A 52202-nucleotide genomic window follows, 5' to 3' on the forward strand; every position below is an offset into this window, starting at 1 on the left:
ACGCCGCCTTACCAACGTGTGCGAGATAGGTGACAGAATAGCGCCACCGGCGCGCTCACCTGTTAACAAGGCGACCACGACCGCCGGATGACCACGACGGGGAGGGTGATCGGCCGAGCATGCCGCGCATCCGGAAAGTGCTTGTCATCGGTGTGGTCGCCGCCCTGGCCGCCGCGGGGGTCGCGCTCGGCGTCGACGTCGGGGCCGCCGTTCGCGGGGAGCATCAGTTCTCCCGCGCCCTCGCCCAATCCCCCCGCGTGACATTCGATCCCGAGGTCACCATCGCGGGTTTCCCGTTCACCTCGCAGTCGTCCGCCGGTCACTTCGACGGGGCCACGATCGCCGCCCGCGGCGTCGAACTACCCGGATGTCCGCCCGCCCGCGGCGTCTGCCGCGGTGAGCTGGGTGCTTCTCTCGGCCCGTTCGACGTGGCCGACGGCAGCGGATTCTCGGCGAGTGATGTTCTCCACACCTCCTCGATCTCGGCGTACACCCGCCTCGATGCCGTCACCCTGGCCCGGTATCTGCGCATCGTCGACCTGACCGTCAGCACCCCGGGACCGGACGACACGGCCGGCGCGGGCGGGCCCCAGGACGGCATCGTCAGTCGCGAGAGCGGCGTGGTGCTCACCGGCACGGTCGCACTGCCGCCGGGCGACGGGCTCGATCCTGCCGACCCGCCGTCGGCGTCGTCCTACGACCGCCCCAAGGTGCGGGTGAGTGTGTCCGTCGACCTCTCCGTCGTCGACGGCGCACTGGACATCCGGGCGACCGGCTTCTACACCGGCCCCGAACGCCACGTCGACGCCGAGGTCCCGGCGGAATTCCGCGCCGCGGTGCTTGATCGGTTCAGCCTGACGCTCCCGCGCCTGCCGATGGCCTGGGATGTCGAACCCGATCGCGCGGAGAGTTTCGGCGGGGACGTCCAACTGGTCGGCGACTCCGGTCCGGCATCGGTGCGCCTCGACCGCTTCTGAGCAGTTCAGACCGTGTTCTCCCGGCCTCGGCGGCAAAGCACCCCGGCCGTTGGGGGCTCGATCGGCTCTGTTGTACCCTCGTGGGCATGCAGCAGCGCCGTGAGTACTTGCTCACACGACGCCGGGCGATCGACTTCTGTCGTGTCGCCGACTGCTGTTGTCGCACTCGCCGTTGACGGTGTGACCAACCCGTGCTGCGTGAGCAGCCGGTCCGCCCACACCGTCGATGAGAACGGGGGCGTCTCCACCGAGGTCTGCGACCTCGTTCCCATGCGCCGTCACCCGTGCTCATCTCCCCGAGACGCGGGCATCCTTCTCGCGCCTCACCGTCTCCACCATCTCCATCTGTTCGACGACCATCACCGATCCACTCCGAAAGGACACCGCCATGGCACGTTCCGACGTCCTGGTCAGCACCGAATGGGCTGAGCAGAACCTCAATGCCGACAAGACCGTCTTCGTCGAGGTCGACGAGGACACCTCGGCCTACGACGGCGGGCACATCGCCGGCGCCGTCAAGCTCGACTGGAAGACCGACCTGCAGGATCCGGTCCGCCGCGACTTCGTCGATGCCGAACAGTTCGGCAAGCTGCTCTCTGAGCGCGGGATCGCGAACGACGACACCGTGATCCTCTACGGCGGCAACAACAACTGGTTCGCCGCCTACGCCTACTGGTACTTCAAGCTGTACGGCCACAACGACGTCAAGCTCCTCGACGGCGGCCGCAAGAAGTGGGAGCTCGACGGTCGCCCGCTGTCCAGCGACGCCGTCAGCCGTCCCGCCACGACCTACAAGGCCGGCGAGCCGGATGTCAGCATCCGCGCGTTCCGCGATGAGGTCGTCGACGCCATCGGCACCAAGAACCTCGTCGACGTGCGCAGCCCGGACGAGTTCTCCGGCAAGATCCTCGCGCCGGCCCACCTCCCGCAGGAGCAGAGCCAGCGTCCCGGTCACATCCCGAGCGCGATCAACGTGCCGTGGAGCAAGGCCGCCAACGAGGACGGCACCTTCAAGTCCGACGAGGAGCTCAAGGAGCTCTACGGCGAGGCGGGACTCGACGGCTCGAAGGACACCATCGCGTACTGCCGCATCGGCGAGCGGTCGAGCCACACCTGGTTCGTGCTGAAGGAACTGCTCGGCCAGCAGAACGTCAAGAACTACGACGGCAGCTGGACCGAGTACGGCTCGCTGATCGGCGTCCCGATCGAACTCGGAGAAGGAAAGTAAGAGATATGTGTGCTGCACCCAAGCAGGGACAGAAGCTGCCCGCTGGCGTCGACGTGGAGAAGGAGACCGTCCTGACCGGACAGGTCACCGACGGCTCGGGTTCGCCCGTCGCCGGCGCCTTCGTGCGTCTGCTCGACTCGACCGGTGAGTTCACCGCCGAGGTCGTGGCATCGCCCACCGGCGACTTCCGTTTCTTCGCCGCCCCCGGCACCTGGACGCTGCGCGCCCTGTCCGCGGTGGGCAACGGCGACGTGACGATCAGCCCCGAGGGCCCCGGCATCCACGAGAAGGACATCACCGTCTCGAAGTGACGCCACGCTCGACCCGGCAGCCCGGTCACCGCACCCGCGGTGACCGGGCTGTCTCGTTCTCACCGCCCTGAGGAGGGAGCCCGCGACCGTCACCGCCCCCTGAGGAGGGAGCCTGCGACCGCCACCGCCGCCCCCTGAGGAGGGAGCCTGCGACCGTCACGAAGGGCCCACCCCTCGACGGCGCCCTGACCACGCCGGGGTTAGAATTTCCCTCGTGGTCCTCTTCTTCGAAATCCTGCTGATCCTGGCCGCCGTGCTGATCACCTGGTTCGGTGTCTACACCCTGTACCGTCTGGTGACCGACGAGTCGTGACGTCCTCACCCGGAGATCCGGCCGCGGACGGCCCCGCCGGCGCGGAGTCATCTGGTGACGGGTTCGCCGCCGACGCCCGCCGGTCGGGCGACGAGGCGATCAGTCAGGCCGAGGCCCGGGCGGTGGAGTCCGGCAGCCGTGAACGCAACGTCCCCACATGGGATGATCTGCCGCTCCCGGCCGACACCGCGAACCTCCGCCTCGGCGCGGACCTGCATCCCGGTCTCCTCGCACTCCTGCCGCTCGTCGGCGTATGGCGTGGCGAGGGCGAAGGCCACGATCCCCAGTCGGACACCGACTATCACTTCGCTCAGCAGATCGTCGTGTCCCACGATGGCCAGAACTTCCTCACCTGGGAGTCCCGCTCGTGGGTGATCGACGACGACGCTGCCTACCAGCGGCCCGACCTCCGCGAGTCCGGGTTCTGGCGGATCGGTGAGGACGACACCATCGAATTGCTCCTCGCCCACGCCGAGGGCTCGATCGAACTCTTCTACGGCACTCCCCTGAACCAGACCACCTGGGAACTCGCCACCGACGTCGTCATCAAGGCCGAATCAGGTCAACGCACCGGTGGCGCCAAACGCCTGTACGGACTCGTCGCCGACGGCGACCTCGCCTACGTCGAGGAGCGCGTCGACGCCGACGGGGACCTCACCCCGCGGCTCTCCGCCAAGCTGCGCCGCCACGTCGGCTGACCCACCTCATCGACGGAACCCGCGGCAGGGACGCGCGCCCTGCTCCCGGCGGCTCGCACATTCGCCCCGCTCGCTTCGCTCCCGGCGGCTCGCACATTCGCCCCGCTCGCTTCGCTCCCGGCGGCTCGGCCGCCGATCCGAGAACGCAAGGTACAGATTGCGTTTCGGCAGCGCGCTGTACACCGGCGCGCCGAGCATGATGACGACCGAACCGTAGGCGGTGACCTCCCCCGGCCGACCCGCCCAACCGGGATGCACGGTTCCCGACCTCGACATGTACGGGGCGTGCCCGGCCGTGCCGCCACCCCGGCGACCGACGACCGAGAACACCTCGGCGCGGGCGGACTGCGGGGAGAGTTCGAAGACGGCACGCTCACCCGGTGGGCATTCGACGAAGGTGAACTCCGTGCCGGACCGATGGACCACCCCGATCCAGTCGCTGCCCGAGTTGCGTACGACGAGCGTCGAACCGCCCGTGCGGTACTGGTACGAGACACCGGCCGCCGCGGCATCGAGCATGTGCCGACCGGAGACACCGCCGCTCCACTCCGCGCTCCACGGGGTGAGATATCGCTGGTCGAGGAACTCGCGGCGGGTGGGGATCGGAACCGTCACCGGCATCACCCGCCCGTCGCGCACCCACACCGCGCCGTACAGAACCGGCCGGCCGTCCGCGGTGCGGGGGGCCTGGAGGTAGGTGAGCGAATCCGCCTCCGGCAGAGCGATTTCCGAACCGGGATTCAAGAGTTCGACATACGACCGGCCATCCGCGAGCAGGACCACGGCAGCCACGTCGTAAACACCGCGGTTGTGGACGGCGATACGGTCACCGGCCTCCCGCGACAGGTCCTCGGCGTGGAACAGGCCGGCGGTGTGCGGGTCGGCGAACGCGAATCGGGGTGCCGACGCCGTCCCGAAGTCCGGGTCGCCCGGGGTCCAGTAGATCTCGCCCACCACCGGTTCGATGCGATCGCGATCCTGCGTCCCGACCGCCGCGGCGACATGCATGGTCACCATCTCTTCTTCTCCCTCTCGACGCCCCGGCGGGCGCCGTGGACTGTGCTGTGCTCCCAGTCCAGCGGTTTCACGCCGCGGTTTCGCGAGTACTGCGCTACGCGAATCTCGTAGCGCTGACCTACCTGCGCCCGGATCGGTTTCGGATGGAACCGGGACGCAGATCGAGTCGACGCAGCAGCTGTGCGTTCAGCGCCACGACCACCGTCGAGGCGGACATCAGGATCGCGCCGACGCTCATCGGCAGGACGAACCCGATCGGCGCCAGGATCCCGGCCGCCAACGGCACCGAGATGAGGTTGTAACCCGCTGCCCACCAAAGGTTCTGCGCCATCTTCCGATAGCCGGCACGCGACAGCTCGATGACCGACAGGACCGATCGCGGATCAGAGGAGGCGAGGATGACGCCGGCCGAGCCGATGGCCACGTCGGTGCCGGCACCGATCGCGATCCCGACGTCGGCATGCGCGAGTGCGGGGGCGTCGTTGACGCCGTCGCCGACCATCGCGACACGACGACCTTCGTGCTGCAGGTCCGCGACGATGGCGGCCTTGTCCTCGGGCCGGACCCCGGCGTACACCCGGTCGATGCCCAACCGGCCGGCGACATCGTCGGCGACCGCCTGCGCGTCGCCGGTGATCATCACGACCTGCACGTCGAGAGCGTGGAGTTCGTCCACGGCCACACGCGACTCCGGACGGACCTCGTCGGCGAGCCGGAACGCCCCCACGACACGATCGTCGACGAGCACGTGCAGGATGATCGCCCCCTGCTCCCGCCACGACGACGCGACGGGCAGTTCGTCGAGGCCGTGCTCGGCGAGCAGGTTGGGTCCACCCACCCGGACCCCGTGGCCGTCGACGGATGCAGACACCCCCACCGCAGGCGACGAGGAGAAGGCCTGTGCGACGGGCAGATCGATTCCCTCATCTCGAGCGGCCCGCACGATCGCCGAGGCAAGCGGATGCTCACTGCCCGTCTCCGCGGCGGCCGCGAGGGTCAGCACTCGACGCCGGTCCTGCCCGGGGGCCGGTTCGAGCTCGAGGACGGTCGGTTCTCCCTTCGTCAGGGTGCCGGTCTTGTCGAAGAGCACGGCGTCGACGTTGCGCATCGACTCGAGGGCGAGCCTGTCCTTGATCAGGACCCCGGCACGCGCGGCCCGTTCTGTCGCGATGGAGACGACGAGCGGGATCGCGAGCCCCAACGCGTGGGGGCATGCGATGACCAGCACCGTGATCACGCGAACGACGGCCTCGTCGGGCGATCCGACCGCGGTCCAGGCGATCGCGGTGAGCACCGCGGCGCCGAGTGCGAACCAGAACAGCCACCCGGCCGCGGTATCGGCGAGTCGCTGGGCCCGTGACGACGATGCCTGCGCATCGGCGACGAGGCGTCCGATCCCGGCCAGCGCGGTGTCGTCGCCGGTCGCGGTCACGCGGACCCGCAGTCCGGAATCAGTCGCGACGGTGCCGGCGACCACGACGTCACCGACCTCCCGCCGAACGGGTGCCGACTCCCCGGTGACCATCGACTCGTCCATGCTCGCCGAACCGTCGACGATGGCGCCGTCGGCGGGCACGGACCCGCCGGGCCGGACGACGACCACGTCGCCGACGACCAGTTCGTCGGGAGATACCGAGATGATGTCGCTGCCCACGACCTTCTCGGCCTCGTCCGGGAGGAGCGCGGCGAGTGAGTCGAGAGCCGATGTCGTCCGGGCCAGCGAGCGCATCTCGATCCAGTGGCCGAGCAGCATGATCACGACGAGCAGTGCCAGCTCCCACCAGAAGTTCAGGTGGTGGTCGAACAGGTGCAGCGTCGAACCCCAGGAGGCGACGAAGGCGACGGTGAGCGCGAGGGAGATCAGAAGCATCATCCCCGGGCGACGGGCTCGGAGCTCGGCGGCCGCGCCGACGAGGAACGGGCGCCCGCCCCACAGGTAGAGAACCGTGCCGAGCAGTGGCGACACCCACCGGACCCACTCCGCGTCGGGCAGACCGTAGCCGAGTATGTCGGCGAACATGTCGTTGAAGGCCACGGTCGGGACCGCCAACACGAGCATGATCCAGAACAGTCGCCGGAACTGCGCGACGTGGTCGCCGTGGCCCGCGTGGCTGTCATGTCCGCCGTGGCCGGTGTGATCGGCGTGCTTCTCGTGGCCGTCGTGCCCGGGATCGACCTGGGGGCGGTGCGCGTGGTCGGCCGGTGCCGGCGTTGTCGGCGGATGGTCGTGGTGCGTGTTCATGAGGTCGAGGATATACCCCCCTAGGGTATGAACGCCAGGGGTACGTCTACCCTGTAGGGGTATTCCCGGAATGAACCCGTCAGCAGACATGGAACGGCCCCCGCACCGCCCTCGAAGGGCTTGTGCCGACCGGACCGGGTCGGGATACGGGGGCCGGGTGACCACCTGGTATTCGCTTGCGCCGACCGGCGGGAATCCCGCCTCGGTGCGACACGAATGCCACACGGTCAACTGCTAACGGATGGTCACCTCACATGTCCGATGAGAAATCACTATCAGACCACCTCCTTCCTTGTGTACCCGCGAACGTACGCCCGATTCGGGGGGGGCCGCAACGGATTAAGGCGGTCAGGGAGTCGGCACCGGCGCCACGGACGGGCCGGGAGCCGGGGACGGCGCACCGGAGGGTGCCGAGCTCGGGCCGGGCAGCGGCTTCGCGTCGGGCGGCAATGACTCGACGACCTCGATCTTCGATCGGAACGTGTCGTCGGTGATCACCTCGATCGAGKTGATCACCCAGCGGTCGCCCTCACGTTTCATGTCGAAGGTCAGCCGCGACGGATTGATGCTCACGAGCTCCTTGTTGCCGCGGGTCACCGACTGGTTCATGAAGATCAGGACCTGCGAGGTGTCCTGGGTGTTGGTCACCACACCCGCGTCCTGGATCGTCACCTCGGACACCACCGACTGCTTGCGCACCTCGGCGGCGAGATTGTTGTCGGTGATCAGCTTCGTGTACTCCGGCTTCGCCGGCCCGGTGAGCACACTCATCGACTGGTCGATGTGCTCGGTGACGTTCTCGGCGTTGTACCCGAACATCGTCGTCGCGTAGTCCCGGGCCGCCGCCAGCGACGATGCGCGAGCGTCCTCGACCCCGCGGCCCTGGGTGAAGCAAAAGCCGAGAAATGCGGTCACGGCGATCGCGGCGACCAGCACCACGCCGAGTGCGATCAGACCCAGGCGCCCCTTGCGCAGGGCGAATCGAGATCCGGTCGACTTCGGCGCGGGCTCGGATCGGGGCGCGGACTCGGAGCGGGCCGACATCACGCCACCCACTCGAAGTCGGTCATCTTGAGGTCGCCGTTGATCCGCGTCATGTCCACCCGCCAGCGGAACACCTTCTCCTGTGACGGCACCTCGCCGTCGAGCGATCGCTGATGCCAGCCGAACACCATGATGACCGAGCCTTCGTCAGGTTCGGCCTTGGTCACCGCGGACGAAAGGATGAGCGAGCGGGTCTCGAGCTTGCCGTCCCGGACAAGGGCCGCCACCTGCTGGATGTTGTTCTCGACCTCTTGCTTGACCTTGCCGCTCGTGTCCTCCTGGACCGACGTCAGCGTCTGGTCGACGGTGTCGGGATTCATGCTGGTCAGGTTCACGAGAACCTGCGAAGCGAACGCGGAATACTCGGCCCGCAGGTCGTCGGTCCGGTCCTGACGCGCGATGCCGAGCGCGAACACCACCGATGCGATGGCGCACACGACGATGACCACAAGCGCCACGACAACGCCCACGACGGCGCGCGGTGAGCGACGCCCCGACCCGCGATACCTGATGCCGCGCTTGCGTTTCGGCGTGCCCGTGGACGCCGACGCCGCGGCCGTCCGGGCACGCCGGCGCTCCCGATAACTCACCGTCTTCTCGACCTCGGACGGGTCGGGCGCGATCTCCGCGGCGACGGACTCGGAATCCGGCGCGGTGTCAGCCGCCGGGGACGCCGTCGACGTCGCGTCCTGCGTCGGTTCCGCGGATGTCGGTGAGGCGCTGTCGACGTCTTCCGCCGCGGTGCCGGGCTCGTCGACCGGCGGCACCGGTGCGGCCGGCTTCGACGGCTTCTTGCCCGCCGGACGTCCACGCCGGATCGGCGCCGACCGCACGGGCCGCTTCGTGTTCCGGCGATCGCCCGAACCCGCACGATCCGCGCCGCTGCGATTCGGGGACGTCGTGCCGGGACCGTCCGGCGTCACGGGGTGACCGTCCCGCTGATCATCGTCTGCCATGTACTGCTCTGTTCCTGCTCATCACTGCCGGCCCCGGCGTTGTAGGTCTTCCCGTCGGGCCCGATGAAGTCACCCGAGTCCGGGTCGTAGGTCGTCGCATACACCGCGGGCTCCGCGTCGAAGTCCTTCGGTGTGCCGGGTGTCACGGTACCGGAGGACGCCGGCTGCCATTTCAGGCCGAACGGCAGCCCACTCTGGAACGGGTCGACCGAGCCCGGTTTCGGTACGTAGCCTGTGGCACACTCTGCGGGGGTGGGTGCGCGACGGCCCGGAAACTCCGCGCACGGATAGTTACGCGCACCGCGGACGGCGATGTTGGAGTTCTGCGGCACCCGGCACAGCATTCCCGGCGGGAGCTCCCGGGCGGTCTGCACCGACGGCCAACGCCAGTCCTCCTTGGGGAGGAAACCGATGTTGCACGGCGGCCGGTCCTGGAAACCGAGCGAGAAGTTCACGTTCGGACCGAACCGGTTGGTGCCGGTGTTCACGGCCGTGATCAACGAACTGACCAGTCGCGGATAGAGAACGAGCACCTGCTTCCAGTTCGGCAGGTACACCACCTGGGTCTTGGCGATCGTACCGAGGTTCGACACGAGCAACGGGTATGAGGCACCGAGGGATTCGAAGAGTTCCTGACTCTTCGACGCGGTCGACGGCCCCTTGCGCAGGATGTCGCCGATCTCGGGCCGGTTCGCCCGCAACTGATCGGTGAACGCGGTGACGTTTCTTGTCCAGGAACGGATGTCGTCGGCCGTACGTGACTGGGTTGCCAGCAGTGGTGCGCCCTGTTCGACGAGTTGGATTGTCGTGTCGGTGTTCTTGTTCGCCTCGTCGACGAACAGCACCATCGAGTCCAGCAGGCGCTGCAACGCCTCCCCGGTGCCGTTGAACGCGATGAACGCCTCGTCCATCAGCGACCGCAAACGGGTGTCACCGATCTCGGCCAGCAGGCGGTCGGCCTGGTCGAGCATCGCCGAGATCTCCACCGGGACCTCGTCGGTCGACACCGTCGCGCCGTCCTGCAGGTATTCGCCGGACTCGCCCGCCTCGGGATCCGGCGTGAACTCGACGAACTGCTCACCGATCGCGGAGACGCTGCGCACCGACGCGGTCGACGAAGCCGGGATCTCCGCGCTGTTCTCGATCGTCAGCACCGCTTCGACGCCGGTGTCGGTCAGCTGCACGGAGTCGACCTTGCCGACGTACACGCCGCGGTAGCTGACGTTCGCGTTCTGGTACAGCCCACCGCTGGTGGGCAGCAGCAGCTGCACCTGGTAACTGCCGACCCCGAACATCGACGGGATGCGGATGTAGAACAGCGCCATCACCACCATCGCGACCACGGTCACGATGGCGAAGATCATCAGCTGCATCCGGACGAATCTCGTGATCTTCATCAGCGGCCACCTCCCGCGGCCGGGACTGCCGCCGGCGTGGTCGGCGAGACCCGCGGGACCATGTTCGCCGGAATCGGTTCGGCCGAGTCGGGCACGCGTTCGCCGCCCGGTTGCAGGGGCGCGATGAACGGGTTCAGTCCGCGCGCGGCGGCGCCTGCGGGCCGTCCGAAGACGCCCTCGGGGCCGGTGACGCCGAGGCTGGCGAACATGCTCTTGCTCAGTCGTTCGACGGTGAGGTCGAGCACCAGATCGGAGTTCACGTAGTCACCCTTGACGATCTGTCGGATCGTCGGCTCGTAGAACGGGAAGGTCAGCAGGATGTTCAGCGATTGAGTCATCGCGGGACCCGCGGCCTGGAGCTGATCGAGGGCCGGTTCGATCCCCTCCACGATCGTCACGATGTCCTCGGAGTTGGCGTCGAGGATGTCGTTGGCGGTCTTCGACAGCGTCGCGACCGAACCGAGAGTGTCGAGGAACTGCTGACGCTGGTCGACGAGCAACTGCAGGATCTGCGGGGCGTCGGCGAGCGCCCGCTCGATGGTGCCCTTCTGCTCGTTCATGGTGCGCGACAACCGGTCGAGTCCCTCGGTCGCGCGGATGATGTTGCCCTTCTGCGCATCCAGATCGGCGACGAGGGTGTTCAACCGCGGGATGAGCTCCTTGATCTGCTCCTCGCGTCCGCCGAAGACGTCGCTCATCTCGTGCACGATGTCGCCGATCTGCGACAACCCACCGCCGTTGAGGACCACCGACAGCGAACTCAGCACCTGCTCGGTACTGGGGTAGGTACACGCCGACACCTGTTGTGCCGCATTGATGTCGGGCACCGCGGGCACCGACGGGTCGGTCACGATGTTGGACTGCTCGGGACACTTGGTCAGGGGGATCTGGTCGCCGGGTTCGAGCCGGCCGCCCTCGGGCTCGGCCGGTTGCACGATCTCGAGGTGCGTCGAACCCAGCACACTGGTCAGCCCGACCATGACATGCGAACCGCGCGGGACGATCACCCCGTCGTTGAGCCGCATCGTGACGAGCGCGTTCCAGTCCTGGACCTCGATGTCGCCGATGCTGCCGACCGTCGCGTCGTCGATGAGCACCGGCGCGTTGTTGACCAGTCCGGCCGCCGACGGGATGACCGCGGTGATCTCGTAGGATTCACCGCCGGTACCTTCGGCTCCAGGGACCGGGAGCGAGTTGGGGCCGTCGAAGGAACATCCGGCGAGGACGAGCGCGAGGCTCGCCGCGCCCACGATGAGCGAACCACGGGGTCGTACCGATCTCATCGCTCACCCCCGAACGGCACCAGCAGATCCTCGAGCGGGCTGCCCCGGTTGTCACGACGGGTCTCGTTGTCGAGCCGGGTGACCCCGGCATTCGCACGAGCCCGGACGCTCGCGTTCTGGTACTCGAGCTGGCTCGGCGTGGCGTTGCGACCCTGCACCGGATTGGTCAGGAACGGTGGGTAGTTCATCGAGATCGACGACAGGACCGGAGCCAGGATCTCCACACACTTGTCGACATCCGCCATCGTCGATCCCGGCCGCTTGGTGGATTCCATGGTTCCGCACAACAGAGTGATGAGATTTGTTCCCATCCCCAAACCGAAGACACCCGACAGGGATCCCGAAAGCGGGTTGTAGATGTTGTAGAAGTTCGCGAGCTGGTTGGGCGCCGAATGCAACACGCCACGCACCTGTTCGTCCTTGTCCGCCACGATCTTCGTACTCGCGGCCAGACGCTCCACCGATGACGACAGCGCCGTCTGATTGGTGTCGATGAAGGTCTGCACATCGGTCATCGCCGCGTCGAGACCTTTGAGCGCCTCATCGAGCTCGGTCGTGTTGTCCGCGAGCACGGAACTGACCGAGGCGATCCGGCCGTTGAACTGCACGAGTTGCTCGTGGCTTCCCGACAATGCATCGGTGAGTTTCTGCAGGCTCTGGATGGTGGCGAACAGGTCGCCGCTGCCGGCTGCGAGGGTGCCGATCACGTCGGACACCTCCCGGATCGACGCGTTGATCGCCTCGCCGTTGCCCTCGAGATTCTCGTCGAAGACGTTCACCGCCTTGGCCGCCGAGCCCGGATCGGCCCCTTGCGGACCGATGGCCTCGGTGAGTCGGGTGAGCTGGGCCTTGATGTCGTCCCACTCCATCGGCACCGCGGTGCGGTCCATCGGGATGTCGGCGCCGTCGGACATCTCCGGCCCACCGGAGTAGACCGGCGTCAGCTGTACGAACCGACCGGAGACCAGGCTCTGCGCGACGATGACGGCCTTCGCGTCCTGCGGGATGTCGACGCTCTTGTCCACGCGCAGTTCGACTTTCACGTCGTTCTCGCGCGGGGTGATCGCGGAGACGCTACCCACGTTCACACCGAGCACCCGGACCGGGTCCCCCTTGTACAGACTGGCGACCCCGGCGAAGTAGGCGGTGAACGTATTCGTCGTCGACTTGGTGAACACCTTCCAGCCCACGAGGACCAGGGCGACCGCGAGAATCACGGCGAGTACCCCGAAGAGCACCTTGCGTCCGATGGACATACTTCCGACGGTCATGTCACCTCCCCCTCGTGGTCGGCGCGGGCGTGGGATAGGTCGGGCTGGGCAGTGGTCCGCGCGGCGTATCGCTACCCGCTGGAGGTCCCAGGCTCCAGCCCTGTGGAAGCAGCGGGTTGCCCGTGTACATCAGCGACTGCCACAGCTGCGGGTACCGACCGCGCAGGGCGTTGAGGAACACCGCGGTGTAGTCGCCGAAGGTGTTCACGCCGACGAGGGAATCGAAGTTCGGGCCCGACGCCACTGCTTCGCCGAGGGTGTTCGCGAACGGTCCGAGACGGTCGATCGTCTCCTTCAGCTCTTTCTCGTTGTCGGTGAGGATCGTCGCGACGCGGTCGAACTTCTGCAGCACGGGCGTCAGCTGCGCGTTGTTCTCGGCGATGAAGCCCCGCAGCTGAGCGGTGACGTCACCGATCCCCTTGATCAGCTGGTTGAGCGCGTAGCGCCGCATCTCGATCTCCCCGACGAGCGCGTTGGCGTCGATGAGCAACCGGTTGATCTGTTCGTTGCGGTCGCCGACGATCTTGCTCACCTGGTTGGCCTTGGCGAGCAGCGCCCGCAGTTCCTTGTCGCGGTCGGCGACCGCTTTCGACAGCCGCGCAACACCGTTGACCGCCCCCTGGACCTGATCCGGTGTCTCGGAGAACGTGATCGTCAGCGTGTTGAGCGCCTCGTTGAGCTGGTCGGTGTCGGTGTCGGCGACGGTGTCGGTCGCTCCTTCGAGTGCGTCCTGCAGCGAATACGGCGAGATCGTGTTGCCGACCGGGATCGAGCCACCGGGCTTGATCCGGTCGCCTCCGTGCGGGATGACCGTGAGATTGCGTCGGCCCAGGACGGTCTCGGTCCGGATCGCGGCCTGGGAGTCCGACCCCATCTCGACGGTGTCGTCCATGCGGAACCCGACCTTGACCTTGGTCCCGGCGTCGGTACCGGCCAATTCGATCGACTCGACCGTGCCCACCTGGACCCCGGACACGGACACGATGTCGCCCTTGGCGAGTCCGCCGGCGTCGTCGAAATAGGCACTGTAGGTGCTGATCGGCGAGAGATAGGGCAACTTGTCCATCTGCATGGCGGTGATCACCACCAGACCGATCACGACGATGCCGATGACGCCGACCTGGGCGCGGCTGCGCTGCCCGCGCTTCACCTCGCGGGCGACGTCGGCCTCGTCGGATTCGGATCTGCGGCTCGAGAACAGGCCCCCGAACGGAAGACTCATGAGCCGTCACACCTTCCGCCGGCCGTCGTGGTATTGCCCATCACGTTGTTCGACGTGTACAGGATCGTCTGGCCACCGGGCGCCGGCAGCATCAGCCGGATGCGGCAGAAGTAGAGTTGAAGCCACGCGCCGTAGGAGCCCAGGTTCGACAACGTCTTGTAGTCCTCGGGGAGTCGTGAGATCAGGTTGCGGACAAAGGGTTCCGCGGCCAGCAGCTCCTCCGAGACCCGACCGGTGTTGGTCACCATCGACTGCAGGGTCGGGCGGGTCGTCCCCAGCAGGTCGGCGAGACCGTTGGTGACACGGGAGGTCTGGGTCAGCGCGTTGCCGATGGTGCCCTTCTGCTCGGCGAGCCCGGTCACCAGTTGTTGCAGGAGGTCGACGCTGGTGTCGAGGCCCTCGCGGTCGCCGTCGAGCGTGGCGAGGGTCGTGTTGAGGTTGTCGATGACGTCGCCGATCAGTTCGTCGCGGTCGGCGAGCGTGTTGGTGAACGACGAGGTGTTCTCCAGCAGCGTGTTCAACGCGCCGCCCTGTCCCTGGAACACCGCGATCAGCGAGCTGGTCAGCGCATTGGCCTCGTCGGCGTCCAGAGTCCGGAACAGCGGTTTGAAGCCACCGACGAGCTTGTCGAGATCGAGCGCGGGCTCGGTCTGGGCGACCGGGATCTGGGCGCCGTCGGCGAGGAAGGTGGAGGTGTCGCCGGTCCCCTGCTGCAGCTCGAGATACCGGTCGCCGGTGAGGTTCTCGTATCGGATCAGCGCGCGGACCGATTCCGGCAGCGGATACTGCTGGTCGACGCTGAAGGTGATGACGGCGTCGTTGTCACGGTTCAGTTCGACGCCACCGACGGACCCGACCTCGACGCCGGCGATCTTGACCTTGCTGCCCGACTGCATCGCCGAGGCGCTCGTGAAGACGGCGCTGTACTCGTTCGACGCCCCGGAGCGGTATCGGCTGAAGACGACCACCAGCGCCACGAACACCAGGACCATCACCACCGTGAAGGCGCCCAGCTTGATCAGGGTCGCGCGGAACGCGCGGGCGCGATTATCCACGGGGGGGCTCTCCGAACAGGATCTGGAACAGCTTCTGTGAGTTCGCCTTCGGCTTGGTTCTGGGTTGATAGGGCTGCGGCGCATTGTTTCCGACGTAGAACGGCGCGTGCACCTTGGTCGCCGGATCACCCAGCCCGCCCTGGCACGTCGGCGGGCCCTCTACCCCGACACGGGGCAGGTCGTACGGATATTGATACGGATCCTTGCCGGGGAGGATGCTCGCGTCGAGCATCAGCATGCCGTTGCGCTCACCGAGGAACGGTGCCGCGACCTCCGACGCGACCGCACTCGCGGTCAGGAAGCACTTGATCCCGGGCGCGTTGTAACCGAGCAGCGCGGCAATGGGATCGAGGTCGGACAGCGCACCGATGAGCGTGTTCTTCGACGGCGCGATGACCCCGTTGATGGTGTTCGCCATCCCGGTGGCATTGATGAGCAGGGCGTCGAGGTTGGACGTGTTGTCCACCAACGTGTTCCCGACGACGGTGAAGTTGTCGACGGTGCGCAGCAGATCCGGCATCGAGTCCGCGTACACGTTGGTGACGGTCGCACCTTCCCGGAACAGCCGGTTCAGCGCGGGCAGATGGGGATTGGTCTTGCCGAGCAGTGCGGTCAGCTGCTCGAGGGCGACGCCGATCTCCTCACCCTGCCCCTGCAGCGCGGTGTCGATCGCACCGAGCGTCGCGTTGAGCTTCTCCGGCTGCAGCTGTGCGAGCACCGAGACGAGCTGCTGGTACACGGTGTTCAGTTCGACGACGACGCGGTCGGCGGGGATCTCGGCACCCGCGGTCAGCGTGCCCTCCGGCTCGCCGGGCACCACGAAGTTGACGGCCTTGGCGCCGAAGATGGTGTTCGACTTGATGTCGGCGGCCACATTGGCGGGGATCTTCGCCATATCACCGTCGGCGATGTCGAGGGTGAGGATCGCGTCGCCCCCGCGCTCGGTGATCTCCGCGACGCGCCCCACCTCGACGCCGCGCAGCTTGACCTTGGCGTCGGGGTTCATCACCAGGCCGGCCCGGGGAGCCACGAGGGTGACCTGCTGGGTTCCCTGGAAAGCACCGAGGAACGACGCGCTGGCCCCGATGATCAGGGCCAGCAGCACCGCGACCATGACCACCGCCGCCGTCCGGCGGGTCGCCCGTGAACGCTCTTGTCTCCTGCTCATCGCTCAGCCCGCCAGGTTGAACTTGCCGTCGGCGCCATAGATGGCGAGGGAGGTCAGAAGTGTGATCACGACCACAACAACGAGCGATGCGCGGACCGCGTTCCCGACAGCGACACCGACGCCGACCGGCCCGCCCGAGGCGTTGTAGCCGTAGTACGTGTGGATCAGCATGACGGCGACCGCCATACAGATCGCCTGCACGAACGACCACAGGATGTCCGACGGGATGAGGAACGTGTCGAAGTAGTGGTCGTACACGCCGGGCGACTGTCCGTAGAGGAACACCGTCGCCGAGCGGCTCGCGAGGAACGACGCCAGTGACGCCAGCGCGTAGAGCGGGATGATCGCGATCAGCCCGGCGATGATGCGCGTGGACACCAGGTACGGGATGGACGAGATCGCCATCGTCTCGAGCGCGTCGATCTCCTCCGAGACGCGCATGGCACCGAGCTGCGCGGTCGCGCCCGCACCGATGGTCGCGGCGAGGGCGATACCGGAGATCACCGGGACGGCGATGCGCACATTGATGAACGCCGAGAAGAAGCCGGTGAGGGCCTCGACGCCGATGTTGGCCAGCGAGCTGTAACCCTGGACGGCGATCGTGCCGCCGGTGAAGAGGGTCAGGAACCCGACGACCACGACGGTGCCGCCGATCATCGCCAGCGCGCCGGTGCCCATGGAGATCTCGGCGATGAGCCGCAGGGTCTCCTTTTTGTAGTGCTTGATCGCGCGCGGGATGGAGACGACGCTGTCCCAGTAGAACAGCGCCTGATCGCCGATCTGATCCCAGTCCTCGCCGGCGCGCTTGACCGCGACCCGCGCGGTCCGGAACCGGGTGGTGAACGGAAGTACCATCGCTCAGCCCGCCGTTGCCTTGAGACCGACCGCGGTGACCACGACGTTGACGACGAACAGCGCCATGAACGAGTACACGACGGTCTCGTTGACGGCATCGCCGACGCCCTTCGCGCCACCCTTGACGTTGAGGCCCTGATAACAGCCCACCATTCCGGCGAAGAGGCCGAACAGTGCTGCCTTGACCATCGAGATCATCAACTCGCCGAATCCGGTGAGGAGGGTCAGGTTGGCCACGAACGCACCGGGATTCACGTCCTGGAGATAGACGGAGAAGATGAACCCGCCGCCGATGCCGATCGTGCAGACGAGGCTGTTCAGCAGCAGCGCCACCCCGGTGGAGGCCACGATCCGCGGCACCACCAGACGATGGATCGGGTTGATGCCGAGAACCTTCATCGCGTCGATCTCTTCGCGGATGGTCCGGGCGCCGAGGTCGGCGCAGATCGCGGTGGCGCCGGCACCGGCGACGATCAGCACGGTGACGATCGGGCCGATCTGGGTGACGGTGCCGAGAGCGGCGCCCGCGCCGGACAGGTCCTGCGCGCCGATCTCGCGCAACAGGATGTTCAGGGTGAAGCTGACGAGAACCGTGAACGGGATGGCGACCAGGAGGGTGGGCACCATCGACACGCGGGCGATCGCCCAGGACTGTTCGACGGTCTCCCGCCACTGGAACGGACGGTGGAACAGCTCGCGCGCCGACTCGACGCCGAGCGCCACGAAATCACCGATTCCACTCAGGGGTGTGGCCAGTTTGCTCAGCATCGCCCAACCCCCTTCACCCTCGCACCATCGCGAAACCTATCACGCACAATCGAGCTGAATTGGTCAGTTGACCAGAGCGCTGGCCGAGAATGTGCGTCCCGGATCACGGTCGGCGAAGTACTCGGTCGGTGGGTGCGTCGCCGAAGACGGCGGCGGTCATCGCGGTCCGCGCCCGCGGGCAGATCGCGTTGGCGCGCACGCCGTATCGCTTGAGGGCACGCGAGGCCGACAGCGTGAGTGCGGTGATACCCGCCTTCGCGGCGCCGTAGTTGGCCTGCCCTTCGGGACCCAGCAGCCCGGCCTCCGAAGCGGTGTTGATGATCCGGCCGTACACCGGGCCGCCCGCCTCCTTGGAGGCCGCGCGCCAGTGGGCCGCCGCATTGCGGGTGAGCAGGAAGTGTCCGCGCAGGTGTACGCGGATCACCAGGTCCCACTCGTCGTCGGTCATGTTGAACAGCATCTTGTCGCGCACCACGCCGGCGTTGTTCAGGACGATGTCGAGCGAGCCGAGCTGGTCGGTCGCCGTCGTCATGATGGCGGCGGCGGTGGCCGAGTCGCCGATGTCGCCGGGCACCGCGACCGCGCGGCCGCCGGCGGCGGTGATCGTGTCGATCACGTCGCTCTGATCGAGCGCCGCGGGGAGGTCGTTCACGACGACCGTGGCCCCCTCGGCCGCCAATCCGATGGCCTCCGCGCGACCGAGACCAGCACCTGCACCGGTGACGACCGCGACGCGACCGTCCAACGTGTAACCCACCCGATTTCCTCCTGAGCTAAAACTAGAACCTGTTCTAGCATGATTCGCGGATGGATGGAACAGATCGGCGTTTTCGCTCGGGTCAGTCCTCGACGACGGTCAGCGCCGACTTCGGACAGTTGGCGGCGACCTGACGCAGTTCCTCGACACGGTCCGCGGGGATGTCTTCTTGGAGAATCACCAGGTAGTCGTTGTCATCCAGATCGAAGAAGTCCGGAGCCATCCCCACGCAGATGGCGTTGGACTCGCAGAGGTCGAAATCTGCCTTGATACGCATCGGAACCGTCTCCTCGTCGATGGGTCACCTGTTGACTGGGCTGTGAGAACAGGTTAGAACGTGTTTCAGAAGTGCACGAGCACTTCGTCTGTCAACTTGACCATAAGCCGGGACCGGACGCTAGCCGATCCACCCCTTGGAGTGTCGATGCGCATCGCCTATACCGACCAACAAGCCGAGCTCCGAAGGGAACTCCGCGACTACTTCTCCGGCCTCATGACCGAGGAACGTCGTGCCGCCCTGTCCGGCGGCGACGGTGAACTCGGCGAGGGCGACGCGTACCGCGACGTCGTCGCGCAGATGGGCGCCGACGGCTGGCTCGCCCTGGGCTGGCCCACCGAGTTCGGTGGCCAGAACCGATCGATGATGGACCAGCTGATCTTCACCGACGAGGCGGCGATCGCGGGTGCTCCCGTCCCGTTCCTCACCATCAACTCGGTGGCGCCGACGATCATGAACTACGGGTCAGACGAGCAGAAGGCGTACTTCCTCCCCCGGATCGCGGCGGGCAAACTGCACTTCTCCATCGGGTACTCCGAACCGGGTGCCGGCACCGACCTCGCCGCACTGCGGACCACCGCGGTCCGCGACGGCGACGACTACGTCATCAACGGCCAGAAGATGTGGACCAGTCTGGTCGCCTACGCCGACTACATCTGGTTGGCCTGCCGCACCGATCCGTCGACGCTGGAACCGGGCGGCAAGAAGCACAAGGGCATCTCGATGCTCATCGTGCCCACCACCGCCGAGGGCTTCAGTTACACGCCGGTGCACACCATGTCGGGGGTGGACACCAGCGCGACCTACTACCAGGACGTCCGGGTCCCCACGTCGTCGATCGTCGGCGAGGAGGGCGGCGGGTGGCCGCTGGTCACCAACCAGCTCAACCACGAGCGGGTCGCGCTCTGCAGCGCGGCGCCGATCCAGACCGCCCTGCGCGAGACGATCGCGTGGGCTCAGCAGACCAAGACCGGTGACGGTCATCGGGTGATCGACGCCCCATGGGTGCAGCAGAACCTGGCCCGCGTCCACGCCAAGGTCGAGTTCCTCAAGCTGATCAACTGGAAGATCGCCTCGGTCGCGAGTTCCGGCGGATCGCCGAGCCCGGCGGACGCCTCCGCGACGAAGGTCTACGGCACGGAGTTCGCCACCGAGGCCTACCGACTTCTCATGGAGGTCGTCGGACCGGCCGCGACGCTGCGAACCGGAAGCACCGGCGCGCACCTGAACGGTCGCCTGGAGCGGTTCCAGCGCACGTCGCTGATCCTAACCTTCGGCGGCGGCACCAACGAGATCCAGCGGGACATCATCGCGATGCTCGCGCTCGGCCTCCCGCACCAGCGCAGATAGCCCCGACCGCTGGGTGAGTAGCCCCGAGCGAGCGCAGCGAGCACCCGCCCCACCCGCTGGTTGAGTAGCCCCGAGCGAGCGCAGCGAGCACGCGGCGTATCGAAACCACCACCGCACCCCGAACCTGGAGACCCACCATGGACTTCTCGCTTTCCGAATCCGGCGCCGACGTCCGCGGGCTGGCCCGCGACATCGCGTCGTCGATCAGCACCCCCGAGCGGGTCGCCGAACTGGAGACGGCTCGTGCCGCGCTCGACGCGGACCTGTGGCGCGAACTCGGCGGCGCCGGACTCCTGGGCCTCGAGTTGTCCTCCGAGACCGCCGGGGATGCCGGCGGCGACCTCGGGGTCGTCGAGAATGCGCTCGTGGCCACCGAACTCGGCCGCGTGCTGGCCCGCGTGCCGTTCGGTCCGCACGCGATCGCCGCCCTTCCGGTGATCGCCACGCACGGCTCGTCGGCACTCCGGGAGCGGATCCTGGGGTCCGGGGCCACCGGCGACGCGGTGCTCACGGTCGCGGTCGAGGAGGACCTGGCCACCGACTTCACCTCGCCCGCAACCACCTTCTCGTCCGACGGCGGCCTGACCGGCGTGAAGGTCGACGTCCCCTACGCCGAGGCCGCGGACATGTTCGTGGTCACCGCGTCCGGACCCGACGGTGTCGTCGCGGTGGTCGTGGCCGCCGATGCCCCGGGCGTCGTCGTCACCCCGACCCCCGCCACCGGGCTGATCCCGTCGGCGCAGGTCGAATTCGACGGCACACCGGTGTCCGACGACGCCGTTCTCGACGGAGGCGCCGACACGGCCGCGACGCTCATCGCGCGTGCGACCCTGGCCTGCTGCGCCGAACAGACCGGCATCGTCGAACGCGGCCTCGAGCTCACCGCCGAGTACGCCCGCGAGCGCGAACAATTCGGCCGCGCCATCGGGTCGTTCCAGGCGGTCGCCCAACGTCTCGCCGACGGGTACATCGATGCCCAGGGGTTGGCACTCACGACGACGCAGGCGGCCTGGTTGCTCGACCATTCGACCGGCCACACCCCGGAACTGCAGAATGCGGTCGCCACCGCCAAGTTCTGGGCCGCCGAGGCCGGGCACCGGGTGGCGCACACGGCCGTGCATGTGCACGGTGGTGTCGGCCTCGACACCAGTCACCCGGTCCATCGTTACTTCTTGCGCGCCAAGCACAACGAGTTCGCATTCGGCTCCGCGACCGCCTCGGTGCGGGCCATCGGAGCCGAACTGGCCGCCACGCCGGCGTGAGCCGACCGGTCGCGGCGACGCACGCCTCGACGGTCGCCGATCTGCTCGCTCCGCTGATCGAGATCGACGACCGCGGGGTCTGGTTCGAAGGCGAATTTCGCACCTGGACCGATCATCTCGTCGATGCGGCGCTGCTGGCCGGGGTGTTGCGCGGCCGGTTGTCGGATGACCGCCCGCGTCACGTGGGCGTGCTGCTGGCGAATACGCCGGTGTTCAGCGCGCTCTTCGCCGCGGCGGCACGTCACGGATTCGTGCTGGTGGGCCTGAACACCACCCGGCGTGGCGACGCGCTCGCCGCCGACATCGCCCGTGCCGAATGCCAGATCGTGCTGTGCGGCGACGACACCCGGCATCTGCTGGACGGCCTCGACCTGGGCGGAACCCGCGTTGTCGATGTCGATTCGCCCGAATGGGCGGCCGCGGTGATCGCGGGTAAGCCGGCACCCCTTGCCGACGCGGCGCCGGACGACCTGCTGATGCTGATCTTCACGTCGGGGACGACCGGCGACCCGAAGGCCGTGCGATGTACGCACCGGACCTTCGCGACCAGCGGTCCGATGCTGGCCGAGCGCTTCGATATCGGGCCGGACGATGTCGCGTATCTCTCGATGCCGATGTTCCATTCGAACGCGATGATCGCCGGGTGGTGCGTCGCGGTGGCGGGCGGGGCGTCGATCGCGTTGCGGCGCAGCTTCTCCGCGCGTGGGTTCGTCGAGGACGTCCACCGGTACGGCGTGACATATGCCAACTACGTAGGCAAACCGATGCACTACATCCTCGCGACCGATCCGCGCCCCGACGACGCCGCGAGTCMGCTGCGGATCATGTACGGCAACGAGGCATCCGCCCGCGACCGCCTCCGGTTCTCCGAACGCTTCGGCTGCCGGGTGATCGACGGATTCGGATCCACCGAGGGCGGCGTGGCCATCACGCGCACCCCTGACACCCCAGATGATGCCCTGGGCCCACTGCGCGAACCGACCGCGGTCGTCGACGTCGACACCGCCGAGCCCGTTCCGGCCGGCGTGGTCGGTGAGATCGTGAACCTCTCGGGGCCCGGTCTTTTCGCCGGCTACCACAACGATCCCGACGCCACCGCCGAGCGCATGCGTGGCGGGATCTACCACACCGGCGACCTCGCCTGGGTCGACGACGCCGGTTACCTGCACTTCGCCGGACGTCTCGGCGACTGGCTGCGCGTCGACGGCGAGAACATCGGCACCGGCCCCATCGAACGAATCCTGCTGCGCCACCCGGCGATCCGGCAGGTCGCCGTGCACGGCGTGCCGGTGGAGATCGGGGACGAGATCGAGGCGGTCCTGGTCTCCGACGGACTCGCCGCCGACGATTTCAGCCAGTTCCTCTCCGCGCAGGACGATCTCGGCCCGAAACAGTGGCCGCACCGGGTGCGGCTCGTCGACGAACTCCCCGAGACCGCGACCTTCAAGACCGTCAAGCGGCTCCTGGCCTCCGATGCCACCCCGCCGACGTGGGTTCGGGACGGTCGGGTCTACCGCGCCGCGACGTAAACGCCCTCCCGCGATCCGTATGACGTTGTGCCCGGTTTCCGGGTTCAGCGTCATACGGATTTAGGCGTACTTGTGGATACTGTTCACTGTTCGCGATGGCTACGCATTACGTTGGCAACGCGCGGCCACTGCGGCGTTCCCGCCACCACCGGTCGATCGGTTCGAGTGAGAGGTGCCTGAGTCCTTGATGTCCGCGACCGAGAAGTCAGCCGAGTCGACCCCTCACGCAAGCCAAACCGCGTTCGTGGCGCAGACCGTCGTGACGGTCCTTCTGATGGTCACGATGTTCGCGGCACCGGCTGTACCTGGTCTGTGGTCAGCGACCATCTCTCGTGTACTCGTCGCAGTTGCTGCCCTCACGACGTCGTTCGTTCTCTACTTCTTCAGCAACTCGGCGTGGGGATGGGCGGCCGTGATCGCGGTAGCCACGTGTGTCAGTGGCACCGTGTTGATGCTGCTGGAGGCCTGACACGTGGATACTCGGTTCTTCGGTCCGGTAACACCCTTCGCCACGATTGCCGCGGCGGCGACATCCCTTCTTGCATATGCGCTCTTGTGGGGACTAGGGCTCGTACTCGGCGTTCTACTGTTCTTGTTCAGCGCCGTCGGAACGTACGCCCACGGCATCACCAGGCAGGTGTGCACCGGCATCGCGATTGGCACGCTGGTGGTTTTGGGCGGTTTCGCGATCGCCGTGCTGTTCTTCGCCGACACGTGATGTGCGCGTCGCGACGGCCGCCTCGCGCCTGCCGGGCGGCGGGGAATGTGTCCATTGGAGGTGGATGTGCACTCCGGATGGGAGACTGACACCACCACGCCCGACGAGAGGCTCGAGACCATGACCGGTAAGTACCTGCTCCGCGCATTCGGTGCCGCACTCGGATGCGCAACCGCGGCAATCCTCTCCCCCACGATCGCGAACGCCGCACCGGACGACGTGACGATCACACCCTCGGTGTCGGGCAACTCGGTCACCGTGACCGTCACGAACCGGTCCACGGCGGTGATCGGGTGCAAGATGTTCGGGCTGCCGGCCGGGTCTGTGGCCGACAGCGACTCGCGACCACCCTTCGGATACGTCAACCCGGTCGACCCACGCGCACTGATCGCGCCGGGCGGCACACGCACCGTGGCGCTCGAGGTGTTCACCGACGAGGGCCCGAGCGGGTCCACCGTCCTGCCCGACGGGGCCTACGACCTGTACTGGGGGTGCACGACGGTGCCGGGGTTCGAAGGCGTCGAACAGTGGGGCACGCTGGGCCCGGCCGGAAAGCCGTCGACCGCGCGAACCACGCGGCTGACACTTCCCGCCGAAGTCGGCACCCTGATCGCACCGACCCCCATGCCGCCGGGGCCGTGCCCCGACGCGAGCTGCCTCCCGCCAGACGTCGCCGACATCGTCGACGACCTATGGGGCGAGTACACCTCGCCCTAGCCTGAGCCAAGCGGCGAGGCCGTTGCCGTCGGGGACACTCGCCCGGTCACCCAGTGGCTTCGACTCGGCTCCTCGCTCCGCTCGGTGCCGGCTCAACCAGCGGGGGGGGTGGCCGACCGCGCGGGCACCAGCCAGCCGGCTCAACCAGCGCGGGGTGGCCGCTGCCGCGGGATCAAGACGACTGGCGGCCTCGACGCAACGGTCGTGCCGACGCGTTGGTTCCGAAGACAGGTCGATTGGTGACCGATTGCCCGGCTGGTCCCGCATGTGGTCGGACTCACGTGGCGCCGACGGCCGACTTCCGGTGCTCTGGGAGATAGGGAACCGCTCAATTCGGGCTTCCCCGACGGGACAGACCGCCGATGCCGCCGGGACGCACTCCCCCGTTCGAAAGCCGATCACGACCACAGCCCTATCGACAGGACTGGAGCCGACCGATGACCGTAGCCGAACGCACCGCACCCGAATCCGACTCCCGCAGACAGTCAACCCGAACGGAGCTGCTGGGCCCCTTCCACGACGGGCGAGAAATGATTCTCGCCGCCGTCCTCGCCGCGTTGGCCGGGGCCACCGGCGCGGCGGCGTGGCTGTACTCCTCCGGGTGGTACGTGACCTTCATGACGGGCAACAGCGAGCGACTGGTGCTCGAACACGTCAAGGGGGCCCACCAGCTCGGCTTCACCGCTCTGCTGACCGTGGTGGTGTTCGTTCTCGGCGTGTTCGTGGCCACCCTGGCCAGGATGTACGTTTGGCGCAAAGCCCGGCACGGGGCGACGATGCTGACCGCGGGCTCGACGATCGCCGCGTGGCTCATCGACATCAACCTCGAAAACGGCAACCGAGAATTCGGCGCCGGCCCGGTGCTCTGCCTGGCCTTCGGTCTCGGCGCACTCAACACCTCGATCAGCCGCAAGGGCGAGGTCGTCATGCCTCTGTCCTACGTGACCGGCACCCTGGTGAAAATTGGCCAGGGCGCCGGGTTGCACGTGTCCGGCGCCAAGCGATGGGGATGGGTCGCTCACCTGAGCACCTACGCGGGATTCCTCGCCGGTGCAGGATTCGGCGGCCTGCTGTTCAACGCCTTCGACGAACGGAACTCGCTACTGACCCTGGCCGTGGTCGCGGTGGTCGCCGCGGCGATCACCTGGCGTCTGGATCATCCCAAGTTCTTGCGTGCCGACGTCCGCTGACATGAGTGGCCGCGTCGTCGGCCGGTCGCGTCGACTGCTGGGCAGGCCGGTCAGCCGCCCAGCGTCTTGTTCATCCGGCCGACGGCCTCCTCGTACTCGCTGACGAGGTCGGCGATGAGGTCGGCGACGGGCGTGATCGCGTTGCAGCGTCCGACGATCTGACCGGCCGGCATCGCGACGACATCGGGATTGTCGGCCTGTGAGATCCGTGCGTGCGCCTCGGCGACGAGCAGGTTCTGCAGCGGCATCGGCAACGGTTCGGGCGCGGACTCGGCGTCCCAGGCATCGGTCCAGGCCGTCTTCAGCAGTCGCGCAGGCTTTCCCGAGTAGATGCGGCGGCGCACGGTGTCCCGCGACGTCGCCTTCAGCAGTGCCTGCTGGACAGTCGACGGCTTGTCGGAACCCTCCGGCACGCCGAGCTTGTACTCCGCCGCCGTCAGCCAGTACGTGCCCATCCACACGCCCTGCGCACCGAGCGCGATCGCCGCGGCGATCTGGCGGCCACTGCCCACGCCACCGGCCGCGAGGACCGGCGCGGTGTCACCGACCGCGTCGACGAGATCCGGCCACAGGATCATCGAGGTGACCTCACCGGTGTGCCCGCCGCCCTCGTAGCCCTGGGCGATGACGATGTCGACGCCCACCTCGACGTGATGCAGCGCATGCTCTTTCGCGCCCGCGAGCGCGGCGACCAGGACGCCGTTGTCGTGCGCGGTCTGGATGACGTCGGCCGGCGGCGAGCCGAGTGCGTTGGCGATCAGCTTGATCTGTCCGTACTTACGACGATGCTCCATCGCGACGTCGACATGCGAGCGCGCGACCGAGTGCAACCAGCCGAGCACCCCGGCGTCGACCCGGTCTCCACCCGGGAGCGGGGGCACACCCAGATCGTCGAGCGTGCGTTCGACGAACGCGCGGTGCTCCGGCGGGATCATCGAGTCGAGGTCCATCTTCGAGCCCTCGGTCGGGATCTTGGCGGGCATCACCACATCGACGCCGAACGGTTTGCCGTCGGTGTTCTCGTGCATCCACTCCAGGACTTCGTCGAGCTCCTCGGCCTCGTTGAAGCGGACACAACCCAGGACACCGAGGCCACCGGCCCGACTGATCGCCGCCGCCACGTCCTGGCTGGGGGTGAATCCGAAGATCGGATACTCGATGCCGAACTTCTCGACCAGTTCAGTACGCATGTTTCAGCTCCCTTTCGGCGCTCTACTGCGCCTCGTCGGCGGGACGTTCGGTGGTGACCGACGCTCCCCATCGATAGTCGGGTTTGCCTGCGGGAGAACGCTTGATCTCGTCCACGAACCACACGCTGCGCGGACACTTGTAGCCCGCCAACTCTTTTCGGACAACGTCGTTGAGACTCGTGAGCGACGGGCGCGCACCGTCCCGAGTCGCGATGACTGCCGCGACGCGCTGACCCCACCGGTCATCGGCCACACCCACCACGACGGTGTCGAACACGTCCGGGTGGGCCTTGAGCGCCCCCTCCACCTCCTCGGGGAAGACCTTCTCGCCGCCGGTGTTGATCGACACCGACCCACGGCCGAGCATGGTGATCGTGCCATCGGCCTCGAGGACGGCGTTGTCGCCGGGCAGCGAGTAGCGCACGCCGTCGAAGACCTTAAACGTCTTCGCCGACTTCTCCGGGTCGTTGTGGTAGCGCAGCGGTACGTGGCCGGATCGCGCCAGCACACCGACCTCGCCGCTGCCCGGCTCGACCGGCGTACCGTCCTCCCGCAAGACGTGGGTCTCCTTGTCCGCCTTCACCCGCGGACCGCCGGTGTGCGGCGTGTCCTTCGCGACGACGCCCATCCCGCCGAAGCCGGTCTCCGACGATCCGATCGCGTCGATGATGACCGAATTCGGGAACCGGTCGAGGAACTGTTCCTTGACGCTCGGTGAGAACAGGCAGGCCGACGACGCGATCGACAGCACGCTCGACAGGTCACGGTCCCCACCGCTCTCCAGCGCCTCGATCATGGGGCGCCCCATCGCATCTCCGGTGATGAACACGACGTTGACCTTGTGTCGTTCGACGATGTCCCACGCCGACGATCCGCTGAACTCGGGGTACACCACCGCTTTTCCGCCGGCGAAGAGGGACTGGAAGATCGCCCACTGCGAGCCGCCGTGAATGAACGGCGGAATCGGGTACCGGACGAGCTGTCCGCCCTCGGCACCGGTCTTGGCAAGATGCCACTCGTCGGGTACGGGTTCGCTGGTGTACCAGTCGATTCCACCACCGAGGACGCGCCACACGTCTTCCTGCCGCCACACCACGCCCTTCGGCTTCCCGGTGGTACCGCCGGTGTAGAGCATGTACAGGTCGTCGTCGCTGCGTTCCTCGAAGTCGCGTTCGGTCGACGACGCCGCGATCGCCTCCTCGAAACGGATCGCATCGCTGTGGCCCGCGCAGCACAGGTCCTCGTCCGACCCGTCCTCGATGACGACGCGGTACTCGAGATCGGGCGCTTTCGGCAACGTGTTGCACACGCGACCGGCGAAGCTCCGCTCGTGGATCAGCACCTTCATCCCGGAGTCGGTGAAGATGTGTTCCAACTCGGCTTCGACGTAGCGGTAGTTGACGTTGACCATCACCGCGCGAGCCTTGAAGATGGCGACCATCGCCTCGACCGACTCGATGGTGTTCCTGCTGTACAGACCCACTCGGTCGCCCGGTTGTACGCCCAGTTCCCGGAGTTTGTGGGCGAGGGCGTTGGCACGCGCCTCCAGGTCGGCGTAGGAGCGCAAGCGGTCGCCCGACTCGAGCGCGACGCGCTCGGGAACAAGGTCGACGGCATGCTCGATGAGGTCGGCGATTGTGTAGGCCATGGTTCAAAATTAGAACGTGTTATCGTTCTGGGCAAGCGGCAATACGCGCCCGCCACCATCACCTGATCACCACCCGAGCACAGCGACACCGGAGTGCAGCGATGACCACAGCAACCCCCGCCGAGTCCGTCACCGAAAAGGCACCCGAGTGCCTCGTCGAGAAGCGCGGGCACATCCTGATCGTGACGATGAACCGACCGGAGGCGCGCAATGCGCTGTCGACGGAGATGATGCGGATCATGACCGAGGCGTGGGACCAGGTCGATGCCGATCCCGACATCCGGGTGGCCATCCTCACCGGCGCCGGCGGGTACTTCTGCGCGGGCGCCGACCTGAAGAGCATGAACAAGAACGCTCCCGGCGACACCGTCGACTCCGGTGCGTGGAATCCGGCCTCGTTGCCGGCCCTGCTGAAGGGACGCCGTCTCACCAAGCCGCTCATCGCCGCAGTGGAGGGACCCGCCATCGCCGGCGGTACCGAGATCCTGCAGGGCACCGACATCCGGGTCGCCGGCGAGAGCGCGAAGTTCGGTGTCTCCGAGGCCCGTTGGGGCCTGTACCCGATGGGTGGCAGCGCGGTTCGCCTCGTCCGGCAGATCCCGTACACCGTGGCGTGCGACATCCTGCTGACCGGCCGCCACATCACCGCGCGCGAGGCGCTCGAATACGGACTGATCGGCCATGTCGTCGACGACGGGACCGCTCTCGACAAGGCACTCGAACTCGCCGGGAAAATCGCGGCCAACGGTCCGCTCGCGGTGCAGGGCATCCTCAAGACCATCCGCGACACCGAGGGCCTACACGAACTCGACGCCTTCGAGATCGATGCGAAGATCGGCATCTCGGTCTTCAAGTCGAAGGATGCGAAGGTCGGACCCCGCGCGTTCGCGGAGAAGCGCACGCCGGAGTTCACCGGGAAGTAGCGGCACCGGGCGGTCGCGCCGCGCAGCGACTTCCGCGACGCCCCCGGTCAGCGGACGGCGTCCGACGTATCCTCCGACGACCTGCGCGGGCTCAGCACGATCTCGTCGAGGCGCCGGCGGTGATGCTCTTCGATGGTCATGCCCGCCTGGATCTCGTCGACGAGGGCTGCGGCGACGTCGCGGATCTTCACGTTCTCCTGCTGTGAGCGCCACCGGAGCACGTCGAACGCCCGGTCGGCGTTGACTCCGTAGACCAGCATGAGCATGCCCTTCGCCTGCTCGATCACGCCGCTGCTGTCGCGGAAGGCTCGTACCTGGTCGTCGACCCGCCGTTGGACCACGGCCATCTCGGCGTCGGTCAGGTCGAGGTAGAAGCCCTCGGTGCCGATGGCTCGCCCGGTGGCGTCGGTGATGGAATGCGCGATGACCGCGACCGGTCGGACCCGCCCGGACGTGTCGACGATGCGGTGCCGACTCGAGAACGGCGCGTGATTGGTGAGCATCTCGGCCAGCACGGCGTCGAAGTGGGCTCGATCGTCGGGGTGCTTGTGGCGGCGCATGAGTTCGGTGGTCGGTTCGACCTCCCCCGGCGCATAACCGTGCAGGGCGGCGACCTCATCGGACCATTCCCACTTCTCGCCCTCGTAGAAGAAGCGGAAGTCGCCGATACGTTGCATGCCCGACGGCATCCGGCCGGACCGGCCGGTCTGCCGACCCGCCGGGAGGCCATCCCGTCCGTGGTCGGCGTCTCCGCAACGGGGCCGTGATCACTTGGCTGCACGCGAGAAATTCTATGTTCGATCGGCATGCACGGCCGCAGGTTCTGCAGTTAGGAAGTCGTCGACGACGGTCGCACGCGGCGGATCACCGATACCGTGTCCCGTCGGGCACACGCCGACACCGGGTGCGTCGTCACACCAACGTCGCGAGTTCCCGGATCGTCTCGGTGTCGCGGGCGGTGACCATGAGCATGGTGACGCCGGCCGCCTCCCACTCCTTGATCTGAGAGCGCACCTCGTCGGCGGTGCCGACGAGCATCGTCTCGCGGACCATCTCGTCGGGCACCGCGGCCATCGCCTCGGCCTTCTTGCCGCTGAGGAACAGGCTCACGATCTCGTCGACGGCGTCGGCGTAACCCATCCGCTTGTACAGCTCGGCATGGAAGTTCTTCTCCTTGGCGCCCATTCCGCCGACGTAGAGCGCCGTCGACGGCCGGTAGCGATCGATGGCCGCGGACACATCGTCGGTAATGACGACCTGAACCGTCGCGGCCACCTCGAAGTCGTCCCGGGAACGCCGTGCCCCCGGCCGGGCGAACCCCTCGTCGAGCCACGAGTTGTACTGGTCGGCGAGGCCCAGGCTGAAGAAGATGGCGAGCCAACCGTCGGCGATCTCGGCGGTCTGCGCGACGTTCTTCGGCCCTTCCGCGCCGAGCCAGATCGGCACGTCGGCGCGCAGCGGATGCGTGATCGGCTTGAGCGGTTTGCCGAGCCCGGTCGCCCCGGGCGCGTCGGCCGGATACGGCAGCGGATAGTGCGGACCCGAGCTGGTCACCTTGTCCTCCCGGGCGAGCACGTCCCGGACGACACGGACGTACTCGCGCGTGCGCGCCAACGGTTTTGCGAACGGTTCGCCGTACCAGCCCTCCACCACCTGCGGGCCCGACACCCCGAGCCCGACGATGTGTCGGCCGCCGGAGAGATGGTCGAGGGTCAGCGCGTGCATGGCGAGGGAGGTCGGCGGCCGCGCCGACAGCTGGGCCACCGCCGTGCCCAGACGGATGCGCGAGGTCGCCGCGCCCCACCAGGCGAGCGGCGTGTACGCGTCGGAGCCCCACGACTCGGCGGTGAAGACCGCGTCGAACCCGCATTCCTCCGCGGTGGCGATCAACTCCGGCGCTTCTCGAATCGGATCGGCACCCCAGTACCCCAGTTGCAGACCGAGCTTCACAACCACTCCCCTTCTCGCCGGGCCGCGCTTCCCACGGCCTGACATGCATCTTGTGCCCAATACTAGAACGTGTTCTACTCGAGATGTGAGCATGAGCGTAACGTCTCCGGCCGCCCCGAATCCCGTCGCCGAGGTGCCCGAGCCGAAGTCCCCCATCCTGACCGCTCCCCTGACCAACTCCTTCGACTACACACGGTCGCTGGGCCCGGTCCTGAGCCAGTTCGCGCTCGCGTTGCGCGATGGCCGGATCATCGGGTCCAAGGGCAGTGACGGCAAGGTGTCGGTTCCCCCGGTCGAGTTCGACCCCGTCACCGGCACCCAGTCCACCGAGTTCGTCGAGGTGTCGACCGTCGGCACGGTGACCACGTGGACGTGGAACCCCGAGCCGGTGCCGGGCCAACCGTTGGACACGCCGTTCGCGTGGGCGCTGATCCGTCTCGACGGCGCGGACACCACACTGCTGCACGCGGTTTCGGCCGACTCGCCCGACGACCTGTCGACCGGCCTGCGGGTCCACGCCGTCTTCGGCGCCGCGCGCATCGGCCGGATCGACGACATCGCGTACTTCGCCCCCGGCGAGAAACCCGCCACCGCTCCGGCCAACACCGCCGACGCCCCCCAGGGCGCGGAGGCGGGGCTGCTCGTCATCCCCACCCCGGTCAGCACCGCGATCACGCACTCGGCCAACGAGGAAGAGTCCGTGTACCTCGAAGGACTGAAGGCGGGCAAGCTGATCGGCACCCGCATCGGTTCGGGAGTCGATGCCGGGCGCGTGTACTTCCCGCCCCGCGGCGTCAGCCCCGCCGACGGTTCACCCGCATCCGAGCGCGTCGAGTTGGCCCACACCGGCATCGTCACCACGTTCTGCATCGTCAACGTGCCCTTCCAGGGACAGCGGATCAAGCCGCCCTACGTGGCGGCCTACGTGCTCCTCGACGGGGCGAACATCCCGTTCCTGCACCTGATCCTGGACTGCGAGGCCTCTGAGGTCCGGATGGGCATGCGCGTCAAGGCCGTCTGGCTCCCCGAGGACGAATGGGAGTACTCGATCGGCAACATCAGCCACTTCGCGCCCACCGGAGAGCCCGACGCCGAGTACGAGACCTATAAGGACCACCTCTGATGACACTGCCACCGATCGCGATCATCGGCTTCGCGCACAGCCCGAACATCGCCGGCTCCCACGGCACCACCAACGGCGTCGAGATGCTGATCCCCTGCTTCGACAAGCTCTATGCCGAACTCGGCATCGCCCGCACCGACATCGAGTTCTGGTGCAGCGGTTCCTCCGATTACCTTGCCGGACGGGCCTTCTCGTTCATCTCCGCAATCGACTCGATCGGTGCGATGCCGCCGATCAACGAGTCCCACGTCGAGATGGACGGCGCCTGGGCGCTGTACGAGGCGTGGGTGAAGATCGCGACGGGCGAGGTCGATCTCGCCCTCGCCTACGGATTCGGCAAGGCCACCGCGGGCAACGCCGACCAGACGCTCACCCTGCAGACCGATCCGTACACCGTCGCCCCGCTGCATCCGGATGCCCGGTCGCTCGGCGCCCTGCAGGCTCGCGCCGGCCTCGACGCGGGCGTGTGGACCGAGGCCGACATGGCCGCGGTCGGTGCGCGGACCTTCGGCGGTTCCGTCGACGAGCTGCTCGGTCGTGAGTACGTCGCGAACCCGCTGCGACAGCACGACATCGCGCCGTACACCGATGCCGCCGCAGCGGTCGTCATCGCCAGCGAGCGCAAGGCCCGCGAGCTGGTGGCCAACCCTGCCTTCGTCACCGGGTGGGATCACCGCATCGACACACCCAACTTCGGGGCACGCGATCTCACCGTCTCACCGTCGACGAAGCTGGCCGGCGACACCGCCTTCGGCGACCGCAGCCGCGCGGTCGACGTCGCCGAGATCAACGCGTCGTACACGCACCAGGAGATCATCGTCCGCAACGCGCTCGGACTCCCCGACTCGGTGCGCATCAATCCGTCCGGCGGTTCGCTGGCCGGCAACTCGCTGTTCTCCGCAGGTCTCCAGCGGATCGGGTACGCGGCCAACGAGATCCTCGGCGGCAACGCCGGCACCGCGGTCGCCCACGCCTCGAGCGGCCCGCTGCTGCAACAGAACATGGTGGTCACCCTGAGTGCCCAGAACAACGAGGGGGCCTGAGAACTGATGGGACACAACAATCGTGCCGCGGTGCTGGGCACCGGGCAGACACGGTACGTCGCGAAGCGGTCCGACGTCACGATGGCGGGCATGGTCCGCGAGGCCATCGACGCCGCGCTGATCGACTCCAAGGTCTCGCTCGACGACATCGACGCGATCGTCATCGGCAAGGCCCCGGACCTCTTCGAGGGGTCGATGATGCCGGAGCTCGCGATGGCCGAGGCCATCGGCGCTGTCGGCAAACGCCTCATCCGCGTACACACCGCGGGTTCGGTCGGCGGTTCGACGGCCAATGTGGCCGCGTCGCTGGTCTTCGCGGGCGTGCACAAGCGGGTCCTGGCCGTCGCCTGGGAGAAGCAGTCCGAGTCCAACGCGATGTGGGCGCTGTCGATCCCGGTGCCGTTCACCAAGCCGGTGGGCGCCGGCGCGGGTGGCTTCTTCGCCCCGCACGTGCGCGCCTACATCCGGCAGTCCGGCGCGCCCGAGCACATCGGGGCGATGGTCGCCGCCAAGGATCGCCGTAACGGCGCGCTGAATCCGCTTGCGCACCTGCACCAACCGGATCAGACGGTCGAGAAGGTCATGAGCTCGCAGATGCTTTGGGACCCGATCCGTTACGACGAGACCTGCCCGTCGTCGGACGGGGCCTGCGCGGTCGTCATCGGCAGCGAGGATGTCGCCGATGCCGCGATCGCCGCAGGCGATCCGGTGGCGTGGATCCATGCCACCGCGATGCGCACCGAGCCGCTGTCCTACGCGCACCGCAACGTCGTCAGCCCGCAGGCCGGTCGCGATGCCGCGGCCGCGTTGTGGAAGGCCGGCGGCATCAGCAACCCGCTGGAGGAGATCGACGCCGCCGAGATCTACGTGCCCTTCTCCTGGTTCGAGCCGATGTGGCTGGAGAACCTGGGATTCGTGGCCGAGGGCGAGGGGTGGAAACTCACCGAATCCGGCGACACCGAGATCGGCGGGCGCATCCCGCTCAACGCGTCCGGCGGTGTGTTGTCGTCGAACCCGATCGGGGCGTCGGGCATGATCCGGTTCGCCGAGGCCGCCATCCAGGTCATGGGCAAAGCCGGAGACCACCAGGTCCCGGACGCCCGGAAGGCACTGGGCCACGCCTATGGCGGTGGCTCGCAGTACTTCTCGATGTGGCTCGTCGGCGCCGACAAGCCCCTGCACTGAGCGGAACTTCGTGGCATTCATGCGCCATATGTGCGCATGAATGCTACGAAGTGCGTTCGGGGACAGCGCAGGCGAGGCCGTCGGCCATTCCCGTGGGTCGCACACCCAGCGACTGGTTGAGACGCGCGCGCTGATTCTCCCAGGCCACGGTCATCGCGAGTTCGACGATCTGGGTCTCCGACAGGTGTTCGGCCAACCGGCGGCGCAGGTCCGCGAGATCGTCGCCGACAGCCGGCGTACGGGTCATCGCCTCGGCGTAGCCGATGACGAGTTTCTCCAGATCGGTGTAGGCCGTCGACTCCTCATAGCGCGGCAGATCGCGGAGTTGCTGCTCGGTGATTCCGGCGCCCGACGCCAGCGCGGAGCCGATGTCGAGGCAGAACTCGCAACTGACCATGCCGGCGGCCTTGAGCTCGGCCAGTTCTTTGAGTTTCGGATCCATCCGGTTGGATAGCAGCATCGCGCTCTCCATCCCGGCGATCCCGCCCGCCACCAGCGGCCGACGAACGAGGTGGCCGACGAGTTCGGTGCGATGACGCCGGGCCCGCCGCATCGCGCGTACATAATTCCGGATTCGATGCAGTGCTCTCATACCCGTCCTTCCCGATCCGGCCGAAAACTGTAACGCCGCCCCAGCGCATATGTGACCAGCAGCACCAGGGCAGCCACACCGACCGCACCGTGGGCGACCGCACCCCAGGCGAAGACGCCGATCTCGTGGAGACCGCGTCCGCCCATCACCAGTCCGAGCGGCACGCCCGCGATGACGGCGACGGGTAGCCACTGGCGACGCGTCGAGGCGACCGCGATCGCCGCGCCGACGGCGATGAACGCCAATCCGCCGTCGACCATCGCGTGCTGGTTGAACGGCTCGCCGAGCGACGCCGAGATCCACTCGCCGGCAATCATGTTCCCGACGCCATGGATGATCAGGATCGCGCCGAGCGCGGCCGCGGCCACCTGCGCCGCCGACCACCGTCTTCTCCGACGACCGGCAGGCGCAGGATGCAGTATCCGGTCGACCGAAACGTAGGTCGACGCGGGCGGGTCGGGCCGCAAGCCACCGGCGAGCAACTCGAGTTCCGGGTCCGGAGCATTCGGGACGTCGCGCCCGTCGAGAACTGCCGATATCGCGTCATCGAGTCGTTCGGCCGCAGCGATGTCCACGGGGTCGAACTGTTCACTCGGATCGTGAGGCGTCACCTCGGCATCACCTCCCTCAACTTCGCCACCCCGCGATAGACGAGCATCCGTGCGGCCGTCGCCGAGATCCCCATCGCCGCGCCGATCTCGTCGGAGGTGAGTTCGGTGGCGAATCGCAGGGTCACGGCTTCCCGCTCGCGCGCCGTCAGAACCCACAACCGGCTGCGCACATCGTCGGCCGCGGCGGCCCGCAGCATCGCGGTCTCGGGATCGCCGTCGTAAACGGACACCCCGGCGTCGCCGGGGTCGACCTCGGCGACCGGCACCTCGCGGGATCGCCGGGCCCACCAGTCCGCGACGACATGCCGCGCGATCCCGATCAGCCAGGCGCCGACGCTGTCGCGCCGGTCGTCGAACCGGTCCCACGAGCGCATCGCCTTCACGAAGACCTCCGCGGTCACGTCGTCGGCGTCGGCGGCCCCGGGCACACGGGTCCGCACGTAGCGCCAGACCCCCGCAACGTGTTCGCGGTACACCGCGTCGAACTGATCGACCGCGCCGGACTCCGAGTCGCTCCCCCTCCGTCGACGACGCCGTGGGGGCGTCGGTGAACCTGTCACCCCATCTTCGGGCCCGGCCGACGCGCTGTAACGACGGATGGGAGAACCCGGCCCACAAACGACCGCGGGCGGGACAGGGTGAGCACCCTGTCCCGCCCGTGGCGGCTCGTGTTGCGACTATCCGGCCTTGCGCACCGAGTTGATCGTCTTTTCGACTTCCCAGAAGGCGCGCAGTGCCGACAGCTTGCCGTCGGCGTCGGCGCGATAGGTGAACACCCCGCGCGCCTCGGAGACATGGCCGGCGATGTGGGTGACGATGCTGCCGATGTAGGCGACCTCGTTCCCGCAGATGATCTCCTCGTCGAAGCGGAACTCGATGCTCTCGGTCGTCCCGATCGATTTGTCCCAGAACTCCGAGATCTGCTCGTGCCCGCGGAATCCGACGCCGTCCGGGTCGAACATCGACGGGCCGACCGGGTCCTCGACCGTGGCGTCTGCCGCGAAGTTGTCGATCCAGGCCTGTTTGTCCCTGGACTCCACGAACTCACGCGAACGACGCCCCGCCACGACTGCGGGATGGTTCTCCCGGTCGATGCCGAGGTAGGCCGGTGTCTGCTCTGCTGCGGTCACTTGGTGCCGTAGTCGACGCGGAGTTCCTTGACGCCGTTGATCCAGCCGTGGCGCAGACGGCGCGGTGCGTCGAGTTTGGTGATGTCGGGCACCATGTCGGCGAGCGCGTTGAACATCAGGTTGATCTCCATCCGCGCGAGGTTCGCACCGACGCAGAAGTGCGCACCGTTGCCGCCGAACCCGACGTGCGGGTTGGGATCGCGCATGATGTTGAACGAGAACGGATCGTCGAAAACGTCCTCGTCGTAGTTCGCCGAACCGTAGAACATGCCGACGCGCTCACCCTTGGCGATGTCGACGCCGCCGATCTGCGTGTCGCGCTTGGCCGTCCGCTGGAAGCAGTTGACCGGGGTCGCCCACCGCACGATCTCGTCGACCGCGGTCGCCGGGCGCTCCTTCTTGAACAGTTCCCACTGATCGGGGTTGTCCAGGAAGGCATTCATCCCGTGGCTGATGGCGTTGCGGGTGGTCTCGTTGCCGGCGACGGTCAGCAGGATGAAGAAGAACCCGAACTCGGTCTCGTCGAGCGACTGCCCGTCGATGTCGGCGTTCACCAGCGTGGTGACGATGTCCTCGCCGGGATTCTTACGCTTCTCCTCGGCCATCGTGTAGCCGTAGCCGAGGATCTCGGCGTTGGCCTGCTGCGGATCCGTCGTGTAATCCGGGTCGTCGGCGTTCATCATCGAGTTCGACCAGTCGAACAGCTTCTCCCGATCCACCTCCGGCACGCCGAGGAGGTCAGCGATGGCCAGCAGCGGCAGGTCGACGGCCACGTCTTTGACGAAGTCACCGCTGCCCTTCTCCGCGGCCTTGGCGACGATGTCGCGGGCGGCGTCGTCGAGCTTCTCCTCGAGTGAATGCACGGCGCGCGGCGTGAACAACTTGGAGACCAGCTTGCGCAGGCGGGTGTGCTCCGGCGGATCGTGGTTGATCAGCAACGCCTTGGTGATCTCGATCTGATCGGCGGTCATGTCGTCTTCGAAACGCATGATGACGCCGTTGGCGTTGGTTTCCCAGTCCTCGTTGTTCTTGGAGATCTCGCGGACATGGGCGTGCTTGGAGATCACCCAGTACCCGCCGTCGTGGAAACCACCGCCCTTGCCGGGCGCCTGGGCATTCCACCAGACCGGCGCGGTCTTGCGCAGTTGCGCGAACTCCTTCACGGGGATTCCCTGCTCGAGCAGATCGGGGTTGGTGAAGTCCCACCCCTCCTGCTCCATGAACGGGCACTTCGCGACTACGTCGGAAGGGCTCGTGCGCGCAGAATCCGCCGGGGTCGGCTCGCTGCCGATCGGGGCGCTCTGGGCCTGGGTCACGTCACACCACCTCGCTGTGAGATTTAGAACCTGTTTCAATCATATTGAAGCACACTGTGACGCATACGACACTCTCAGACGAGAACTTGTTCTAGTTTTGTTCCCGACCCGGTATCCGACCTGCGATCTTCCCTCACAGATTCATTCGCGTTCGTCGCCGTGCAGCGTCGACGCATGGCGTCGAACACCCGTCGAGTGGGCCGCCCTGCCCGCGTCATCCACCCCAGCGTAGACGCAAACATAGAACGTGTTCTAGCGTGATCACAGCGGCCTCGACGGACCGTCGGGCCTCATCCGTGGACATCCGGGTTCACCGGTACGAACGAAGGAGTGGCGATGGGCGTTCCCGTCATCGTAGAAGCGGCGCGCACGCCGATCGGCAAGCGCAACGGTTGGCTCTCGGGCCTGCACGCCGAGGAGTTGCTCGGCATCACCCAACGCGGCCTCCTCGAGAGAGCGGGCCTCGACCCCGCCCTCGTCGAGCAGGCGATCGGCGGCTGCGTGACCCAGGCAGGCGCCCAGGCCGGCAACATCACGCGCAAGGCCTGGCTGTCCGCGGGTCTGCCGGAGGCGACCGGAGCCACCACCATCGACGCGCAGTGCGGTTCGGCGCAGCAGGCCAACCATCTGATCGCCGGGCTCATCGCCTCCGACGCGATCGACATCGGCGTCGCCTGCGGAGTGGAGACGATGTCGGTCGTTCCGCTCGGCGCGAACGTCGGCACCAATGCCGGTCCGTATCACGCGGATTCGTGGGACGTCGACATGCCGAACCAGTTCGAGGCCGCCGAACGGATCGCCAAACGCCGCGGTATCACGCGCGCCGACGTCGACGCGCTCGGCGAGCGCAGTCAACGCAACGCCCGTAAGGCATGGGACGAGGGTCGATTCGACCGCGAGGTCCTGAGCCTCAAGGCGCCCGAGCGCACCAAAGAAGGCGAACTGACCGGGAACATCCTCGACGTCAGCCGTGACCAGGGTCTGCGCGACACCACGCTCGAATCCCTGTCCGCGCTCAAACCCGTTCTCGAGGGCGGTATCCACACCGCTGGAACGTCGTCACAGATCTCCGACGGCGCGGCCGCCGTGCTCATCATGGACGAGTCCCGGGCACGCGAGCTGGGCCTGACACCGCGCGCACGCATCAAGGCGCAGGCGCTCGTCGGCGCGGAGCCGTCCTTCCACCTCGACGGTCCGGTCCAGGCGACCGAGCGCGTCCTGGCCAAGTCGGGAATGTCGTTGTCCGACATCGACATCGTCGAGATCAACGAGGCGTTCGCGTCCGTGGTACTCAGCTGGGCCCAGGTCCACGGCGCCGACCTGGACAAGGTCAACGTGAACGGGGGTGCCATCGCCCTGGGACACCCCGTGGGCAGCACCGGCTCTCGCCTGATCACCACCGCGCTGCACGAACTGGAGCGTCGGGACGGTCAGACCGCGCTGGTCACGATGTGCGCCGGCGGCGCCATGGCCACCGGCACCATCATCGAGCGCATCTGATGCCCGCACTCGACCCGAACAACAAGCCCGCGCAACTGGATTCGCCGATCGTCAGCAAGATCATCAAACTGGGGTCGAAGGCGAACACCGCGCTGTACAAGGCCACCGGTGGTCGTGTCGGGGGCACCTGGCGGGTCGGTGCGGGTCTGCGCAAGCCCGCGCCGGTGTGCTTGCTGACCACCATCGGGCGCAAGTCGGGACAGCCGCGCACCGCGCCGCTTATCTACCTGCGGCGCGGGGACTCCTTCGTCGTGGTCGCCTCCCAGGGCGGCTCGGCGAAGAACCCCGCCTGGTACCTCAATCTCCGGGACAACCCGCAGGTCACCATCCAGATCGGCAAGGAGAAGCACGACCTCGTGGCGCGCACCGCCACCGATGCCGAGCGCGCCGAGCTCTGGCCCGATCTCGTCGACACCTACGCCGACTACGACACCTACGCCGCCTGGACGGAACGAACGATCCCGGTGGTCATCTGCGAGCCGGCCCGCTGATCGCTCAACACCTTCTGCTCTCCCGAGGTGCAACATCCTCCGCTCCCTGAGGTGCGAGGAGCGATAGCGACGAGCCACGAAGGGCGGCAGGGCATCTCACCAGACCCTTCGTGGCTCGCTTCGCTCGCACCTCAGGGAGCAGGGGGCCGTCACGCTCGCAACCTCGGTCGCCAGACCCTTCGTGACGCGACCTCCGCAAGCTCAGGGAGCCACGGGGTTCGCTTCTTTCGGATCACGAAGCCGGGGACCAGCCCGCGGGGTCCCGGCCGGTCCAGTTGGCCAGTCGCTCAGTGGGTCCGGCGCCGGGGCGGGGTTCGACGACGACGCCGAACGGCACGTTGGGGTCGGTGCGGATCTCGGCCGGGATGAACTGCTGCGCGACCGCGAGCGTCGCCTCGGCCGTCGCGGGATCTGCTTCCGCGGGTTGCCCGGTGGCAACGGCGAGGTCCCAGCCGTGCACGAGGGTCTCGCTGACATAGCCCCAGAGCGCTCCCGCGCCGGGTACCTCACCCCACGGCACCTGGACCATGCGGGTCAGCGACGCATCATCGGCCCATCCCTCCAGGGCGGCCTCGACCAGCGCGGAGTAGGTGGCAGCGTCGTGCTGCTCGGCGATCGTCCGCATCGTTCGGACGTCGAGTCCGTCGGCGAGTGCCCGGGCACGCTCGGCGGTCGCCACGACGTGCGCCGAGAGTGTCCGGACGTCTAAGTCCTCGCAGGGAGTGGGCGCTTCCAGTTGATCGTCGGTGATCCCGGTCAGCAGTGCCGTCATCCAAGCAGTTGCCACTCGGAATGCGGGACGGGGGTCGGCGGGTGCGGCCGGGGCGGGCACGGCCTCTGGTGTGGTTGCGGTCATGATGACGTCCTCTCCTTGTCGTTGGTCGGTCTGCCACCAGTGAATCCGCAATACACGACATCTCCTGTCATGTATTCGGGAGAGAATCGCATTCGTGCGCGCCGAACGTCTCATCGCCCTGCTGATGGTGCTGAAGAGGCACGAGCGGGTGACCGCCGCCGAGTTGGCCGCCGAGCTCGGGGTCTCCGAACGAACCGTGCTCCGCGACATCGACGCGCTGTCGCTGTCCGGCGTGCCGGTCTACGCCGAGCGCGGCCGGCACGGCGGCTTCGCGTTGTTACCGGGGTATCGCACCGATCTCACCGGACTGACCGTCGACGAGGCCACGTCGTTGCTCGCCGGTACCGGACGGGTCGACTCCCCCGCGTTCACCAGCGCCATGCGCAAGGTGACCGCCGCCCTGCCCGAGGCGCACCGGAGTCATGCCGTGCGCGCCGCGCAGCGGATCCTGGTCCGTCCGGAGGGTTTCGTCAGAACCCCGGAGATCCTCGACGGCCTCCAGGCCGTACAACTCGCCGTGTTCGAGGGCCGACGGATCCGTGTGAGCTACCGGAGCCGGGGTGCGCCCACCCCGCGCGAGCACGTCCTCGACCCGATCGGACTCATCGTGGCGGGCGAGACCTGGTACCTCGTCGCCACCTCACCGCGCAGCACGTCGCACGACGGCGCCGGCTCGGCGGAACGCATGTACCGCGTCTCCCGGATGAGCGACGTGGACGTCCTCGACGAACCCGCGCGCCGGTCCGATGACGTCGACCTCGGCGAGATCTGGGAGCGGCATCGTGACGCGTTCCGACGCTCCTTCGAACCCGTCGACGTGGTGATCGACTGCTCGGCCGACGATGCCGAGCAGATCGAGTCAATCGCCGCCGCAACATATCTCGACCGCTCACCAGAAGGACGATGTCGGCTCGGACTCCGGTTCGCCGACCGTCGCCACGCCACGCGCGCGTTGTGGGCGTCGATGTTCGACCACGACTTCGTGGTCTGCGAGCCGGAATGGCTCCGAACCACGCTCACGGCCCGCGCCCGCGTTGTCGGCGGCGACTGAGGCGAGCACATCGGGCCGCCTGCACCGAACGAATGAATCCTCTGGCGAGGCCCCCCTGCCTGTGGTCTGATTCTCGAATGTTCGGGGTTCTCACTCCATGTCGGCACGCACTCGACGACGACCTGATGGACCAGTGGCGCTCCCACCTGTGCGGGGTCTGTCTGTCGCTGCGCGACAACCACGGCCAGTCGAGCAGGTTGACGGTCAACACCGATGCGGTGATGGTGTCGATCCTCACCGCAGCCCAGTCGACGTCGGAGTGCGCCTCCACCGAGGCCGGTCGGTGTCCCCTACGCGGAATGCGCACGGCGACAGTCGTGTCCGCCGACGAACCGGGTGTCCGCCTCGCCGCGACCGCCTCCCTCACCCTCGCCGCCGCGAAGGCGGCCGACGTCGGCAACGAGCAGCGACACGCGCTGGCGCCCCGTCGGCCGGTACGCGCGAAGCTCGCCGACTATGCCGGGAGCCACCTGCGCCGGAATGCCGCGGCCGACACCGAGGTCGCCCGACGTCTCGATGTCGACGGGATGATGACGACGCTCTCTCGTCAAGCCGAGATCGAGTCGACGAGCGTCGTCCTCGACGACCTCACCCGGGCGTCGGCAGTGGCTGCGGCACAGGTCTTCTCCGCGTCGGCGATACTCGCCGACGCACCCCGCAACGAGGCAGCGCTCTCCGACATCGGTGCCGATTTCGGCCGGATAGCGCACCTCTTGGACGCGGTCGACGACTATGACTCCGACGCCGAGCAGGGACGGTACAACCCACTCCGGTCCACCGGAACGTCGCTGGAGACCGCGCTCGAGCAGTGCCGGCGACTCGCCTCCGCGATCCGGGCCCGCTACGCCGACCTCGAACTCGTCGACGACCGACTCCTACGGGTGGTGTTGCTCGACGGACTGCGCCACGCGATCCACAAGCGCATGCACCCGCACGCGGAGGCCCCTTCGGTGGTCGCCGACTCGCGCACCCAGTGGCCGCCGCACCGGCCGTTCGGCTATCCGACCGAGTGGCCGTACCCGCCACCCTTCAAACCGAATCGATCGTTCCACGAACGGATTCTGCCGTTCATCGGCGTCTCGTGCTTCGGCAAGGCCTGCTGCGTCGACCACTGGAATCACTTCACCGACAAGTACAAGGACGCGGTCTGCGACGACTGCGACTGCTGCGATTGTTGCGACTGCTGCGACCTGTGACCCGCCCGGGCGGGTCAATTGAGGAGCGAGCAATGCGCTCCCCCTGTGCTCCCTGAGCTGAGGTGCGAGCGAAGCGCCAACGCTCCTCGCACCTCAGGGGGCAATGGTTATGTCGTTCTTTCGGATCAGGGAGCAGAGGGGATCTAGCCGACGCCGCGGTCGGAGTCGGCCCAGTACTGGGACCGCAGCGCCTTCTTGTCCGGCTTGCCGAGCGCGGTCAGTGGCAGGGCATCGGCGAAGATCACCCGCTTGGGTGACTGCACCGCACCCTTGCGGTCTTTCACGGACTGCTGGATCTCGGCGGTGATCCGGTCCTTCGCCGCGTCGTCGGCGTCGGCATCGTTGCGCAGCACCACGATCGCGGTGACCGCCTCGCCCCACTTGTCGTCCGGGACACCGATCACGCCGACCTGACCCACTGCCGGGTGTTCGGCGACGACGTCCTCGACCTCGCGCGGGAACACATTGAAGCCACCGGTGACGATCATGTCCTTGGTGCGGTCGACGATGAACCAGAATCCGTCCTCGTCCTCGCGGGCCACGTCGCCGGTGCGCAGCCAGCCGTCGCGGAAGGTGTCCGCGGTCTGTTCGGGGAGGCCCAGGTACCCGCCGGCGAGAAGTGGTCCCGCGACGCAGATCTCGCCGGGTTCGCCCTGCGGGACGGGCTTGTCGTCGGGCCCGAGCAGGGCGGTACGCAGGAAGGCCGACGGCCGTCCGCAGCTGCTCAGCCGACGCTGGTCCTCACCGGGACCCGGATGGTCACCCTTCGCCAGGTAACTGATGACCATCGGCGCCTCGGACTGGCCGTAGTACTGCGCGAAGATCGGCCCGAAGCGCTCGATCGCCTCGGCGAGCCGGACCGGATTGATCGGCGACGCACCGTAGTACACAGTCTCCAGCGAGGACAGGTCGCGCGTCTTCGAGTCCGGGTGGTCCATCAGTGCGTACAGCATCGACGGCACCAGCATCGTCGCGGTGATCTTCTGCTCCTCGATCGTGCGCAGCACCTCGGCCGGGTCGAACTTGGACAGCACCACCATCGATCCGCCCTTCATGAGGGTCGGGACGAAGAAAGCGGCACCCGCGTGCGAGAGGGGCGTGCAGAGCAGGAACCGCGGGTGTTCGGGCCATTCCCATTCCGCGAGCTGGATCTGCGTCATCGTCGACATCGCGCGGGCTGTCCCGATGACGCCCTTCGGCTTGCCGGTGGTGCCGCCGGTGTAGGTGATGGAGACGACGTGGTCGGGTGAGAGATGCGCGGCGACAAGGGGCTTCGGCTCGAAGCCGTCGGCTTCGGCGATCACGTCCCGCGCGTGGGCGGCGAGTTGCTCCGGCACCGGCCCGAGGGTCAGCACCTGCTTGAGACCGGGAACCCGTTCGAGCAGTGCCGCGGCCCGCTCGACGAACATGGGCACCGGGTCGATGATGAGAGTCGACACGCCGGCGTCCGAGAGCACGTACGCGTGGTCGTCGAGTGAGCCCAGGGGATGCAGAGCGGTGCGGCGCCATCCCTGCGTCTGGCCGGCGCCGATCACGAACAGCACCTCGGGCCGATTCAGCGCGAGCAGGCCGACCGCGGTTCCCGTACCAGCACCCAACCCCTCGAACGCCTGGATGTAGCGGCTGATCGACGCCGCCATCTCACCGCCGGTCATCTCCGTGTCGCCGAGAGACAGCACGGTGCGGTCGGCGTGCCGCCGCAGCGCCGCGACCATCAGGTCGCCCATGTGCGTGCCCCCGCGCAGGTGATCGAAGTCGGCCGGTGCTGTCGTCGTACCCTCGTTCGTCATGACCACCAGACTAGGACGTGTTACAGCTCTAGGGAAGAATCTCCACCAAAACCGCACTATGAGACACGAGAACGTGTTCTAACATTCCCTTGCGGATGCGCCTTCCGCGAATCTGAAGTCCGCCACCGGCGAGGGGTGGTGACCTAGGATCGAACCATGACTGATCTCGACCTCGCCACCACCCGGCGTGACATCGCCGACGCCCTGCTGACCGCCCTCGAGCGCCGCCACGAGGTCCTCGATGCCATCGTCGACGCCGAGAATCACGACGAGGCCGTCACCGCGATCGTCGACCTGCTCGGCAAATCCAAGCTCGGCGCCGAGGCCATCCTCGACATGAAGCTCGACCAGCTCACCAAGGACGACCGCCGCAAGAACCAGGCCGAACTCGACAACCTCAACAGCGCCCTCACCTTCACGCTCGCCGAACGTCCGGCCAGCAGTGGGGACACCCTTGATCTCCGTCCGTTCGACCCGTCCGCCGACGCCGAACTGTTCTCGGCGCGCACCAACGAGATCGGCACCGCCGGCGACGGTTCGGGCGCTCCCGCCGGCGATGTCGCGGCCGAGATCGATGCCGCCACCGCCCGGGTCGACGCCGAGGAAGCCGTCTGGCTGGTCGCCGTCGAAGGCGAGTCGAAGGTCGGCTTCGTGTTCGGCGAACTGAAGGACGGCGAGATCGACCTGCGCATCTGGATCCACCCGCAGTTCCGCAAGTCGGGGTACGGCACCGCAGCGCTACGCAAGTCCCGTTCGGAGATGGCGGCGTACTTCCCCGGCGTGCCGATGGTCGTCCGCGCGCCCAGCGCCTGACGGTCCACCTACAGTCGACGAACCCACCAGCCGTTCGGGGTGGTGGGTTCGTCTGTTGGTGGCGTGCCGGACGGTCAGGTCCGTTGGGGCCGCGGGAGGCCGAAGTGGGCGACGATCGCGCGGATCCGGTTGTCCTCGTCGACCACGAAGGTCTCGGACACGGTGGCACCCAGCCGAAGGGTCTTGGGTCGGACGTGGACGATGTAGCGCGTGGTGACGCTGTGCCCGTCCACCGTGGCGGTGAAGTCCGAGATCCGGTGGATGAGGCGGAATTGCGGGCCACGCGCGAGGCTGCGGGCGATGTGGTCGCCGTCGCGCCCGGTCCGCACACCGAACTCCACGCGGGTGCAGTCCGGGTGCAGGACGACCGACGACGGATCGTGACTCACCAAGGCGTCCACATAAGCGCGCGCCGCGGCGATCCGCTCGGCCGAGGGATCTCGGGGCGAGGTCATCGCGCGCCGTACACGGGCATCGGCACCGGCGCCTTGGCCAGGATCTCCTCGATCACCGGGCCGAGCTCGCCGGCCTCCCACCGAGAGCCCTTGTCCCGCTCGATGCTTCGCTGCCATCCATCGGTGATCGAGATCTTGCCGCCCTCGACTTCGAACACCCGGCCGGTTACCGAGCCCGCCGCGGGCGAACCCAGCCAGACCACGAGGGGCGAGACGTTCGCCGGATCCATCGTGTCGAAGGAACCGTCGGCGGGCGCCGCCATCTGAGCGGCCATCGCCTCACCGGCACCCATGGTCATCTGGGTACGGGCGGCCGGAGCGATCGCGTTCACGGTCACACCATACGACCCCAGTTCCGCGGCCGCCTGGATCGTCAGAGCCGCGATGCCGGCCTTCGCCGCGACGTAGTTGCCCTGCCCCACCGAACCGTACAGTCCCGCACCGGAACTCGTGTTGATGATGCGCGCCTGCGGAACGTCGCCGGCCTTCGCCTGGGCACGCCAGTGCGCGGCTGCGTGCCGCAGACCGACGAAGTGCCCTTTGAGATGTACGCGGACGACCGCATCCCACTCGTCCTCCGACAGCGAGACCAGCATCCGGTCGCGCACGAAACCCGCGTTGTTGACCAGTACGTCGAGGCGTCCGAACGCGGAGAGTGCGGTCTCGACCATGGCCGCACCCGAATCCCAGTCCGCGACGTCGCCCACCGACGCGACTGCCTGCCCGCCGGCGGCGACGATTTCGTCGACGACCTCACTCGCGGGGTCCTCGGCGTAGTCGTTGACGACGACCTTCGCGCCGTCGGCGGCGAACGCGAGGGCGTGGGCGCGTCCGATGCCCTGGCCGGCACCGGTCACGATGACGACACGACCCTCATTCAACTTGCTGGTCACTGATGTTCTTCCTTTCCGAAGTGTCTGCGGCCCCGAACCGCACACCGGGTCTCAGACTGCGTTACCGGCCGTGGCGGCGTCGAGGAATGCCGGCTTCTCGCCACCGCCGTGGACGGTCAGCGTCGACCCGGTGATGTAGCCGGCAAGCGGTGACAAGAGAAAGGCGACCGCGTTGCCGACATCGGCGGGCGTGGCCATCCGCCCCATCGGGATGGTCTCGCCGACGGCTGCCACACCGGCGTCGTCGCCGTAGTGCAGGTGGGACTGTTCGGTGACGACCGGGCCGGCCACGACCGAGTTCACCCGCACCCGCGGCGCCCACTCGACGGCGAGCGAGCTCATCAGGTTGTCGAGTCCGGCCTTCGCCGCACCGTAGGCCGAGGTGCCGGGTGACGGCCGGTGGCCGCTCACGCTCGAGATGTTCACGATGCCACCGCCATCCGGCTGCGTCTGCATCACCGCGTTGGCCGCGCGGGCCACGGCGAGCGGGGCGAGCAGATTGAGGTCGACGATCTTGCTCGCGAACCGGACCGACGCGTCGGCGGCCAGCGCGAACGGGGAGCCGCCGGCATTGTTCACGACACCGTCGATGCGTCCGGCCCGCCCGATGATGTCGTCCATCATCGCCACGACCGCATCCGCGTCGCGGACATCGCAGGACACGAAATCGAGATCGCGGAGGTCGTCGGCGAGATTGTCGGCGTTGCGACCACAGATCACCGGACGGGCGCCGAGCGAACCCAGGACGCGGGTGATCCCGGCACCCACCCCGCGCGCCCCGCCCGTGACCAGGATGACCTTCCCGACCAGGCCCAGCTCGACCTGTGACTGCGTCTGCATGGGTGCTACCCTACCAAACAACCAAGCACTTGCTTGGTGCGCTTCCGCAGTCCCCTCGGACTGTCCGGACCGCCCCATGAGAGGAGCCCGCGTGCCGATCACCACGACACGTTCCGATACCGGGATCGTGACCGTCACCGTCGACTATCCGCCGGTCAACGCGCTGCCATCGGCCGCATGGTTCGAACTCGGCGACGCCATCACCGCCGCCGGCCAGGACCCCTCCACCCACGTGGTGGTGCTCCGCGCAGAAGGTCGGGGCTTCAACGCGGGCGTCGACATCAAGGAGATGCAGGCGACCGACGGCTTCGACGCCCTGATCGGCGCCAACCGCGGATGCGCCGCCGCCTTCAGTGCCGTCTACGACTGCGCCGTCCCCGTCGTCGTCGCCGTCAACGGGTTCTGCGTGGGCGGCGGCATCGGCCTCGTCGGCAATGCCGACGTCATCGTCGCCTCCGACGACGCCGTCTTCGGACTACCCGAGGTGGACCGCGGAGCACTCGGCGCCGCAACCCATCTCGCGCGTCTCGTGCCACAGCACATGATGCGCACCCTCTACTTCACCGCCAAGAACGTCACCGCCCAGCAACTCGAGCACTTCGGTTCGGTCTACCGGGTCGTGCCCCGCGAGGACCTGCTCGACGCGGCACTCGAGGTCGCAGAGGCCATCGCCGCCAAGGACACTCGCGTGATCCGCGCGGCGAAGGAGGCGATCAACAACATCGACCCCGTCGACGTCAAGGCGAGTTACCGCCTCGAGCAGGGGTACACCTTCGAGTTGAACCTGGCCGGCGTCGCCGACGAGCACCGCGACGCGTTCGTGTCGACCGGCAAGCCACTTGCCGCGAATTCCGCCTCGGATGGAGGACGTGCCTGACATGCCCACCGACAAGACAAGCACTTTCGACGACGTCATCGCCGAGCTACGCGACGGCATGACCATCGGCATCGGCGGATGGGGTTCGCGCCGCAAGCCGATGGCGTTGGTCCGTGCGCTCGCCCGCTCCGACGTCAAGGACCTCACCGTGGTGACCTACGGTGGCCCCGACCTCGGATTGCTCTGCGCGGCAGGGAAGGTGCGCCGCGCGTACTACGGCTTCGTCTCCCTCGACTCGGCCCCGTTCTACGATCCGTGGTTCGCCAAGGCGCGCACCAACGGCGAGATCGAGGTACGCGAGATGGACGAGGGCATGGTGAAATGCGGCCTCGAAGCGGCCGCCGCACGCGTGCCGTTCCTGCCCATTCGTGCCGGCCTCGGCTCGGACGTCCTCAACTTCTGGGAGGGTGAGCTGAAGACCGTCACCTCGCCCTATCCCGACGCCGACGGCCGGACGCAGACGCTGGTGGCCATGCCGGCACTGAAGCTCGACGCCGCATTCGTGCACCTGGATCAGGCCGATGCCCACGGCAATGCCGCCTACACCGGGGTCGACCCGTACTTCGACGACCTCTACTGCGCGGCTGCCGAACGACGCTATCTCGAGGCCGATCAGATCGTCTCCACCAAGGTGCTCGTCAAAACCGTTCCGCACCAGCGCCTTCTGCTCAACCGCATGGCCGTGGACCGGGTCGTCCACGCGCCCAACGGTGCGCACTTCACGTTCGCCGGTGACTACGGGCGCGACGAGAAGTTCCAGCAGTTCTATGTGGCGTCGGCGAAGGAGCCCGAGACCTGGGACGCGTTCTCGCGCCGATTCCTCCAGGTCGACGAACAGACCTACCAGCGAGAAGTGACCGCCTGGCAGGACGAGCAGAAGGAGACCGGACAGTGAGCACCGCCGAAACCGCGACCACGCCCGGTGAATCGTCCGGTACGGATGAACCCACCCGAGCCGAGTACTGTGTGATCTCCTGCGCCGACATCTTCGCCGGCGCCGGCGAGATCATGGCCTCGCCGATGGCGCCCACTCCCCTGCTCGGCGCCCGGCTCGCGCGTCTCACCACCGAACCCGACCTGCTGATCACCGACGGCGAGGCGCTGATCCTCGCCGACACCCCGCCGATCGGGAAGACCGGGCCGATCGAGGGGTGGATGCCGTTCCGCAAGGTGTTCGACGTCGTGGCATCGGGTCGGCGCCATGTTGTCATGGGCGCCAACCAGATCGACCGGCACGGCAACCAGAACCTGTCGGCGTTCGGTCCGTTGCAGCACCCCACTCGCCAGATGTTCGGTGTGCGTGGCGCGCCCGGCAACACCATCAACCACCCCACCAGCTATTGGGTGGCCCGCCACACCGCGCGCGTCTTCGGCGAGTCCGTCGACATCGTGTCGGGCGTCGGTTTCGACAAGGTCGATCCGGAGAACCCGGCCTTCGACGACCTGAACATCCATCGCGTGGTCACCAACCTCGGCGTCTTCGACTTCGGCGGACCAGGCCACACCATGCGGGCCCTGTCCCTGCATCCCGGGGTCGGCGCCGACGAGGTCGCCGAGAACACCGGCTTCGAGGTCGAAGGCCTTGCCGACGCACCCGAAACGCGCCGGCCGACGGCAGAGGAGCTCGGTCTGATCCGGGACGTCCTCGACCCGAAGGGCTTCCGCAACAAGGAAGTCCGATGAGCAGTCCCACCAGCGCACAACCGAGTCCCGCGCGCGCCGCCGGACTGTCGACGTCGTTCACCGAGCTCGTCGGCATCGAGTACCCGATCGTCCAGACCGGCATGGGATGGGTGTCCGGACCGTCGCTGACCTCGGCAACCTCGAACGCCGGCGGGCTGGGCATCCTGGCGTCGGCCACGATGACGTTCGCGGAACTCGAGGCGGCCATCGCGAAGACGAAATCGTTGACGGACAAGCCATTCGGTGTGAACATGCGTGCCGACGCGACCGATGCCCCCGAACGCATCGACCTGTTGATCCGAGAGGGCGTCAAGGTCGCCTCCTTCGCGCTGGCCCCGAAACCCGAACTGATCGCGAAGCTCAAGGACAACGGCATCGTCGTGATCCCGTCGATCGGTGCGGCCAAACATGCCGTCAAGGTCGCCTCGTGGGGTGCCGACGCAGTGATCGTCCAGGGCGGCGAGGGCGGTGGTCACACCGGACCGGTCGCCACCACCCTGCTGCTGCCGTCGGTGCTGGATGCGCTGTCCGCCAAGGGTATCGACATGCCGGTGGTCGCCGCGGGCGGGTTCTTCGACGGCCGTGGGCTCGCCGCCGCACTCGCCTACGGGGCTCAGGGCGTGGCCATGGGCACCCGGTTCCTGCTGACGTCGGACAGTGCCGTGCCCGACTCCGTCAAGCAGGAGTACCTCGCCCGCGGTCTCGGCGACACCGTTGTCTCGGTCAAGGTCGACGGCATGCCGCACCGCGTGTTGCGTACCCCGCTGGTGGAGGCGCTCGAGAGCGGGAGCCCGGCCCGGGCCCTCGTCGCCGCGGCCCGCAATGCCAACGAGTTCAAGCAGATGACCGGCATGCGCTGGACGACGATGCTCAAAGACGGGCGCACGATGAAGAAGTCGGGCGAACGCACGTGGCAGCAGGTCATCATGGCGGGCAACACCCCCATGCTGCTCAAGGCCGGCCTCGTCGAAGGTGACACCCGCGCCGGCGTGCTCGCCTCCGGCCAGGTCGTCGGCATGATCGACGACCTGCCCAGCTGTGACGAGTTGATCCAGGCGATCATGACGCAGGCACACGAACGGCTGAAGGCGCTCGGGTCGTTGGGCTAGGGGCGCCCCGGAGCTCGCGGAGGGCCATACCATCGCTCCCTGAGCAGCCTATGAGGGTTTGTGTCAACAGGGTCCTGTGATGGGTGTGGGCGTGGGGGTGTGGCCCGGCGGCCGGTGGTGGCTGCGGGAKGGATGATGGTGGGGTTTTGGATGGCCGGGGTCGTTGCCTGGCGCGGGCTCTACCTAGCGGTCAAACGGGTTGGTACCCAACAGCCTTCATTCGAGCTTGGTTCGCGCCGGGGTGGGACTGCTCAGGCTCAGGGTCGGGCTTATGTGCCCAAGGAGCAGCGAGCTTGTCCCGGCCGGAAGGGGTTTAGGGGTCAGGCGGCGGT

General features: G+C 67.6%; 51 protein-coding genes and 1 pseudogene. 24 read left to right on the forward strand and 28 right to left on the reverse strand.

Features of this window, described 5'->3' with window-relative positions:
• The first annotated feature begins 119 nt into the window (after window positions 1-119).
• From A9310_RS05655 to A9310_RS05670, 4 genes are all read left to right on the forward strand, one after another.
• A complete protein-coding gene (locus A9310_RS05655) occupies window positions 120-977 on the forward strand; it encodes a DUF2993 domain-containing protein (protein ID WP_065629743.1) in 858 nt (285 codons plus the stop codon).
• A gap of 388 nt (window positions 978-1365) precedes the next feature.
• Complete coding sequence (locus tag A9310_RS05660) at window positions 1366-2205, forward strand: sulfurtransferase (RefSeq protein ID WP_058253541.1); 840 nt, start codon at window positions 1366-1368, stop codon at window positions 2203-2205.
• A gap of 5 nt (window positions 2206-2210) precedes the next feature.
• A complete protein-coding gene (locus A9310_RS05665) occupies window positions 2211-2516 on the forward strand; it encodes a DUF1416 domain-containing protein (RefSeq protein WP_010840619.1) in 306 nt (101 codons plus the stop codon).
• Window positions 2517-2825: 309 nt separating this feature from the next.
• Entirely contained in the window at window positions 2826-3527 is a 702-nt protein-coding gene (locus tag A9310_RS05670; protein ID WP_065629744.1) for an FABP family protein, read from the forward strand.
• 6 nt (window positions 3528-3533) lie between these two features.
• Here A9310_RS05670 and A9310_RS05675 read toward each other — a convergent pair whose 3' ends face one another.
• From A9310_RS05675 to A9310_RS05740, 14 genes and pseudogenes are all read right to left on the reverse strand, one after another.
• The gene (locus A9310_RS05675; protein ID WP_249356430.1) at window positions 3534-4544 is read right to left on the reverse strand and encodes a hypothetical protein; all 1011 of its coding nucleotides are present in this window, start codon (window positions 4542-4544) and stop codon (window positions 3534-3536) included.
• Between the two features lie 118 nt (window positions 4545-4662).
• Window positions 4663-6786, reverse strand: coding sequence for a heavy metal translocating P-type ATPase (locus A9310_RS05680; RefSeq protein ID WP_065629745.1), 2124 nt, complete (start codon window positions 6784-6786; stop codon window positions 4663-4665).
• Window positions 6787-7134: 348 nt separating this feature from the next.
• Window positions 7135-7830 (reverse strand): hypothetical protein, encoded by a 696-nt coding sequence (locus A9310_RS05685; protein WP_254661183.1) that lies wholly within the window; start codon window positions 7828-7830, stop codon window positions 7135-7137.
• Window positions 7830-8753 (reverse strand): hypothetical protein, encoded by a 924-nt coding sequence (locus A9310_RS05690; protein ID WP_065629746.1) that lies wholly within the window; start codon window positions 8751-8753, stop codon window positions 7830-7832. Before A9310_RS05690 ends, A9310_RS05685 begins: the two co-directional genes overlap by 1 nt.
• Complete coding sequence (locus A9310_RS05695) at window positions 8750-10183, reverse strand: MCE family protein (RefSeq protein ID WP_058253545.1); 1434 nt, start codon at window positions 10181-10183, stop codon at window positions 8750-8752. Before A9310_RS05695 ends, A9310_RS05690 begins: the two co-directional genes overlap by 4 nt.
• Window positions 10183-11466 carry an MCE family protein gene (locus A9310_RS05700; RefSeq protein ID WP_058253546.1) on the reverse strand — a complete coding sequence of 428 codons (1284 nt, stop codon included), beginning with the start codon at window positions 11464-11466 and terminating at the stop codon, window positions 10183-10185. The genes A9310_RS05695 and A9310_RS05700 overlap by 1 nt, the downstream gene beginning before the upstream one ends.
• A complete protein-coding gene (locus A9310_RS05705) occupies window positions 11463-12737 on the reverse strand; it encodes an MCE family protein (protein ID WP_058253547.1) in 1275 nt (424 codons plus the stop codon). The genes A9310_RS05700 and A9310_RS05705 overlap by 4 nt, the downstream gene beginning before the upstream one ends.
• A gap of 1 nt (window position 12738) precedes the next feature.
• Window positions 12739-13959: an MCE family protein gene (locus A9310_RS05710; protein ID WP_065629747.1), complete on the reverse strand. Its 1221-nt coding sequence runs from the start codon at window positions 13957-13959 to the stop codon at window positions 12739-12741.
• Window positions 13956-15014: an MCE family protein gene (locus A9310_RS05715; RefSeq protein ID WP_065629748.1), complete on the reverse strand. Its 1059-nt coding sequence runs from the start codon at window positions 15012-15014 to the stop codon at window positions 13956-13958. Before A9310_RS05715 ends, A9310_RS05710 begins: the two co-directional genes overlap by 4 nt.
• Window positions 15007-16128 (reverse strand): MCE family protein, encoded by a 1122-nt coding sequence (locus A9310_RS05720; RefSeq protein WP_065629792.1) that lies wholly within the window; start codon window positions 16126-16128, stop codon window positions 15007-15009. The genes A9310_RS05715 and A9310_RS05720 overlap by 8 nt, the downstream gene beginning before the upstream one ends.
• A gap of 57 nt (window positions 16129-16185) precedes the next feature.
• Window positions 16186-17037, reverse strand: a complete 852-nt coding sequence (locus A9310_RS05725) for an ABC transporter permease (RefSeq protein WP_004022039.1) — start codon at window positions 17035-17037, stop codon at window positions 16186-16188.
• Between the two features lie 3 nt (window positions 17038-17040).
• Window positions 17041-17805 carry an ABC transporter permease gene (locus A9310_RS05730; RefSeq protein WP_065629749.1) on the reverse strand — a complete coding sequence of 255 codons (765 nt, stop codon included), beginning with the start codon at window positions 17803-17805 and terminating at the stop codon, window positions 17041-17043.
• Window positions 17806-17935: 130 nt separating this feature from the next.
• Window positions 17936-18562: pseudogene (locus A9310_RS05735) on the reverse strand (SDR family NAD(P)-dependent oxidoreductase); the annotation flags it as partial.
• Between the two features lie 82 nt (window positions 18563-18644).
• Window positions 18645-18839 carry a ferredoxin gene (locus A9310_RS05740; RefSeq protein ID WP_065629750.1) on the reverse strand — a complete coding sequence of 65 codons (195 nt, stop codon included), beginning with the start codon at window positions 18837-18839 and terminating at the stop codon, window positions 18645-18647.
• 147 nt (window positions 18840-18986) lie between these two features.
• Here A9310_RS05740 and A9310_RS05745 point away from each other — a divergent pair, with 147 nt between their 5' ends.
• The 7 genes from A9310_RS05745 to A9310_RS05775 all read left to right on the forward strand — a co-directional run bounded on the left by A9310_RS05745 (window position 18987) and on the right by A9310_RS05775 (window position 25605).
• Window positions 18987-20189 carry an acyl-CoA dehydrogenase family protein gene (locus A9310_RS05745; RefSeq protein WP_058253575.1) on the forward strand — a complete coding sequence of 401 codons (1203 nt, stop codon included), beginning with the start codon at window positions 18987-18989 and terminating at the stop codon, window positions 20187-20189.
• A gap of 137 nt (window positions 20190-20326) precedes the next feature.
• Window positions 20327-21451, forward strand: coding sequence for an acyl-CoA dehydrogenase family protein (locus A9310_RS05750; protein WP_065629751.1), 1125 nt, complete (start codon window positions 20327-20329; stop codon window positions 21449-21451).
• Window positions 21448-22980 (forward strand): long-chain-fatty-acid--CoA ligase, encoded by a 1533-nt coding sequence (locus A9310_RS05755; RefSeq protein WP_065629752.1) that lies wholly within the window; start codon window positions 21448-21450, stop codon window positions 22978-22980. The genes A9310_RS05750 and A9310_RS05755 overlap by 4 nt, the downstream gene beginning before the upstream one ends.
• A gap of 244 nt (window positions 22981-23224) precedes the next feature.
• Window positions 23225-23449, forward strand: coding sequence for a hypothetical protein (locus tag A9310_RS05760; RefSeq protein WP_139104545.1), 225 nt, complete (start codon window positions 23225-23227; stop codon window positions 23447-23449).
• A gap of 3 nt (window positions 23450-23452) precedes the next feature.
• Complete coding sequence (locus tag A9310_RS05765; RefSeq protein ID WP_065629754.1) at window positions 23453-23698, forward strand: hypothetical protein; 246 nt, start codon at window positions 23453-23455, stop codon at window positions 23696-23698.
• Window positions 23699-23818: 120 nt separating this feature from the next.
• Entirely contained in the window at window positions 23819-24415 is a 597-nt protein-coding gene (locus A9310_RS05770; RefSeq protein WP_065629793.1) for a hypothetical protein, read from the forward strand.
• A 437-nt stretch (window positions 24416-24852) separates the two neighbouring features.
• Complete coding sequence (locus A9310_RS05775; protein WP_065629755.1) at window positions 24853-25605, forward strand: DUF1275 family protein; 753 nt, start codon at window positions 24853-24855, stop codon at window positions 25603-25605.
• A 50-nt stretch (window positions 25606-25655) separates the two neighbouring features.
• On the opposite strand, the gene A9310_RS05780 is transcribed toward A9310_RS05775, so the two are convergent.
• Together A9310_RS05780 and A9310_RS05785 are read right to left on the reverse strand one after the other, a co-directional pair.
• Window positions 25656-26795: a nitronate monooxygenase family protein gene (locus A9310_RS05780; RefSeq protein ID WP_065629756.1), complete on the reverse strand. Its 1140-nt coding sequence runs from the start codon at window positions 26793-26795 to the stop codon at window positions 25656-25658.
• 22 nt (window positions 26796-26817) lie between these two features.
• Complete coding sequence (locus A9310_RS05785; protein ID WP_065629757.1) at window positions 26818-28443, reverse strand: acyl-CoA synthetase; 1626 nt, start codon at window positions 28441-28443, stop codon at window positions 26818-26820.
• Window positions 28444-28544: 101 nt separating this feature from the next.
• On the opposite strand from A9310_RS05785, the gene A9310_RS05790 reads away from it, so the two are divergent.
• Window positions 28545-29366, forward strand: a complete 822-nt coding sequence (locus tag A9310_RS05790) for a crotonase/enoyl-CoA hydratase family protein (RefSeq protein ID WP_065629758.1) — start codon at window positions 28545-28547, stop codon at window positions 29364-29366.
• A 47-nt stretch (window positions 29367-29413) separates the two neighbouring features.
• Here the strand turns inward: A9310_RS05790 and A9310_RS05795 are convergent, their stop codons facing one another.
• Window positions 29414-30043 (reverse strand): PAS and ANTAR domain-containing protein, encoded by a 630-nt coding sequence (locus tag A9310_RS05795; RefSeq protein WP_254661184.1) that lies wholly within the window; start codon window positions 30041-30043, stop codon window positions 29414-29416.
• Between the two features lie 235 nt (window positions 30044-30278).
• A complete protein-coding gene (locus A9310_RS05800) occupies window positions 30279-31316 on the reverse strand; it encodes an LLM class F420-dependent oxidoreductase (RefSeq protein ID WP_065629760.1) in 1038 nt (345 codons plus the stop codon).
• Window positions 31317-31407: 91 nt separating this feature from the next.
• Here A9310_RS05800 and A9310_RS05805 point away from each other — a divergent pair, with 91 nt between their 5' ends.
• From A9310_RS05805 to A9310_RS05815, 3 genes are read left to right on the forward strand one after another with little or no spacing between them, the layout of a single operon-like run.
• Window positions 31408-32439, forward strand: a complete 1032-nt coding sequence (locus A9310_RS05805; RefSeq protein ID WP_065629794.1) for an OB-fold nucleic acid binding domain-containing protein — start codon at window positions 31408-31410, stop codon at window positions 32437-32439.
• Complete coding sequence (locus A9310_RS05810) at window positions 32439-33482, forward strand: thiolase domain-containing protein (protein WP_058253562.1); 1044 nt, start codon at window positions 32439-32441, stop codon at window positions 33480-33482. The genes A9310_RS05805 and A9310_RS05810 overlap by 1 nt, the downstream gene beginning before the upstream one ends.
• Before the next feature lie 6 nt (window positions 33483-33488).
• Window positions 33489-34667: a thiolase domain-containing protein gene (locus A9310_RS05815; RefSeq protein WP_058253563.1), complete on the forward strand. Its 1179-nt coding sequence runs from the start codon at window positions 33489-33491 to the stop codon at window positions 34665-34667.
• Between the two features lie 43 nt (window positions 34668-34710).
• Here A9310_RS05815 and A9310_RS05820 read toward each other — a convergent pair whose 3' ends face one another.
• From A9310_RS05820 to A9310_RS05840, 5 genes are all read right to left on the reverse strand, one after another.
• Window positions 34711-35259, reverse strand: a complete 549-nt coding sequence (locus A9310_RS05820) for a carboxymuconolactone decarboxylase family protein (RefSeq protein WP_058253564.1) — start codon at window positions 35257-35259, stop codon at window positions 34711-34713.
• Entirely contained in the window at window positions 35256-35870 is a 615-nt protein-coding gene (locus A9310_RS05825; RefSeq protein ID WP_058253565.1) for a hypothetical protein, read from the reverse strand. Before A9310_RS05825 ends, A9310_RS05820 begins: the two co-directional genes overlap by 4 nt.
• The gene (locus A9310_RS05830) at window positions 35867-36346 is read right to left on the reverse strand and encodes an RNA polymerase sigma factor (protein ID WP_065629761.1); all 480 of its coding nucleotides are present in this window, start codon (window positions 36344-36346) and stop codon (window positions 35867-35869) included. Before A9310_RS05830 ends, A9310_RS05825 begins: the two co-directional genes overlap by 4 nt.
• Window positions 36347-36547: 201 nt before the next feature.
• On the reverse strand, window positions 36548-37000 hold the full coding sequence (locus A9310_RS05835; protein ID WP_065629762.1) for a nuclear transport factor 2 family protein: 453 nt from the start codon (window positions 36998-37000) through the stop codon (window positions 36548-36550).
• On the reverse strand, window positions 36997-38316 hold the full coding sequence (locus A9310_RS05840; RefSeq protein ID WP_058253568.1) for a cytochrome P450: 1320 nt from the start codon (window positions 38314-38316) through the stop codon (window positions 36997-36999). The genes A9310_RS05835 and A9310_RS05840 overlap by 4 nt, the downstream gene beginning before the upstream one ends.
• A gap of 336 nt (window positions 38317-38652) precedes the next feature.
• Here A9310_RS05840 and A9310_RS05845 point away from each other — a divergent pair, with 336 nt between their 5' ends.
• Entirely contained in the window at window positions 38653-39816 is a 1164-nt protein-coding gene (locus A9310_RS05845; protein ID WP_065629795.1) for a steroid 3-ketoacyl-CoA thiolase, read from the forward strand.
• Window positions 39816-40307: a nitroreductase family deazaflavin-dependent oxidoreductase gene (locus tag A9310_RS05850; protein ID WP_058253570.1), complete on the forward strand. Its 492-nt coding sequence runs from the start codon at window positions 39816-39818 to the stop codon at window positions 40305-40307. Before A9310_RS05845 ends, A9310_RS05850 begins: the two co-directional genes overlap by 1 nt.
• A 232-nt stretch (window positions 40308-40539) precedes the next feature.
• On the opposite strand, the gene A9310_RS05855 is transcribed toward A9310_RS05850, so the two are convergent.
• The gene (locus tag A9310_RS05855) at window positions 40540-41163 is read right to left on the reverse strand and encodes a TIGR03086 family metal-binding protein (RefSeq protein WP_065629763.1); all 624 of its coding nucleotides are present in this window, start codon (window positions 41161-41163) and stop codon (window positions 40540-40542) included.
• 94 nt (window positions 41164-41257) lie between these two features.
• On the opposite strand from A9310_RS05855, the gene A9310_RS05860 reads away from it, so the two are divergent.
• Window positions 41258-42214, forward strand: coding sequence for a YafY family protein (locus A9310_RS05860; RefSeq protein WP_065629764.1), 957 nt, complete (start codon window positions 41258-41260; stop codon window positions 42212-42214).
• A 77-nt stretch (window positions 42215-42291) separates the two neighbouring features.
• The gene (locus A9310_RS05865) at window positions 42292-43410 is read left to right on the forward strand and encodes a DUF5685 family protein (RefSeq protein ID WP_065629765.1); all 1119 of its coding nucleotides are present in this window, start codon (window positions 42292-42294) and stop codon (window positions 43408-43410) included.
• Between the two features lie 143 nt (window positions 43411-43553).
• Here A9310_RS05865 and fadD8 read toward each other — a convergent pair whose 3' ends face one another.
• Window positions 43554-45200 (reverse strand): fatty-acid--CoA ligase FadD8, encoded by a 1647-nt coding sequence (fadD8, locus tag A9310_RS05870; RefSeq protein ID WP_065629766.1) that lies wholly within the window; start codon window positions 45198-45200, stop codon window positions 43554-43556.
• Window positions 45201-45356: 156 nt separating this feature from the next.
• On the opposite strand from fadD8, the gene A9310_RS05875 reads away from it, so the two are divergent.
• On the forward strand, window positions 45357-46013 hold the full coding sequence (locus tag A9310_RS05875; protein ID WP_065629767.1) for a GNAT family N-acetyltransferase: 657 nt from the start codon (window positions 45357-45359) through the stop codon (window positions 46011-46013).
• 74 nt (window positions 46014-46087) lie between these two features.
• On the opposite strand, the gene A9310_RS05880 is transcribed toward A9310_RS05875, so the two are convergent.
• The 3 genes from A9310_RS05880 to A9310_RS05890 are packed head-to-tail and all read right to left on the reverse strand — an operon-like array spanning window position 46088 to window position 48201.
• Entirely contained in the window at window positions 46088-46468 is a 381-nt protein-coding gene (locus A9310_RS05880) for a hypothetical protein (RefSeq protein ID WP_065629768.1), read from the reverse strand.
• Window positions 46465-47361 (reverse strand): SDR family oxidoreductase, encoded by an 897-nt coding sequence (locus A9310_RS05885; protein ID WP_065629769.1) that lies wholly within the window; start codon window positions 47359-47361, stop codon window positions 46465-46467. Before A9310_RS05885 ends, A9310_RS05880 begins: the two co-directional genes overlap by 4 nt.
• A 51-nt stretch (window positions 47362-47412) precedes the next feature.
• Entirely contained in the window at window positions 47413-48201 is a 789-nt protein-coding gene (locus tag A9310_RS05890) for an SDR family oxidoreductase (protein WP_058253930.1), read from the reverse strand.
• 91 nt (window positions 48202-48292) lie between these two features.
• Between A9310_RS05890 and echA20 the strand changes: the two genes are divergently transcribed.
• Genes echA20 through A9310_RS05910 form a run of 4 tightly spaced genes read left to right on the forward strand, consistent with a single transcriptional unit; the run spans window position 48293 to window position 51870 of the window.
• The gene (gene echA20 / locus A9310_RS05895; protein ID WP_065629770.1) at window positions 48293-49078 is read left to right on the forward strand and encodes a (7aS)-7a-methyl-1,5-dioxo-2,3,5,6,7,7a-hexahydro-1H-indene-carboxyl-CoA hydrolase; all 786 of its coding nucleotides are present in this window, start codon (window positions 48293-48295) and stop codon (window positions 49076-49078) included.
• Between the two features lies 1 nt (window position 49079).
• Window positions 49080-49973 carry a CoA transferase subunit A gene (locus A9310_RS05900; RefSeq protein ID WP_065629796.1) on the forward strand — a complete coding sequence of 298 codons (894 nt, stop codon included), beginning with the start codon at window positions 49080-49082 and terminating at the stop codon, window positions 49971-49973.
• Complete coding sequence (locus tag A9310_RS05905; protein WP_065629771.1) at window positions 49970-50761, forward strand: CoA-transferase subunit beta; 792 nt, start codon at window positions 49970-49972, stop codon at window positions 50759-50761. Before A9310_RS05900 ends, A9310_RS05905 begins: the two co-directional genes overlap by 4 nt.
• Window positions 50758-51870 carry a nitronate monooxygenase family protein gene (locus A9310_RS05910; RefSeq protein ID WP_065629772.1) on the forward strand — a complete coding sequence of 371 codons (1113 nt, stop codon included), beginning with the start codon at window positions 50758-50760 and terminating at the stop codon, window positions 51868-51870. The genes A9310_RS05905 and A9310_RS05910 overlap by 4 nt, the downstream gene beginning before the upstream one ends.
• Window positions 51871-52202 lie beyond the last annotated feature (332 nt).

This window comes from Gordonia sp. UCD-TK1, from assembly GCF_001691435.1.
Classification (GTDB): domain Bacteria; phylum Actinomycetota; class Actinomycetes; order Mycobacteriales; family Mycobacteriaceae; genus Gordonia; species Gordonia hongkongensis.

What these genes read in the sequence shown, in the direction of transcription:
- A9310_RS05655 (WP_065629743.1), top strand. Translation starts at nt 120, where the DNA reads ATGCCGCGCATCCGGAAAGTGCTTGTCATCGGTGTGGTCGCCGCCCTG.
- A9310_RS05660 (WP_058253541.1), top strand. Translation starts at nt 1,366, where the DNA reads ATGGCACGTTCCGACGTCCTGGTCAGCACCGAATGGGCTGAGCAGAAC.
- A9310_RS05665 (WP_010840619.1), top strand. Translation starts at nt 2,211, where the DNA reads ATGTGTGCTGCACCCAAGCAGGGACAGAAGCTGCCCGCTGGCGTCGAC.
- A9310_RS05675 (WP_249356430.1), bottom strand. Translation starts at nt 4,544, where the DNA reads ATGGTGACCATGCATGTCGCCGCGGCGGTCGGGACGCAGGATCGCGAT.
- A9310_RS05680 (WP_065629745.1), bottom strand. Translation starts at nt 6,786, where the DNA reads ATGAACACGCACCACGACCATCCGCCGACAACGCCGGCACCGGCCGAC.
- A9310_RS05695 (WP_058253545.1), bottom strand. Translation starts at nt 10,183, where the DNA reads ATGAAGATCACGAGATTCGTCCGGATGCAGCTGATGATCTTCGCCATC.
- A9310_RS05700 (WP_058253546.1), bottom strand. Translation starts at nt 11,466, where the DNA reads ATGAGATCGGTACGACCCCGTGGTTCGCTCATCGTGGGCGCGGCGAGC.
- A9310_RS05705 (WP_058253547.1), bottom strand. Translation starts at nt 12,737, where the DNA reads ATGACCGTCGGAAGTATGTCCATCGGACGCAAGGTGCTCTTCGGGGTA.
- A9310_RS05710 (WP_065629747.1), bottom strand. Translation starts at nt 13,959, where the DNA reads ATGAGTCTTCCGTTCGGGGGCCTGTTCTCGAGCCGCAGATCCGAATCC.
- A9310_RS05720 (WP_065629792.1), bottom strand. Translation starts at nt 16,128, where the DNA reads ATGGTCGCGGTGCTGCTGGCCCTGATCATCGGGGCCAGCGCGTCGTTC.
- A9310_RS05725 (WP_004022039.1), bottom strand. Translation starts at nt 17,037, where the DNA reads ATGGTACTTCCGTTCACCACCCGGTTCCGGACCGCGCGGGTCGCGGTC.
- A9310_RS05730 (WP_065629749.1), bottom strand. Translation starts at nt 17,805, where the DNA reads ATGCTGAGCAAACTGGCCACACCCCTGAGTGGAATCGGTGATTTCGTG.
- A9310_RS05740 (WP_065629750.1), bottom strand. Translation starts at nt 18,839, where the DNA reads ATGCGTATCAAGGCAGATTTCGACCTCTGCGAGTCCAACGCCATCTGC.
- A9310_RS05745 (WP_058253575.1), top strand. Translation starts at nt 18,987, where the DNA reads ATGCGCATCGCCTATACCGACCAACAAGCCGAGCTCCGAAGGGAACTC.
- A9310_RS05750 (WP_065629751.1), top strand. Translation starts at nt 20,327, where the DNA reads ATGGACTTCTCGCTTTCCGAATCCGGCGCCGACGTCCGCGGGCTGGCC.
- A9310_RS05770 (WP_065629793.1), top strand. Translation starts at nt 23,819, where the DNA reads ATGACCGGTAAGTACCTGCTCCGCGCATTCGGTGCCGCACTCGGATGC.
- A9310_RS05775 (WP_065629755.1), top strand. Translation starts at nt 24,853, where the DNA reads ATGACCGTAGCCGAACGCACCGCACCCGAATCCGACTCCCGCAGACAG.
- A9310_RS05780 (WP_065629756.1), bottom strand. Translation starts at nt 26,795, where the DNA reads ATGCGTACTGAACTGGTCGAGAAGTTCGGCATCGAGTATCCGATCTTC.
- A9310_RS05785 (WP_065629757.1), bottom strand. Translation starts at nt 28,443, where the DNA reads ATGGCCTACACAATCGCCGACCTCATCGAGCATGCCGTCGACCTTGTT.
- A9310_RS05790 (WP_065629758.1), top strand. Translation starts at nt 28,545, where the DNA reads ATGACCACAGCAACCCCCGCCGAGTCCGTCACCGAAAAGGCACCCGAG.
- A9310_RS05795 (WP_254661184.1), bottom strand. Translation starts at nt 30,043, where the DNA reads ATGCAACGTATCGGCGACTTCCGCTTCTTCTACGAGGGCGAGAAGTGG.
- A9310_RS05805 (WP_065629794.1), top strand. Translation starts at nt 31,408, where the DNA reads ATGAGCGTAACGTCTCCGGCCGCCCCGAATCCCGTCGCCGAGGTGCCC.
- A9310_RS05810 (WP_058253562.1), top strand. Translation starts at nt 32,439, where the DNA reads ATGACACTGCCACCGATCGCGATCATCGGCTTCGCGCACAGCCCGAAC.
- A9310_RS05815 (WP_058253563.1), top strand. Translation starts at nt 33,489, where the DNA reads ATGGGACACAACAATCGTGCCGCGGTGCTGGGCACCGGGCAGACACGG.
- A9310_RS05820 (WP_058253564.1), bottom strand. Translation starts at nt 35,259, where the DNA reads ATGAGAGCACTGCATCGAATCCGGAATTATGTACGCGCGATGCGGCGG.
- A9310_RS05845 (WP_065629795.1), top strand. Translation starts at nt 38,653, where the DNA reads ATGGGCGTTCCCGTCATCGTAGAAGCGGCGCGCACGCCGATCGGCAAG.
- A9310_RS05850 (WP_058253570.1), top strand. Translation starts at nt 39,816, where the DNA reads ATGCCCGCACTCGACCCGAACAACAAGCCCGCGCAACTGGATTCGCCG.
- A9310_RS05855 (WP_065629763.1), bottom strand. Translation starts at nt 41,163, where the DNA reads ATGACCGCAACCACACCAGAGGCCGTGCCCGCCCCGGCCGCACCCGCC.
- A9310_RS05865 (WP_065629765.1), top strand. Translation starts at nt 42,292, where the DNA reads ATGTTCGGGGTTCTCACTCCATGTCGGCACGCACTCGACGACGACCTG.
- fadD8 (WP_065629766.1), bottom strand. Translation starts at nt 45,200, where the DNA reads ATGACGAACGAGGGTACGACGACAGCACCGGCCGACTTCGATCACCTG.
- A9310_RS05875 (WP_065629767.1), top strand. Translation starts at nt 45,357, where the DNA reads ATGACTGATCTCGACCTCGCCACCACCCGGCGTGACATCGCCGACGCC.
- A9310_RS05880 (WP_065629768.1), bottom strand. Translation starts at nt 46,468, where the DNA reads ATGACCTCGCCCCGAGATCCCTCGGCCGAGCGGATCGCCGCGGCGCGC.
- A9310_RS05890 (WP_058253930.1), bottom strand. Translation starts at nt 48,201, where the DNA reads ATGCAGACGCAGTCACAGGTCGAGCTGGGCCTGGTCGGGAAGGTCATC.
- A9310_RS05900 (WP_065629796.1), top strand. Translation starts at nt 49,080, where the DNA reads ATGCCCACCGACAAGACAAGCACTTTCGACGACGTCATCGCCGAGCTA.
- A9310_RS05910 (WP_065629772.1), top strand. Translation starts at nt 50,758, where the DNA reads ATGAGCAGTCCCACCAGCGCACAACCGAGTCCCGCGCGCGCCGCCGGA.